Annotated in this window: 53 protein-coding genes and 1 riboswitch (2 of these 54 only partly in view); of the genes, 16 read left to right on the forward strand and 37 right to left on the reverse strand. The window is 46.5% G+C overall.

What is annotated here, in order from left to right; translation table 11 throughout:
- From ACUC6J_RS23440 to kduI, 6 genes are all read right to left on the reverse strand, one after another.
- Nucleotides 1-83: the start of an MFS transporter gene (locus ACUC6J_RS23440; RefSeq protein WP_330720741.1), read on the reverse strand. Its footprint begins 1,285 nt before the window's first position; the window shows 83 of its 1,368 coding nt (coding positions 1-83); it begins with the start codon at nucleotides 81-83; its stop codon lies off the left edge, out of view.
- A 97-nt stretch (nucleotides 84-180) separates the two neighbouring features.
- Nucleotides 181-1,326, reverse strand: coding sequence for a winged helix-turn-helix domain-containing protein (locus tag ACUC6J_RS23445; RefSeq protein WP_447249500.1), 1,146 nt, complete (start codon nucleotides 1,324-1,326; stop codon nucleotides 181-183).
- Nucleotides 1,307-2,545, reverse strand: a complete 1,239-nt coding sequence (locus ACUC6J_RS23450; RefSeq protein ID WP_447249501.1) for a CynX/NimT family MFS transporter — start codon at nucleotides 2,543-2,545, stop codon at nucleotides 1,307-1,309. Before ACUC6J_RS23450 ends, ACUC6J_RS23445 begins: the two co-directional genes overlap by 20 nt.
- A 249-nt stretch (nucleotides 2,546-2,794) precedes the next feature.
- Nucleotides 2,795-3,571 (reverse strand): 2-dehydro-3-deoxy-D-gluconate 5-dehydrogenase KduD, encoded by a 777-nt coding sequence (gene kduD / locus ACUC6J_RS23455; RefSeq protein WP_016822720.1) that lies wholly within the window; start codon nucleotides 3,569-3,571, stop codon nucleotides 2,795-2,797.
- Between the two features lie 49 nt (nucleotides 3,572-3,620).
- Nucleotides 3,621-4,265 carry a bifunctional 2-keto-4-hydroxyglutarate aldolase/2-keto-3-deoxy-6-phosphogluconate aldolase gene (locus tag ACUC6J_RS23460; protein ID WP_013373614.1) on the reverse strand — a complete coding sequence of 215 codons (645 nt, stop codon included), beginning with the start codon at nucleotides 4,263-4,265 and terminating at the stop codon, nucleotides 3,621-3,623.
- 74 nt (nucleotides 4,266-4,339) lie between these two features.
- Nucleotides 4,340-5,170 (reverse strand): 5-dehydro-4-deoxy-D-glucuronate isomerase, encoded by an 831-nt coding sequence (kduI, locus tag ACUC6J_RS23465; RefSeq protein ID WP_017428648.1) that lies wholly within the window; start codon nucleotides 5,168-5,170, stop codon nucleotides 4,340-4,342.
- A 340-nt stretch (nucleotides 5,171-5,510) separates the two neighbouring features.
- On the opposite strand from kduI, the gene ACUC6J_RS23470 reads away from it, so the two are divergent.
- On the forward strand, nucleotides 5,511-6,467 hold the full coding sequence (locus tag ACUC6J_RS23470) for a sugar kinase (RefSeq protein ID WP_447249502.1): 957 nt from the start codon (nucleotides 5,511-5,513) through the stop codon (nucleotides 6,465-6,467).
- A 181-nt stretch (nucleotides 6,468-6,648) separates the two neighbouring features.
- Here the strand turns inward: ACUC6J_RS23470 and ACUC6J_RS23475 are convergent, their stop codons facing one another.
- Entirely contained in the window at nucleotides 6,649-7,662 is a 1,014-nt protein-coding gene (locus ACUC6J_RS23475) for a LacI family DNA-binding transcriptional regulator (protein WP_013373617.1), read from the reverse strand.
- A gap of 285 nt (nucleotides 7,663-7,947) precedes the next feature.
- Nucleotides 7,948-9,357, reverse strand: coding sequence for an MATE family efflux transporter (locus ACUC6J_RS23480; protein ID WP_016822716.1), 1,410 nt, complete (start codon nucleotides 9,355-9,357; stop codon nucleotides 7,948-7,950).
- A 356-nt stretch (nucleotides 9,358-9,713) separates the two neighbouring features.
- On the opposite strand from ACUC6J_RS23480, the gene ACUC6J_RS23485 reads away from it, so the two are divergent.
- From ACUC6J_RS23485 to ACUC6J_RS23495, 3 genes are all read left to right on the forward strand, one after another.
- Nucleotides 9,714-10,721 carry an acrylyl-CoA reductase family protein gene (locus ACUC6J_RS23485; protein WP_447249503.1) on the forward strand — a complete coding sequence of 336 codons (1,008 nt, stop codon included), beginning with the start codon at nucleotides 9,714-9,716 and terminating at the stop codon, nucleotides 10,719-10,721.
- 257 nt (nucleotides 10,722-10,978) lie between these two features.
- Nucleotides 10,979-11,539, forward strand: a complete 561-nt coding sequence (locus tag ACUC6J_RS23490; protein ID WP_447249504.1) for an RNA polymerase sigma factor — start codon at nucleotides 10,979-10,981, stop codon at nucleotides 11,537-11,539.
- On the forward strand, nucleotides 11,499-13,184 hold the full coding sequence (locus tag ACUC6J_RS23495; RefSeq protein WP_447249505.1) for a DUF4179 domain-containing protein: 1,686 nt from the start codon (nucleotides 11,499-11,501) through the stop codon (nucleotides 13,182-13,184). The genes ACUC6J_RS23490 and ACUC6J_RS23495 overlap by 41 nt, the downstream gene beginning before the upstream one ends.
- Before the next feature lie 112 nt (nucleotides 13,185-13,296).
- Here ACUC6J_RS23495 and ACUC6J_RS23500 read toward each other — a convergent pair whose 3' ends face one another.
- From ACUC6J_RS23500 to ACUC6J_RS23565, 14 genes are all read right to left on the reverse strand, one after another.
- Entirely contained in the window at nucleotides 13,297-14,121 is an 825-nt protein-coding gene (locus ACUC6J_RS23500) for a carbohydrate ABC transporter permease (protein WP_016822712.1), read from the reverse strand.
- Complete coding sequence (locus ACUC6J_RS23505; protein WP_016822711.1) at nucleotides 14,121-14,987, reverse strand: carbohydrate ABC transporter permease; 867 nt, start codon at nucleotides 14,985-14,987, stop codon at nucleotides 14,121-14,123. Before ACUC6J_RS23505 ends, ACUC6J_RS23500 begins: the two co-directional genes overlap by 1 nt.
- A 16-nt stretch (nucleotides 14,988-15,003) precedes the next feature.
- Nucleotides 15,004-16,236: an ABC transporter substrate-binding protein gene (locus tag ACUC6J_RS23510; protein ID WP_019688922.1), complete on the reverse strand. Its 1,233-nt coding sequence runs from the start codon at nucleotides 16,234-16,236 to the stop codon at nucleotides 15,004-15,006.
- 202 nt (nucleotides 16,237-16,438) lie between these two features.
- Complete coding sequence (locus ACUC6J_RS23515) at nucleotides 16,439-17,206, reverse strand: ABC transporter permease (RefSeq protein WP_019688923.1); 768 nt, start codon at nucleotides 17,204-17,206, stop codon at nucleotides 16,439-16,441.
- Nucleotides 17,207-17,218: 12 nt separating this feature from the next.
- Nucleotides 17,219-18,019 carry an ABC transporter permease gene (locus ACUC6J_RS23520; RefSeq protein ID WP_026065365.1) on the reverse strand — a complete coding sequence of 267 codons (801 nt, stop codon included), beginning with the start codon at nucleotides 18,017-18,019 and terminating at the stop codon, nucleotides 17,219-17,221.
- Nucleotides 18,016-18,744: an ABC transporter ATP-binding protein gene (locus ACUC6J_RS23525; protein WP_017426158.1), complete on the reverse strand. Its 729-nt coding sequence runs from the start codon at nucleotides 18,742-18,744 to the stop codon at nucleotides 18,016-18,018. Before ACUC6J_RS23525 ends, ACUC6J_RS23520 begins: the two co-directional genes overlap by 4 nt.
- Nucleotides 18,745-19,075: 331 nt before the next feature.
- On the reverse strand, nucleotides 19,076-21,160 hold the full coding sequence (gene abc-f / locus ACUC6J_RS23530) for a ribosomal protection-like ABC-F family protein (RefSeq protein WP_447249506.1): 2,085 nt from the start codon (nucleotides 21,158-21,160) through the stop codon (nucleotides 19,076-19,078).
- Nucleotides 21,161-21,263: 103 nt separating this feature from the next.
- A complete protein-coding gene (locus tag ACUC6J_RS23535) occupies nucleotides 21,264-21,407 on the reverse strand; it encodes an RAxF-45 family protein (RefSeq protein WP_016822706.1) in 144 nt (47 codons plus the stop codon).
- Between the two features lie 79 nt (nucleotides 21,408-21,486).
- Nucleotides 21,487-22,665 (reverse strand): MFS transporter, encoded by a 1,179-nt coding sequence (locus tag ACUC6J_RS23540; RefSeq protein WP_123797775.1) that lies wholly within the window; start codon nucleotides 22,663-22,665, stop codon nucleotides 21,487-21,489.
- A 68-nt stretch (nucleotides 22,666-22,733) separates the two neighbouring features.
- Nucleotides 22,734-22,833, reverse strand: a riboswitch (purine riboswitch).
- Nucleotides 22,834-22,888: 55 nt separating this feature from the next.
- Nucleotides 22,889-23,848: an acetylxylan esterase gene (locus ACUC6J_RS23545; protein WP_447249507.1), complete on the reverse strand. Its 960-nt coding sequence runs from the start codon at nucleotides 23,846-23,848 to the stop codon at nucleotides 22,889-22,891.
- 12 nt (nucleotides 23,849-23,860) lie between these two features.
- Entirely contained in the window at nucleotides 23,861-24,910 is a 1,050-nt protein-coding gene (locus tag ACUC6J_RS23550) for a glycoside hydrolase family 130 protein (RefSeq protein WP_016822703.1), read from the reverse strand.
- A gap of 42 nt (nucleotides 24,911-24,952) precedes the next feature.
- Complete coding sequence (locus ACUC6J_RS23555; protein ID WP_016822702.1) at nucleotides 24,953-25,786, reverse strand: carbohydrate ABC transporter permease; 834 nt, start codon at nucleotides 25,784-25,786, stop codon at nucleotides 24,953-24,955.
- A gap of 2 nt (nucleotides 25,787-25,788) precedes the next feature.
- Nucleotides 25,789-26,673, reverse strand: a complete 885-nt coding sequence (locus tag ACUC6J_RS23560; protein WP_016822701.1) for a carbohydrate ABC transporter permease — start codon at nucleotides 26,671-26,673, stop codon at nucleotides 25,789-25,791.
- Between the two features lie 67 nt (nucleotides 26,674-26,740).
- Nucleotides 26,741-28,060, reverse strand: coding sequence for an ABC transporter substrate-binding protein (locus ACUC6J_RS23565; protein WP_016822700.1), 1,320 nt, complete (start codon nucleotides 28,058-28,060; stop codon nucleotides 26,741-26,743).
- A 232-nt stretch (nucleotides 28,061-28,292) separates the two neighbouring features.
- Here ACUC6J_RS23565 and ACUC6J_RS23570 point away from each other — a divergent pair, with 232 nt between their 5' ends.
- The 3 genes from ACUC6J_RS23570 to ACUC6J_RS23580 all read left to right on the forward strand — a co-directional run bounded on the left by ACUC6J_RS23570 (nucleotide 28,293) and on the right by ACUC6J_RS23580 (nucleotide 31,926).
- A complete protein-coding gene (locus ACUC6J_RS23570) occupies nucleotides 28,293-29,468 on the forward strand; it encodes an AGE family epimerase/isomerase (protein WP_447249508.1) in 1,176 nt (391 codons plus the stop codon).
- Nucleotides 29,465-30,664: a glycoside hydrolase family 130 protein gene (locus ACUC6J_RS23575; RefSeq protein WP_017426153.1), complete on the forward strand. Its 1,200-nt coding sequence runs from the start codon at nucleotides 29,465-29,467 to the stop codon at nucleotides 30,662-30,664. The genes ACUC6J_RS23570 and ACUC6J_RS23575 overlap by 4 nt, the downstream gene beginning before the upstream one ends.
- 248 nt (nucleotides 30,665-30,912) lie before the next feature.
- The gene (locus tag ACUC6J_RS23580) at nucleotides 30,913-31,926 is read left to right on the forward strand and encodes a substrate-binding domain-containing protein (RefSeq protein ID WP_026065364.1); all 1,014 of its coding nucleotides are present in this window, start codon (nucleotides 30,913-30,915) and stop codon (nucleotides 31,924-31,926) included.
- 98 nt (nucleotides 31,927-32,024) lie between these two features.
- Here the strand turns inward: ACUC6J_RS23580 and ACUC6J_RS23585 are convergent, their stop codons facing one another.
- Complete coding sequence (locus ACUC6J_RS23585; protein WP_016822696.1) at nucleotides 32,025-32,237, reverse strand: cold-shock protein; 213 nt, start codon at nucleotides 32,235-32,237, stop codon at nucleotides 32,025-32,027.
- Nucleotides 32,238-32,356: 119 nt separating this feature from the next.
- Nucleotides 32,357-32,872: a DUF2179 domain-containing protein gene (locus ACUC6J_RS23590; protein WP_013373641.1), complete on the reverse strand. Its 516-nt coding sequence runs from the start codon at nucleotides 32,870-32,872 to the stop codon at nucleotides 32,357-32,359.
- A gap of 156 nt (nucleotides 32,873-33,028) precedes the next feature.
- Here ACUC6J_RS23590 and ACUC6J_RS23595 point away from each other — a divergent pair, with 156 nt between their 5' ends.
- Entirely contained in the window at nucleotides 33,029-33,205 is a 177-nt protein-coding gene (locus tag ACUC6J_RS23595; RefSeq protein ID WP_013373642.1) for a CsbD family protein, read from the forward strand.
- 256 nt (nucleotides 33,206-33,461) lie between these two features.
- Nucleotides 33,462-34,511: a stalk domain-containing protein gene (locus ACUC6J_RS23600; RefSeq protein ID WP_025676705.1), complete on the forward strand. Its 1,050-nt coding sequence runs from the start codon at nucleotides 33,462-33,464 to the stop codon at nucleotides 34,509-34,511.
- 102 nt (nucleotides 34,512-34,613) lie between these two features.
- Here ACUC6J_RS23600 and ACUC6J_RS23605 read toward each other — a convergent pair whose 3' ends face one another.
- Together ACUC6J_RS23605 and ACUC6J_RS23610 are read right to left on the reverse strand one after the other, a co-directional pair.
- Entirely contained in the window at nucleotides 34,614-35,411 is a 798-nt protein-coding gene (locus ACUC6J_RS23605; RefSeq protein WP_257126438.1) for a copper amine oxidase N-terminal domain-containing protein, read from the reverse strand.
- 182 nt (nucleotides 35,412-35,593) lie between these two features.
- Nucleotides 35,594-36,700: a hypothetical protein gene (locus tag ACUC6J_RS23610; protein WP_257126439.1), complete on the reverse strand. Its 1,107-nt coding sequence runs from the start codon at nucleotides 36,698-36,700 to the stop codon at nucleotides 35,594-35,596.
- Nucleotides 36,701-37,003: 303 nt separating this feature from the next.
- On the opposite strand from ACUC6J_RS23610, the gene ACUC6J_RS23615 reads away from it, so the two are divergent.
- Nucleotides 37,004-39,550 carry a LamG-like jellyroll fold domain-containing protein gene (locus ACUC6J_RS23615; RefSeq protein WP_447249509.1) on the forward strand — a complete coding sequence of 849 codons (2,547 nt, stop codon included), beginning with the start codon at nucleotides 37,004-37,006 and terminating at the stop codon, nucleotides 39,548-39,550.
- 98 nt (nucleotides 39,551-39,648) lie between these two features.
- Here ACUC6J_RS23615 and ACUC6J_RS23620 read toward each other — a convergent pair whose 3' ends face one another.
- Together ACUC6J_RS23620 and ACUC6J_RS23625 are read right to left on the reverse strand one after the other, a co-directional pair.
- Nucleotides 39,649-40,830: an NAD(P)/FAD-dependent oxidoreductase gene (locus ACUC6J_RS23620; RefSeq protein ID WP_013373647.1), complete on the reverse strand. Its 1,182-nt coding sequence runs from the start codon at nucleotides 40,828-40,830 to the stop codon at nucleotides 39,649-39,651.
- A 27-nt stretch (nucleotides 40,831-40,857) separates the two neighbouring features.
- Nucleotides 40,858-41,289 (reverse strand): DUF1641 domain-containing protein, encoded by a 432-nt coding sequence (locus ACUC6J_RS23625; RefSeq protein WP_017426146.1) that lies wholly within the window; start codon nucleotides 41,287-41,289, stop codon nucleotides 40,858-40,860.
- A gap of 500 nt (nucleotides 41,290-41,789) precedes the next feature.
- On the opposite strand from ACUC6J_RS23625, the gene ACUC6J_RS23630 reads away from it, so the two are divergent.
- Nucleotides 41,790-42,185, forward strand: coding sequence for a rhodanese-like domain-containing protein (locus ACUC6J_RS23630; protein ID WP_017426145.1), 396 nt, complete (start codon nucleotides 41,790-41,792; stop codon nucleotides 42,183-42,185).
- Between the two features lie 31 nt (nucleotides 42,186-42,216).
- Here ACUC6J_RS23630 and ACUC6J_RS23635 read toward each other — a convergent pair whose 3' ends face one another.
- Nucleotides 42,217-43,050: an HNH endonuclease gene (locus ACUC6J_RS23635; protein ID WP_045244720.1), complete on the reverse strand. Its 834-nt coding sequence runs from the start codon at nucleotides 43,048-43,050 to the stop codon at nucleotides 42,217-42,219.
- 261 nt (nucleotides 43,051-43,311) lie between these two features.
- Here ACUC6J_RS23635 and ACUC6J_RS23640 point away from each other — a divergent pair, with 261 nt between their 5' ends.
- Nucleotides 43,312-44,805: an alpha-amylase gene (locus tag ACUC6J_RS23640; RefSeq protein WP_447249510.1), complete on the forward strand. Its 1,494-nt coding sequence runs from the start codon at nucleotides 43,312-43,314 to the stop codon at nucleotides 44,803-44,805.
- Between the two features lie 63 nt (nucleotides 44,806-44,868).
- On the opposite strand, the gene gpmA is transcribed toward ACUC6J_RS23640, so the two are convergent.
- The 3 genes from gpmA to ACUC6J_RS23655 all read right to left on the reverse strand — a co-directional run bounded on the left by gpmA (nucleotide 44,869) and on the right by ACUC6J_RS23655 (nucleotide 46,957).
- Nucleotides 44,869-45,618: a 2,3-diphosphoglycerate-dependent phosphoglycerate mutase gene (gene gpmA, locus ACUC6J_RS23645; protein WP_016822688.1), complete on the reverse strand. Its 750-nt coding sequence runs from the start codon at nucleotides 45,616-45,618 to the stop codon at nucleotides 44,869-44,871.
- A gap of 161 nt (nucleotides 45,619-45,779) precedes the next feature.
- Nucleotides 45,780-46,520, reverse strand: coding sequence for a Bax inhibitor-1/YccA family protein (locus ACUC6J_RS23650; protein ID WP_447249511.1), 741 nt, complete (start codon nucleotides 46,518-46,520; stop codon nucleotides 45,780-45,782).
- Nucleotides 46,521-46,669: 149 nt separating this feature from the next.
- Complete coding sequence (locus tag ACUC6J_RS23655) at nucleotides 46,670-46,957, reverse strand: hypothetical protein (protein ID WP_019688939.1); 288 nt, start codon at nucleotides 46,955-46,957, stop codon at nucleotides 46,670-46,672.
- 266 nt (nucleotides 46,958-47,223) lie between these two features.
- Here ACUC6J_RS23655 and pepT point away from each other — a divergent pair, with 266 nt between their 5' ends.
- Nucleotides 47,224-48,459 (forward strand): peptidase T, encoded by a 1,236-nt coding sequence (gene pepT, locus ACUC6J_RS23660; RefSeq protein ID WP_016822686.1) that lies wholly within the window; start codon nucleotides 47,224-47,226, stop codon nucleotides 48,457-48,459.
- A 197-nt stretch (nucleotides 48,460-48,656) separates the two neighbouring features.
- The gene (locus tag ACUC6J_RS23665; RefSeq protein ID WP_016822685.1) at nucleotides 48,657-49,493 is read left to right on the forward strand and encodes a methyl-accepting chemotaxis protein; all 837 of its coding nucleotides are present in this window, start codon (nucleotides 48,657-48,659) and stop codon (nucleotides 49,491-49,493) included.
- A gap of 198 nt (nucleotides 49,494-49,691) precedes the next feature.
- Here the strand turns inward: ACUC6J_RS23665 and ACUC6J_RS23670 are convergent, their stop codons facing one another.
- A complete protein-coding gene (locus tag ACUC6J_RS23670; protein ID WP_090888969.1) occupies nucleotides 49,692-50,567 on the reverse strand; it encodes a DNA-binding protein in 876 nt (291 codons plus the stop codon).
- A 442-nt stretch (nucleotides 50,568-51,009) separates the two neighbouring features.
- Between ACUC6J_RS23670 and hxlA the strand changes: the two genes are divergently transcribed.
- Nucleotides 51,010-51,645 (forward strand): 3-hexulose-6-phosphate synthase, encoded by a 636-nt coding sequence (hxlA, locus tag ACUC6J_RS23675; RefSeq protein WP_013312540.1) that lies wholly within the window; start codon nucleotides 51,010-51,012, stop codon nucleotides 51,643-51,645.
- Between the two features lie 5 nt (nucleotides 51,646-51,650).
- A complete protein-coding gene (hxlB, locus tag ACUC6J_RS23680; protein ID WP_016822682.1) occupies nucleotides 51,651-52,208 on the forward strand; it encodes a 6-phospho-3-hexuloisomerase in 558 nt (185 codons plus the stop codon).
- A 125-nt stretch (nucleotides 52,209-52,333) separates the two neighbouring features.
- Here the strand turns inward: hxlB and ACUC6J_RS23685 are convergent, their stop codons facing one another.
- The 4 genes from ACUC6J_RS23685 to ACUC6J_RS23700 all read right to left on the reverse strand — a co-directional run.
- Nucleotides 52,334-54,457, reverse strand: a complete 2,124-nt coding sequence (locus tag ACUC6J_RS23685) for an endo-1,4-beta-xylanase (RefSeq protein ID WP_447249512.1) — start codon at nucleotides 54,455-54,457, stop codon at nucleotides 52,334-52,336.
- Nucleotides 54,458-54,561: 104 nt separating this feature from the next.
- Complete coding sequence (locus ACUC6J_RS23690; RefSeq protein WP_447249513.1) at nucleotides 54,562-55,485, reverse strand: carbohydrate ABC transporter permease; 924 nt, start codon at nucleotides 55,483-55,485, stop codon at nucleotides 54,562-54,564.
- Nucleotides 55,486-55,948: 463 nt separating this feature from the next.
- Nucleotides 55,949-56,929: an ABC transporter permease gene (locus tag ACUC6J_RS23695; RefSeq protein WP_016822679.1), complete on the reverse strand. Its 981-nt coding sequence runs from the start codon at nucleotides 56,927-56,929 to the stop codon at nucleotides 55,949-55,951.
- A 14-nt stretch (nucleotides 56,930-56,943) separates the two neighbouring features.
- Nucleotides 56,944-57,671, reverse strand: the 3' portion of a protein-coding gene (locus tag ACUC6J_RS23700) for an ABC transporter substrate-binding protein (RefSeq protein ID WP_318300783.1). It continues 940 nt past the right edge of the window; 728 of the gene's 1,668 nt are visible here — the last part of the coding sequence; its start codon lies off the right edge, out of view; its stop codon occupies nucleotides 56,944-56,946.

Raw genomic sequence — 57,671 nt, forward strand, 5'->3', positions numbered from 1 at the left:
GCGGTATGTGCCGCAAACATCCGCCGAAAACGACCATTACGCCAAATGCTAGGCGTGGATTGCAATTCTTTATTTTCCTTCATTTCTACTCACCCTGCTCTCATTTTCTGCTTCTTTAGCAATAAGAACATTCTAGCGGGCCTATATCAGAGGAAAATCAGACAGCTAAGGAAGTCAGGCCTAAGAAAGGATCTGCTCCAGCCAGTGCCTTAGCACTGAACGATGCAGTGTTAAACTGTTGTCCCGGTCAAGCTGATCATACTGAGTCGCATACTTCTCTTCCAGCCTTGGATACGGGCTGCAAAGCTTTAAAAAACTACGAATTTGACTTATTGCTTTGATTTTTAATAGCTCCTGTTTCGCCATATCAAGGGTGACCAGCCCCTCATCCATGAGCCGCTCGGCCTGGTCTACATCTCCAGTACGCAACAGCATAAGTCCGCGCAGCAAGCGATAACGGCCCAGTTCGCGCAAATACGGAGCCTCTGACAGCATGCCTTCCAGACGATCAGACAGTTCGGCAGCCTTTTCCATATGATTGGCGACCAGATGCATGTACATCTCCATGAGCGCAACCGGCATCTCAAATTTATCAAGATCATCCCGCTCCATAACCTTGAAGGTCAGTGGTAGACCTTCCTGTGCGCGTTCAGGTTGTCCATTCTCCACATAAGCCTCCAGAATATTGAGGATACGTAATTCCCGCTCCTGATCACTGGACAGCAATCCGCTGGCAAGCGCACGTTCACATAGGGCAAGCCCTTGATCCGTTACCCCTGCGGTGCACGTATAAAGCAGCAACATCCAATACAAACGGTCTGCGGGTGCAAAATCCTCTTGCTTCAAAAACCAAGCTACATCCGCCTGTACAAAACGGGTATACATTTGATAATAGGCAGACATTTGAAAACCCATCTGCTCCTGCTGTTCAGCCAGCGCTACGATGGAATCGCCTTGCCCCAGCAGGTGATACTTTCGAAAAAGTCCATGAACGGCGTCCTGTACTTCCTGATCGTGCAAAGAAGGATGATTTCGTGGTTGTATGGCAGTCAGGGTCAAGCTGTAGCCATATCCTCTGACCGTATGAATACGGAGTCCATTCCATGACTTAAGTTTTTTGCGCAATCTATAGATATGATCATCCACTGTACGCTCCACTGGATATTCCAGTGGCCACACACGATCCAGCAGTTGTTCCCGGGTGAACACCTGATTCCGGTTATCGTATAAAAAGCGCAACAATGCAAACTCTTTAGCCAACAACATAACACGATCTGCATTATAGACCACACTGTAGCCATCTGCATCAAATTGCAGCCTGATCATCCACCTCGCCTCCGACATATCGTTTCTTAGCTGCACCCAGCCCTGTAAACATAAGCAGAACACTCAGGCACAAGAGTAAAAGCAGCGGAATTGTCCAGCCTTGTGTCGCATCATGCAAATAGCCGAACAGCGTCGGCCCAGTCGCTGCTAGCAAATAACCAAAGGATTGCGCCATACCTGACAGCTCTGCTGCCTGCTGCGGTGTTCGCGTCCGCAAATTAAAGAACATCATAACTAGCGGAAAAGCAAAACCACCCGCTATACCCATACAAATGACCCAAATCACACTCCACTGTGTAGCCCCGAGCAGAAATCCACCCAGACCTATAAAATAGAGCGCAGCCATAATCAGAACCAATATCCGCTGATTCTTCACTCGCGCCGCCCAAATAGGCACAATAAAAGTAAATGGCATTTGCGAAAATTGCATCACAGACAGCATCCATCCCGCAGTCTCTGAATCCATTCCCTGTCCGCTCATCATTTCGGGAAACCAGGCAGCAGGAACATAGAACAGGGCAGATTGCAGCCCCATAAACAGCGTTACCTTCCAAGCCAAAGACGATTTATACACATTCACCGTTCGGGCAGATACTACCGCTTGACTAGCCGTTCGGCGCGCCTTAAGGAGCTGCGGCACCCAGAGTAAAATACCTAGGACACCGACAATCGCCCAAATCCCCAAAGCACCGCGCCAGCCCATTCCTCCATTCAGAGCCAGCGGTATACTCAGACCGGATGCTGTTGCAGCGACCACATTCATGGATACGGAATATACGCCGGTCATTAGTCCGCTGTTGCGGGGAAATTCCTCTTTGATCAAACTGGGCAGCAAAACATTGCACACAGCAATAGCCAGTCCCAGCATCGCAGTCCCGACAAATAATGCAGTCACCCCCAGCGTCGAGCGCACTACAATACCTGCGGTCAACAGCAGCAAGGCCGCAAAAATAATAAGGGAAGACCCGAAGCGCCGCGACAGTTTGGCTACAAAAGGCGACAACAGTGCAAAAGCAAGCAGCGGGAACGTCGTTAACAGACCACTTAGTGTATTCGAAATATGCAAAGAATCCTTAATCAAACCGATAAGGGGTCCTACCGAAGTAATCGAGGCGCGCAGATTGGCACCTACCAGGATGATCCCTGCGGCAAGCACCCAAGGACCTGCATGCCACAACGATTTGTATACCAAAGCTCGTTGGTGTTGCTGTGAACTCATCTCTCCATTCTCCAATCCATTCTGTATTATGCTCAAAGGCTCCAACCAAGTGTAACGGCTGGAGCCTAGGCAATTTTTATCTCATTAAATTATAAAGGCATTCGTGCCATATGCATAGGACGGATCGACACAACGCCCCAAATCTTCATATTCAGCTTACAGGTTCATCAAACAAATAAAAGCTGCCTGAAAGGACAAGTTCCTTTTGAGGCAGCTTTCAGTTCATAGCTTCGATGTGATTGGCGCTGATTAACGTACCAGCCAGCCGCCATCCACCGCCAAGATATGACCATTCATGTAGTCCGAACCCTGACTGGCGAGGAAAACAACAACCCCCATCAGGTCAGACGGATCACCCCAACGACCCGCAGGAATACGTGACAAAATCTCTTGATTGCGATTCTCATCCGCACGAATTGGAGCCGTGTTCGCCGTAGCAATATAACCAGGGGCAATCGCATTAATCTGAACGTTATGAACCGCCAGTTCGTTCGCAAATGCCTTGGTTATACCAGCTACTGCGTGCTTGCTTGCTGTATATGGCGGAACGAACTTGCCGCCCTGGAAAGCAAGCATAGAAGCGACATTAATAATCTTCCCGCTTTTTTGCTCTACCATTATCTTCGCCACTTCCTGGCTCAAATGGTATACAGCATTCAGGTTGATTTCCATAACAGCGTCCCAATCTTCATCTTTATACTCCAGCAAAGGAGCGCGGCGGATCGTACCCGCGTTATTGACAAGGATATCAATTTTGCCAAATTCCTTGACACACTCTTCTACAAGTTTTTTAATGGATGCTTTTTCAGTCAGGTCAGCCTGGTGAAAAGCAAACTTCACACCCGTTGGCTCCAGCAGACGTCTTGTTTCTTCATAATCATCATTGTTAGCTACAATGAACAGGTTTGCGCCTGCTTTGGCCAAAGCTACGGAATATCCTTGACCTAATCCACTGTTGCCCCCTGTTACAATCGCCGTTTTACCTTTTAGACTAAAAAAATCCAATGAAAAATCGTCCAGACCCATGCCTACGCCTCCATCACAAATTAGTATAAAAACCTATATTTTCTGAAGCCTACAACGCTGCACGTACTTCTTTGTATTTAGCCACATAACGCGCTGCATTTTCTGTGATCAAGTCGTAGCGACCTTCCTTGGCTGGAGCCGTCAAATTGCCTCCAATTCCCACGGCCACACAGCCGTTACGCAGCCAGGTTTCCATATTATCCAGATCAACGCCACCGGTTGGCATAATCTGCACGTGAGGCATTGGCCCTCTCACGGCCTTAACAAAGTCCGCCCCCATCGTATTGCCCGGGAACAACTTCACAACATCACTACCCAATTTCATGGCTTCCTTGATCTCATTCAGCGTCATGCAGCCAGGCATATAAGGAATCGCATACAAATTGCATAGCTTCGCTGTTTCTTCTTCAAAAGAAGGACTTACGACAAATTCTGCTCCGGCCAGAATAGCAATTCTTGCCGTCAGTGACTCCAGTACAGTTCCTGCACCAATAACGGCCCGATCCTTAAATTCGTCTCTCAATCTTCGAATGACCTGATCCGCATCTGGCGTGGTAAACGTAAGCTCAATATTATCCAAGCCGCCTTCAATACAGGCTTTGGACATTTGATACGCTTCCTCCGCTGTGTTTCCCCGAATGACTGCGACAACACCAACCGAAGTAATATGTTCCAAAACTTTCTTTTTCGTCATGTTCCTGATCCTTTCCACGAATGGGATGACCATGGTTCCTCAGCCGCTTGCAGGTCTACGTTCCAATACAATGATTAACGCAACTCGCTCATGGCTACCTGATCCATGTCCTTGTATGTTTTATTTTCACCGGCCATGCCCCAAATGAAGGTATAGCTGCCTGTAGCTGCACCGCAATGGATAGACCAAGGCGGAGAAATAACGGCTTCATCATTTTTCATGACCAGATGGCGTGTTTCGTTCGGCTCACCCATCAGGTGGAACATTCTGGCGTTTTCGTCCAGTTCAAAATAGAAATACACTTCCATGCGACGGTCATGAACATGTGTCGGCATGGAGTTCCACACACTGCCGTTCTCCAACGTGGTCATCCCCATAACCAGCTGGCAGCTTTGAATGCCTTCGTCATGGATAAAGCGACGTAACGTACGGTTATTGGCTGTTTCTTGCGAACCCAGACTTTCAGACGGCACATCGGCAAAAGACTGCTTCGTCGTTGGATACGTGGTATGAGCCAAGGCTGAAACGATATAAAATTTCGCAGGCTTTTCGCTGGAATCGCTTTCAAAGATCAACTTCTTAGCACCTTTACCTACGTAGAGACAGTCTTTTGTGGCCAGCTCGTAAGTTTCACCATCCACCTTGACCGTACCGCTGCCGCCGACATTAAAAACACCCAGTTCACGGCGTTCCAGGAAAGTTTCCGCTTTGATTTGATCGCTACCTTCCAGTGCAACAGATTTATTCACGGGATGAATGCCCCCGATAATGACACGATCTTCATGCGTATAGACCAGCTTTACTTCCTCAGGTACAAAAAGCTCCTGGATCAGATAGTGCTGACGCAACTCTTCAGTCGTAAAATGCTTGGCATGTTCGGGATGAGTTGAATAACGCATTTCCATAAAAACATTCCTCCTGTTTAGATAAACTTTTTTATCAACGGAATTGTTATAAAAGCGGTTTCTAACTCTACTTCTTAGCTAGAATTGTAATAATTATCTAAGAGTGTGTCAACCCAAAACTTCATCATTTCTAGAAAAAGCCTTAATATTCGCGGATTTTTATACGATTTTTACCTTTTGATAAACAAAATCATATTTTTTTATCTACATTGCCCAAAAAGTTTTTAGCAAATATATCAACTTACTCATTGTGAAAAACCGATTTATGTGATAATTTCATTTTATTCAAGCGGTGCATACGCTTACAGATTTAGTTTACTAAACATAAGGAGGAATTCAAATGACCGCAACATTGGATGCTGTTACCTTTGGAGAACCCATGGCTATGTTTTACGCCAATGAAGCAGGCTCTCTGGATGAGGTGCGTTCATTTACCAAAGCGCTGGCCGGGGCGGAGACGAATGTTTCGGCCGGTTTGTCGCGTTTGGGGCTACGAGCTGGACTCGTGACCAAGCTCGGCGAGGATGCGTTCGGCAAGTTCATTGCCGATGCACTGCGTCAGGAGAAGATTGACACCCAAAATGTTATGTTTACCAAAGACCACTCTACTGGGATGCTGATTAAATCCAAAGTTACTAGCGGCGACCCTGAGGTCGAATATTTTCGCAGGCATTCCGCCGCTTCCACACTGAGCATTGCTGATTTTAACGAAGCTTACTTTGCTGGGGCTCGCCACCTGCACTTTACAGGTATTTCTGTCGCACTTTCCCCTGAATGCCGCGACTTCGCTCGACATGCGAAGCAGTTTATGAAAAAGGCAGGCAAAACCGTATCCTTCGATCCTAACCTCAGACCCAAGTTATGGCCTGACACACAAACGATGGTGGAGGCGATTAACGAAGCATCCGAGGGTTGCGATTGGCTGCTGCCAGGCATCCATGAGGGTAAAATACTAACAGGCTATACTTCGCCTGAAGACATCGCTTCGTTCTACCTCGATCGCGGCACCTCGCTGGTGATCATCAAGCTGGGAACCGAAGGCGCCTATTACAAATCCGCAGATGCAGAGGGATATGTCAAGCGTTTCCGCGTAGATCATGTCGTGGATACTGTCGGCGCAGGTGACGGCTTTGCCGCAGGTGTGATCAGCGCGCTGCTGGAAGGATTACCCCTGGCTGAAGCGGTCAAGCGTGGTAATGCACTTGGTGCGCTGGCTGTCATGTCCGCTGGAGACATGGACGGCTATCCGACACGAACCGAATTGGAAGCTTTTTTGCTCAGCGCCAGCACGAATTAGTCTGGGCTCATTCCCCGCATAACCTTCACCGCTACGAGCGCAAGCTCAACAAGGCCGCATCCAAGTCAGCCTTAACTTCCAATAGCCCGTATTCACATTTGTGTGACCTGAGCAGCATGCGCATACTCAGGTCACACAAAGGAATACGGGCTATTTTTATAATATGTGGCATGGTGCTCATCTACAGCGTTTTGACAGATTCTCCTCGATTGATATCCGGCACAAATCGGTAAATAATCGGAACCGACTCGCCGCCTTCCTCAATGCTGGACAGCAGCGTTTTTGCCGCCTGTTTCCCCATATCCGCAATCGGTTGTGTAATGGTCGTAATTGGCGGATTGTAAATATGAGCAAACTCCGCATCGTCAATCCCGATAATGGACAGCTCTGCCGGAATGCGTATACGGCGGGCATTCACATACTTTAACGCCTCAGCCAACACGATATCATTCCCGGCCAACAATGCAGTCGGCGGCTCCGGCAGTTGGAACAGCTCCTTCAACGTCTGCTGGATTTCTTCTCTCGGCACACTGTGCATATATTCTTCACGAAATGGCAAGCCATGCTCCTCCAGCGCCTTCTTATATCCGCTGAGCCGCTCCACTCGTGGAGTAATCCGATTCAAGCCAAGGGGCAAGGTAATCAGCGCAATTCGTTCATGCTTGTGAGCCACAAGTTCCTGAATCGCCAGCTTAATCGCCATTTCGTTATCCAACAGCAGGCTGCGTGTATTGACACCGTCTACCAAGCGGTCCAAAAACACCAATGGATATTTTTCACGAATGAGCTGGTTGTAAATGTCTGCATGCTTTCCTGTCGGGAAAATGATTAAGCCATCCACTTGACGGGCCTTGAGCATCTCAATATACTGACTTTCCTTGTCGGGGTTTTCATCGGCGTTGCAAATAATCACCTGTATGCCAAAGCGCTGCAATTCCTCCTCAATCGCACGGATAGACTGAATCGACAGCGTATAATCAATGTTGGCTACAATGACTCCCACCATAAACGTCCGGTTTTGCTTCAAGCTGCGGGCTAGCCCGTTAGGCTGATAGTTCAGCTCTTGAATAACCTCGGCGATCCGGTCTTTGGTTTGGTCGCTCATATATTTATATCGTTTGTTCAGAAATTGCGAGACAGTGCTTTTAGACACTCCCGCCTTCTGGGCAACATCTTCAATCGTCGGCTTCTTCATCGGTACACTCCTTGTCTTTCATGTACTGCGTTAGTGCAACAAAAGTATATCTTTCTTTTAGTAAATTTACCATACTTCTATTTATGAATGCCATTATGATATATTCTGAGCTTAAAACTTACCTGTGGCGCCACTGCGCGTTTTTTTCATATACAGTTCCTGGTTCTCTGCTATTTCCTCTCTATGCAGCAAAAAGAGGCAGCTCAAGATGTTCTCTTGAACTACCTCCACGTATACAACTCTATCGAAAAGCTAGATTCTAGCTAACCCGAATTATTACTTGGATTAGTGCGCCGGAACAGGCGTTGCAGGCTGATCTGGTGTATCGTGCTCGACCAGCGAATGCTTCTCCCATAACCGGCTTCTCCAGCGGGCATACATGATGACAGCACGAGTCCATTCATCAGCAGCAATCGCCAGCCACACACCAGCCAGTCCCATATCCAGCTTGAATACCAGCAGATAACCCAGCGGCAAGCTCATGCAGACCATGGAGATCAGGCCCATAAAGACCGGGAACTTGGCATCTCCAGCAGCACGCAACGAGTTAATAATGACGATATTCGTCGTCCGGCCAGTTTCCAGCAGAATGCTAAGTAAAATAACCTGTGCACCCAAACGAATAATCTCAGGGTTTTCCGTAAACAAACCGAGCAAGGGTACACGGAAAAAGATAACTATCGCATCAATGATCACAGTCACGAGCAGCGCCCATTTCACACTGCTCAATACACGTTTATAAGCCGTATCCTTCTCTCTGGCTCCCACGAGTCTTCCCACTACGATAGCTGTTCCCATACCAACTGCCATACTGAACAAATAAATATAGCTCGAAATATTATTGGCATATTGACGTGTCGCCATTGCTTCTGCGCCCAGATAGGTCACGTACAGTGTGAATATGAGCTGACACGACTGATACATGATGGACTCCAGCGCGGATGGTACACCAATACGCAATATTTTTGAGATGAATTTTTTGGATAAATGGACGTAATATTTCCACTCGACACGGACCTCAGTTACCCGGTACATCAGCCAGAAGAAGATCAAGAGACAAATAAAGCGGCTACCTACTGTAGAAATAGCAGCACCCTCTACACCGAGTGCAGGCATTCCCCAATGTCCCAAAATCAAAACATAGTTGCCGACCACGTGGATCACGTTCATAAAAACCGATACATACATCGTTTCTTTGGTAAAACCGTGCGTACGAATGGTCGCCGCCAGCGAGTTAATCAATGCCTGAAGGAAAATGGCCCCCCCGACGATACTCATATAGGATTCCGCGTAAGTCAGAATATCACCCTGGACATTCAGCCATTGCAACATATGAGTACCAAACACAAGAAAAATGACGCTTAGCAAAAGACCTACCATTAAATTCAGAGTAATGGCCGTACCCGTCACCTGGGCCGCTTCGACTAGTTTCTTAGAACCGATATATTGAGCTACGACGATAGCAGCGCCGTTGCCGATAACCTCCAGTACAAGGATAGCGATTGAAATAATTTGATTGGATGCGCCCACACCCGACACTGCATTATCAGATACAGAGCTGAGCATGAATGTATCGACGCTTCCCATTAGCATAAACAGGAACAATTCAAGGAAAATAGGCCATGTCAAACGGAACAAATTCAGTTCCTTGGCTTCGGACAATACCGAACCATTTTTTAGTGCTCTGGTTGTCATTCATTCACCTTTCTTCATAGAATATTTAACGATCAAAGGGTATGTTAGCACAGTCATTCTGAAAATACATCCCGTTTACGTAAAATGATTTGAAAAATGCGTAAGAATTCATTTATCACTCTCTTTATAATTGATTATCGAACTTTATTGAAATAGATTGTTGCAAGAATATATCCATAATCCGGTATTTTCGACGTAATTATAAGCTAAAGGGTATAATAGATTAAGAGCTTGTGAGCATTGCCGCTGACAGGCTGTGCAGATTGTTGTATGCTGCATAAGCATAATTTGTATATTAGAGATGGAATATATAGACCATTCATAAGCTTAAACGGTAATAAAGGAGGCTTTTACAGATGGCTCAGTCATTTCAGGCCCTTGTCGTCGATCAGACGCAGGACGGTGAAGTTCAAGCAGAAGTGCGTTCTTTGGAAACTGACAGTTTACCTGCTGGAGAGGTATTGATTCGTGTCGCTTATTCCAGTATCAACTATAAAGACGGGCTTGCCGCCCGCAAGGATGGCAATATTGTCAAAGCCTATCCATTCGTACCCGGCATAGATTGCTCGGGAACTGTCGTCTCCTCGGAGGATAGCCGCTTTAGCGAGGGACAAGCGGTACTCGTTACAGGCTACGGGCTGGGTGTGTCTCAATTCGGAGGATTCAGCCAATACGCGCGTGTGCCTGCGGACTGGGTAGTTCCGCTTCCAGACGGACTCACGCTGAGAGAGGCGATGATTTTCGGGACAGCCGGATTTACCGCAGCCCTGTCGTTATATCGGCTAGAGCAAAACGGCGTTGCACCGGAGAAGGGCAAGGTACTCGTCACCGGAGCAACGGGTGGCGTAGGCGGTGCAACCATTGCCTTGCTGCACAAGAGGGGCTACCATGTCGTAGCCAGCAGCGGCAAAGCCGAATCACATGATTACCTCAAGGCGCTCGGAGCAGCCGAGGTTATTTCGCGTGAGGAGGTCTACGACGGTGCCGAGAGCATCCGACCGCTAGGCAAGCAGCTTTGGCAAGCGGCTGTAGACCCTGTAGGCGGAAAGCCGCTCGCTTCGCTGCTTAGCCAGATCGCCTACAACGGCTCTGTTGCCGTGAGCGGCCTGACAGCAGGCACCAAGCTGCCTACGACGGTGCTACCGTTTATTTTGCGCGGTGTAAATCTGCTGGGCATAGACTCTGTCTTTTGCCCCTATGACACCCGCGTAGCGATCTGGAAGCAGCTCGGCAGTGACTGGAAGCCGGAGCAGCTGGAGCAGCTCGTTGAGCGCGAAATTGGCTTGGCTGACCTGCCAAGCGCGCTCGAAGACATCCTGGCAGCCCGCTCACAGGGTAGAACGATTGTACGGCTAGCTGATTAAGCGGGATTATGCCCGCAAGCTATCCGTTAGCGTGTTTTTGCCCCGAAGGAGTGCTCATCCCGTAGGGGCTAGCAATGAAACATATAAGAAGCCTGTAAATCTGCAGTTTTGAGATTTACAGGCTTCTTTTTTTGTGTGGTACATTGGAGAAAAAGTGGACACATTCGAAGCGGACGATCTATTTTTCACAACCAAATGAACCTTTTGAGGACTCCAGTTGTTATATAGGTAAACTGTACGAGAAAGGAGAGCCATCATTGCAAAGTAATCGAGAGTTGTTTGATCTATATCAACGGGATGTATACCGAACCTGCTATTACATGGTCCATAACGCCTCGGATGCAGAGGATTTAACGCAGGAAGTGTTTATTACTCTGTTTCACAGCAATCGCGAGCATATCGAGCAACTAAAAGCCTGGATCATGAAAGTTACGGTCAATCATTGTCTGAACCATCTTAAACGCCGAAAAAGCCTGCATTTAAAGGTAGCGGCTAATCCCCATCTCTTTACTGGAACAGAAGGCAAGCCTGTGGACAGGCAGGTGGAGGAACGCGAGTCGGCTGAGGAATGGGCCATTTACATGAACCGCCTTCCGGCCAAAATCCGTGCTGTGCTGACACTTCGCTATATGCATGATTTCACGCTAGCGGAAATATCGAAACTGCTGGAAATCCCGCTGGGAACCGTCAAATCCAGGACACACAAAGGACTAAAGTTAATGGAGCAAATACTGCGGGAGGCTGGTGTACAGATTCCCAAGCTGGAAGGAGAGAACTATGAACAACGTAGAAAAGGCATTGAAGCGCAAGTTAAATGAAGATTCGGAATTGGCGTATCCTAACTTCGATGAGATGTGGAATCGGATGGAACAGGCAGGCCATACTGCCCTTACGCCAACCGGCGTTTCGGATTCATTTACTCCGCAACGACATAGAAATTGGCGGAAAGTAGCTATCGCCGCCTCACTGAGTGCACTTCTCGTTGCCGTTCCCGTCTATGCTGCCATTCATTATAACTGGGGCAATTTGCTGCACGGGAGAAGTGGAATTGAGACGGCGTTAGCTCAAGACCTGGGACAGCCATTAGAACAGTCTGTCACCAAAGACGGAATAAAGCTGACGTTGCATACCGCTATTGTCGATGAGAACCGGACTGTAATTCTGTACAGCCTGGAGGTTGGAAAACGCTCAGACAACGAGTTTTGGAATGTCAAAGGGGTATCGCTTAAAAATGCTGCGGGAAAAAGTAGTGAAGGGGAATATAGCTTCCAACAATGGGATGAGAAAAATCAACGCTATAACGGCTATTTTGAAAGCGATTGGACACCGCAGCAAGAAACAGAAAACGTGCGGCTGACCGTGGATCATATTGAGCTTACCAGCGTTCAGGAATTGGATTTGCCGCTCGATATCACATCGCCTCAGAAACAGACTTTCAGGCTAGATCGTAACGGTCTACAAGATATGAAGGTACAGGTATTCGAACAAGGTAAGGACAAGCTGATGCTGTCATCAGCAATTACCTTCGATTCCTCCATACCAAAAGAATGGGACAATCCGCAAATTATTGCCTACAAAGGTGAGAAGCCTGTGAACCCCCAATCTGGAGGGACATTTGGTACACCCGGTGAGAACGGAGAATACACAGCCCAGCAGTATTTTACTAAAGGGGATATACCTGAAGGGCAGACTACTTTTAAACTGCAATATGCACAAACGGAGAAAAGTATACATGAACCCCTAAACTTTGACCTGCAGCTAAGCAAGAAGAAAATGGAGAGCGGGACGATTAAAAGTGTGCTGAATACCCCCTTGGAGAACGGTAATCCGAATTTCATGCTGGAACAAATGATTGTCACACCGACACAAATCCGTGTCACGATCAGAAGCGAAAAGAAATTCGCCATGTTGCCTTATCAAAAATATTTTCTTTCTGTGAACGGCGCAACGTTAGAGGGTAATCGTTGGTCTTCACCAGATCAGGACCACGATCTGAATACGATCCGTTTTGAACGGCCGGCCCATCTTGCGATTACCCGAGATACTCCCATTACTTTTACAGGCAAATACAAGGTTACGACTCATTCGGATGACAAAACGCCGCAGCATTTGACTGATATTTCTGAGCAAAAGCAGACGATAACGACGCAAATCGGCGGCTATCCTGTGAAGTGGACCTACTACAAACAAGGAGCAGATTTATTCGTAGAAACCGAAAGTGAGGATACTCACTTTGGAGGGATCAACCAGACGCATATTGGTCTGGGGAAAGAACGGATGATTGGCAAGCCGATCACAGCCAACTTCGCCGGAGACGGCAATAATAAGGCAGTCGATGTCTACAAGAACTTCAAGGGAAAGGAAGCTTCTATTTATATGTTCTACTATACAACGGACGAACCTGAAGCAGAGACGAGCGTACCCTTGCAGCCACTGACTAGCAACAGCCAAGCATCTAAATAACCATGCTATAAAAGGAGGGTTCTCTATACCTGTGTGATTCACAGTATAGGAACCCCCTTTTTATTCGCCTAGTAAGGCACAGCCTGCTGCTTGAAGCTGTTGTATTCTCATCTTATTTTACAGAACCTTGCGTAACACCATTAATAATCCATTTTTGTGCAATCAGATAGACAATAATCATCGGCAGCAAGGCCATCAAGTACGAGGCAAAGGCCAGATTAAAGTCAGTATTGAACTGTCCCTGGAACACATACTGGACGAGCGGCAATGTATATTGCTCCGCATCGCTGATAATAATGAGCGGCAGCAAAAAGTCATTATATGTGGACAAACAAGTGAGAATCCCCACTGTAGCACTAATCGGCGCCATCAGCGGAAATATAATACGCCAAAATGTCCCCCATGTCGTCGCACCATCTACCGTGGCTGCCTCTTCCAATGCCACTGGAATCGACCGAATATAACCGACATACACGAAGACATTAAACGCCAAGCCATACACCGTATGCAGCACAATGAGGCCCAACAGATTGGTCATATGTAGCCCCGAGGCCAGCTTTACAATCGGCAGCATGATGATCGGGAACGGAATAAACATGGCGCTGACAAAGTAAAAATATAATCCTTTGAAAAAACGCCGCTGCATATTGCGAGCAATGGCATAAGCAACCATCGAGTTGGTGAGCAAAGTGAGTATGACCGTCGATGTTGTCACCATCACACTATTCTGAAAAGCACTGAAAAAATGGGTCATTTCCACTGCACGACTAAAATTTTCCCAATGCAGCTCCGTCGGAAAGGCAAAGGCGGAATGCGCCATCTGCTCGGGATTTTTGAGTGCAATCGTCACCGTCATATAGAGGGGAAACAGGATAAATATTGTCCCCAACGCTACCAGAATCAGCACAGGCCAGTTGGTACGTCTGCTTGTTTTCATCAGTTATCCATCTCCCTTCTTTGGAGGAATCGCAGCTGTAAGATGGAAATGATCGCGATCACAATAAAGTAAATCACAGAGTTAGCTGACTGATAGGCAAATTCTCCTCCTCTAAAGCCTCCGGTGTATATCAGATGAGAAATCGACTGCGTGGCCCGTCCCGGTCCGCCGTTCGTCAAGGCCACGATCTGATCGAATACCATTAGGGAATTTTTCATCGCCAATACCATATTGATCGTAAAAAATGGAGCAATCAACGGAAAGGTAATGCTCCAGAATTCACGCCATTTACCTGCACCGTCCAGGTTGGATGCCTCATACAGACTGGTCGGAATTGTTTGCAGCCCTGCCAGATAGAGGATCGTATTAAAGGCAATGCCCTGCCATACGGCTACAATGACCACCCCCACCCAAGCCAACTGCTCGCTACCCAAGATGTTGGTCGATAGTGAACTGATGCCCAGATTTTGTCCCCAAATCGTAAACACGTTCGAGAACAGGTAATTAAATATGTAACCTACAATTAATACGCTCAAAATATTAGGCAAAAAATAAATTCCTCGAAAGAAATTACGGAAACGTATTTTAGCGTTCAGCCCCATGGCAATCAACAAGCTGAGAATATTAATCGCAATGGTAACCACAATCGCAAATTTGAAAGTAAACCAGTAAGCATTGCCCACATTGTCGTCCTGAAACAAATTAATATAGTTCTTAAATCCGACAAAGTGATACTGATGCCCGAATCCGTTCCAATTGGTAAGCGAATAATAAAAACCCTGCAAGGCAGGTAAGGTCAAAAATACAAAAAACAATAGCACCGCCGGCACCGTCATCCAGTAAAAAGTCGTCAGTCGCTTATTCATGTCTCATCCTCCTCCCCTATCGGCGGTTAGCTACCTTATTCCACTCACGGTCGAGCTTGGCTAGATAGGCGTCGATATCTCCATTTTGCAGGAAAGCCTGCACAATAGAATTCAATTGGACTGCTTTGGGAATATAATGATCGGCAAAATCAATGACACGGCCTGATTTAAAATACGGCAACAACTCTGCCACACTCGGGTCATCCTGTGTGACTCCCTTCACCGCTGAAAACAACGTTTGTTCCGTAATGTATTGCTTGCTGTTCTCTGGCTTCAATAGGAAGGCAATGAACTCTTCAGCTTCCTTTTTATGCGGGGTGCTTTCCGAAACAGCTAATAGCGTATCTATTCCAGACACTAGCTTGACCGCCTTTGCGTCATTCCCTGTAGGGAACGGGAAAAATCCGAGTTCCACTTTCGGGTTGGCTTTGCGAATTTCAGATATAGCCCACGAGCCCTGAATGTACATCAGTCCCTGCCCGTTAGCGAAAGCACGGTTCCCGTCAGCATAGTTTTTGCCGAAGTTATCACTATGTCCGTATTTCAGCAGCTCCAGCTGCTTTTCCGCAACCTCGCGGTACTTGTCCTGAAAGGTGACCTGATTCTCACGCCGTTGCAGGAAAAAATCAATACCCACCAGGTTCGGACCCAGTGCGTTAAAAGGAAGGTTCGTTTGCCAATCATCTTTATATGTAAAATAGAATGGGATCTTGCCAGCAGCCTTGATTTTTTGCGCTGTTGCAATCAGTTCATCCCACGTTTTGGGCACCTGTAATCCCATTTCCCTAAAAAGCTTTTTGTTGTACATCACACCATTCGCATTCGCAGCATAAGGAATTCCATACACAGGATCGACCCCGGTCACATCCTTAAGCATTTTGAGGTAAATCGGGTCCACCGTACGTGGTAATTCTGTATTTGCCAGATCCGTAAAAATACCGCTTTGCGCCAAAATGGAGTAGGTATCTGTGGCCCCAAGCCCCACAATGTCAGGTACATCGTTTTTGACAACCCGTGTCAATAGCACCGTTTCTGCCTCTGGCGGGTTAACCTGTGTCACTTCAATACCAGGATGCTCCTGATTGAATTGAGCGATCAGCTTATCGAATGAACCCTTAGCCTCCGGCTTATTTTGGAAAAACTCAATTTGCACCTTGCCTGAAGCGTCGCCCTTATTGCATGCGCTTACAACGATCGTTAGCAGCAGGATCGCCGCTAGTGCAGACAGCCTTTTGACCCCATTCCACATGCTCATACCTCCTTTTCCCCTATGTCAATCTATGCGGTACTAGACAATTAATACCCGTCTCTGGCGAAAAAGAAACGATACCATAGAGGCAAACGCCTTCCCGAAGTCCAACACCGTTCGTATTAAAAAAAGATCCAGCTAACCTTCAAACGGTCGCGTGGATCCCTTTCGCTTTTATAATGTTCGGGTTACAAACTTATTTCTAAACAATCTTCTTTTGCCATCGTGTAAAACTAATAATCATGCAGGCTATAATCATTCCTCCTGCACACATCCAAAATTCAAATGAGTTGTCAATCCTTAGAGCAAGCAATATTTCCCGAAATGGGTCCATTAACATAATGAGTGGCCTAAACAACTCGAAGAGAAATACGGATAAGATAAGAATCACTATATAAGCAAATAACGGCCGTGACACAAACAAACACACAACGCTACTCAACATGAGCTTTACCAGACAAACCAGCGTTAATACCAAATAAAACCCAAGTATGTAGGGTATAGCGTCCGACCGGAAAGAGGCAACGGATGACCCATATTTAAAAAAAGTAGAGCTGTGCGGAAAAAACAACCATCCAGCGATTACACCTATAAGCAAGCTTGTCCCCATAAAAATGACCGTTATGGCTGATAGTGCTAGCAACTTGGCAAGCCAAAACTGAAAACGTCGATACGGTCGTAACACATATAGCCTATAGGCTCCAGAATAGAGATCCCCGCTTAATTGGTCCACATACAGAATGGGCAGGATTGCTGTAATGAGAAATAAAGCAACCTCACTCATCATCAGCCACGGCAGATTGAGATTATTTACGACCACAGTTCCTTCACCAAAACGTAAGACCTTCGTACCCGTTACTTTATGGCTCCATATAATTGCGATCACGATTAATATATAGGCTATATATAATAAAAGACTGGATTTGCGATTCCAAATTCGTTCCATTTCACTTCGCCATATTCCTAGCACGAGGAAATCCCCCTAATACAGATAATCATCGGTCACAAACCGGCGGTAAGCCCCCCAAGTAAAAAAGATAAGATATAGACTAACAACGGTGATAATCGCTCCATTCACAGACAAATTCCCCATTAAGGACCTATCTAGTCCTGTATGCTGCATATATGGAACAATCATAAATGCAATCACATTGTATAAGTAGGGGATATGAGAAACCAAAGCGGCCAATTTTAAATACAATGAATCAAACAACAGTGAGCCCAGATTGTATACCATACAAAAACCGATTGCATACGTTACACTCTTACTGTACATCGCGACAAAGCAGTAAAAGGAGCTTATTGCCAATAATGAGGCAAGTGCCCAACCATAGTATTCAAGCATCTGTAGTCCCTGAGATCCAGACAGTCCCGCATCACTTATATCATATGAAAGAGTCCATACTTCAACGATCACCTGCGAGGATACTGCAAATGCCATGAGAAGAAGCAAGATAGAAGTATTCAAAACCAACAGCTTACCCCAGAAAATCTGACCGCGGGTAAATCGGCGCATAAACAACAAACGCAGTTGCCCGCTTCGAAATTCCTCTGTGTATACAGCAGCCGCTAAAACAGCCACAGCTATATTACATGCTAAAAACAAATTCTCACGCAGACCCGTAACGACAAAGTTTAGGGATAATACCTCTACAGGAATCTTCATCGTGCGCAAGAAGTATACTCCTGTCGAACAGGCTAGCATTGGTGTACATAATACCATGAGCCAGAACCACTTTCGTCTCCATAATCTCTCGAACTCGCTGTATACTAATAACTTCATAGTCCCATTAATCCCATAAAGGCATCCTCCAGACGTTGGCCTTCCTTTATCAGCTGATCAGCGGGCCCCTGCCAAACTAGCCTACCCTCTTTAATTACAATGAGTTCATCGCACATCTGTTGCAATTCATCCAGTAGATGACTGGAGATAAAAAAGGCATAATTCGCAGAATCACGCAGCTGAAGCACAATATCTCTCAGCTCTCTCATCCCCATGGGATCAAGACCGTTGGACGGTTCATCCAGCAGCAGAAGCTCAGGAGCGCCCAGCATGGACTGCGCAATACCTAGTCTTTGCTTCATTCCCAGCGAGTAGGTTTTCACCTTGTCATCCCCCCGCTTTTCCAGCCTCACCTTTGTAAGCAACTCTTCGATATGTATCTCCCGATCTGAGGGCGCAATTTCAGAATGTAGCCGTGACAAGTTGCGCAAAACCTGCCTACCTGTCATGTAATCAAAAAAGACTGGAGATTCAACAATGGCCCCTACCTTGCATAACGCCTTTTCCCGATCAGTGTGCACATCATATGAAGCTATCTTTACAGAACCGCTGGTTGGCTGCATTAATCCGGTCATGATTCGCATCATTGTAGTTTTACCGGCCCCATTAGGCCCAATAAATCCATATATCTTTCCTTTTTGAAGCTTAAAGGAAACACGATCTAACAAATACCTTTTTCCCATTTTTTTCGTCACCTGGCTGACCTCCAGCAAGGAGTCCGACATACTATTTCCCCCATTCATAACGAATCGTAAAATAGTTTCAACGCGGGCATTGGATATATAAGATTTCTATTGACGACACAAACTTCAGTTAACAATGATCCACATTAACCATACAGTTTAAAAAATACCACATGTTGCGAAATGTAAAAGGTTCGCTTTATATGTAAAATAAAATATAAATAATTTATAAATGTCATTTAATATAATAGATGGTTATTAATTTTGGTGATAATGTCTTTACCATACAAAAATAGCCCCTCGGCAGACGCGCTACCTCAGGGCTATTCTTTATGCAAATATACGTTGCCTACTTCAACAACCAGCCAGTCGCCTACTCCAGTTCAACCCACTCGCCGAGCAACGTGTCCAGCTCCGCTTGCAGTCGCTCACGCACGTCCCACAGCTCCGCCATGCGCGCTGTGTCGCTGCTTGTGCCGAGCAGTTCCAGCTCGGCATCTGTCGCCGCCAATGCTGCTTCCTTGGCGGCAATCGCCCGCTCCAACCGCTCGCGGGACACAGCGGGTGGGCGGGACGGCTTCGCGGACTTCGCTCCGCGTGCCCCACTCCGGACATCGGACGCCCCCAAGTGACCTGCCGCCCCAGAGCAAGCACAGCTCGCATCGGCTCCGGTGGTCGCTCGTGTCCGCGCAGCCGTTCCCGCATCATTGCTCGCTGCACCGGCAGGCGTAGCTAGACCCGAGCCTGAGCCGCCACCAGATGCGGCTCTACCTGCAGATGCCGAGCGTACTCCTGCATCCGCTCCGTGTTGCGAGTGGGCGTTTTCCAGCTCCCGCTTCTTCGCGCGGTATTCATCGAAGCCGCCCAGATAAAAGGACAACTTCCCGTTCTCCAGCTCCCACACGCGCCCAGCCAGCTTGTTCACAAAGTAGCGGTCATGGGAAATGGCTAGCACCGTTCCCGTGTAGGTGCCCAGCGCTTCTTCCAAGGCCTCACGGGAATCGATGTCCAGATGGTTGGTCGGCTCATCCAGCACCAGTAAATTCGGCTTTTTCATAACCAGCAACGCCAGCCGCAGGCGAGACCACTCCCCACCGGACAGCATACTCACAGGTTTAAACACATCCGCACCATAAAATAAATACTTCGCCAGCTGCCCGCGTGCTTCGCCTTCTTCCAGCCCTGCTTCCTCCTTGAAGTAAGCAAGCACCGTCGCCCGGCTATTCCGTTCTCTCTCTTGCTGCGCCAAATATCCGTACTCGACGCGCGCGCCCCATTGGACCGTGCCTGCATCTACGCTTTCCTGACCAAGCAACAGCTTGAGCAGCGTCGTTTTGCCTGCACCGTTATCGCCTAGCAAGGCTACCTTTTCACCAAATTCCAGGCTGCCTGTTGCCCCGTTTAATATTTGACGTTCTCCATAGGCTTTGGTGATGTCCTCGAATTGAAGCACCCTGCGACCGGAACGATCCTCCAACTTTAGGTGAAACTCCGCACCTTGAGGGTCCAGTACAGGTCGCTTCACCAGCTCCATTCGTTCCAGCGCCTTGCGGATTGAGGCTGCTTTTTTGAAAAACTTTTCATTATCGCCATTGCGTCCCCACTCTTCCAAACGGCGAATGGTCTCTCTCATCTTTTTGATCCGCTTTTGCTGCTCCTTATAATCCTCAAATTGCAGCAGCAGACGTTCTTCCTTCTCCTTAACGTAGCCGCTGTAATTCGTATAGTACGTAAAGGCCTCGCCATCCTCCAGTTCGATCATCTTGCCGGCAACTCGATCCAGGAAATAGCGATCATGGGATACAACCACACACGCACCTGCGTAGCCCTGCAAAAATTGCTCCAGCCATTCCAATCCTTTCAAATCCAAATGGTTGGTCGGCTCATCCAGCAACAGCAGATCTGGTCGTCCAATGAGCTGTGATGCCAGCGCTATTTTGGTTTTTTCTCCGCCTGAAAGTGACCCGAAGTTACGCGTATACATAGCTTTGGGAATACCTAGCCCTTCCGCTATCTGATCCATACTGGCATCCATTTCATAGCCGCCGTTACGCTCAAACCGCTCCTGTAGAGAAGCATACGTTTGCAACAGCTTCTCTAACAGCTCGGGATTCGCTGCCACAACCGGATCTGACATTTCCCGTTCCAGTGTGGCCATCTGATTGCGGCAATCCTTCAGTTCACGATAGGCGTAAGCCAGCGTTTCGTATACGGTGAAGCTTTCAAACTCTGCCGGGATTTGCGGCAAGTAGCCGATTCTCGTATCTTTGGCGATGACGAGCTGCCCTTCATCTGGGCGGGACAAACGTGCAATTAGGCGTAATAGGGTGGTTTTGCCGCTTCCGTTGCGACCGATAAGCCCCACCTTTTCTCCCTTATGGATATCAAACGTTGCTCCATCTAAAATCAGATTGGCAGCGTGGTATTTTTTCAATTGTTGACCGTTTACAATATACATGTTCAGGCTCTCCTTTATTTAGGAAGACCCTTACCCAGGTAACACAAAAAGAGCCGCAGGAGCAACCCCGCGACTCTTCGGAAGATATAGCAATCCGTTGGAGTTAAGGTAGGCGTCTTCTCGCGATGTTTACAACCGTATGATTAAAATTGGACAGACTTCTCCCGTTGTATGGAAAAGCATGAACAATGCCAGCCATAGCAATCGGCAGCTGGCTAATACGGTTGTTCAGCATCTCGTGATTCACCTACCTCACCTCCTTCTTCATAATTGGAAGTAGTATAACATGTTTTCTCGTTTTATAAAAGAGGACAATGACCTCCCACCTAAGAAACAGAGTGGTGTCCTCTGACTGTCTGCGATGTCCCCGCTCTTGTAATGGAAAATACGCCGCAGATAAAGGCAACAATCACAAATGCCCCGCCTACCCAAGCGTTTGTGGCAACAGACTCGCTATTCTCAATCACTACCCCTCCCAAAGCAGAACCAAGGGCGATTCCGACCTGGAGTGCGGAGAAATTAAAGCTTTGCTGAATACTACCCGATTCGGGTGCATTTTCAATAAGATAACTTTGCATCGGGGGCGACAAGGCCCAGCTCAGGATCCCCCAGATGATCAGGAGCGGCGCAAACATATACACCGAGTGAATCGAGAAAGGCAGCAGGAACATCACGGCGATAAACACACCCACGACGATGAGGATGCTTTTCGCTGTACCGAATCGGTCTGCCAAAGAGCCGCCAATAAAACCTCCGCTCACTGCCGCCAGCCCAAAGACGAAATAGGCCACACTCACCCACGAGGCGTTCAAGCCCATCAGGTTTTCCAAAAACGGAGTGAAATAAGCATATAACGTGTAGTGTCCCGCCAGTGTCAGCGTTGTTACCAGATGGGCGCTGATTACTTTAACATTTTTCAAGGACTTCAACTGCTCACGCATAGGCACAACATGCTCTGTTGGAATCCGCTCCATAAACAAGTGCATAATGATCATAGAAACTACGGTCAACAAGGCAATGATCAGGAATAGCACCCGCCAGCCAAACGCATTTCCAATCAGCACCCCGGCTGGAATGCCTAGCACAATGGAGGAACTGACCCCCATGGAGATTACACCGAGAACGCGGGCTTGATAAGCTTTGGACACCACTTTAACCGCAATGGTTAGTGACAATGTCACGATCAATGATCCACTGGCTGCAGTAATGATACGAGATATAAACAACACAGCATAGTTCGGACTCCAGAAAGCCAGCAGACTTCCCAGAATAAAGATAAACATCGACCACAAATACAGTCGCTTTCGTTCGATTTTGGCGGTCAACGCCAACAAAGTCGGCCCGGCAATAGCGTACACAAGCGCATAGATCATGATAAGCTGTCCTGCCGTGCTTACAGAGACGTTCAAATCCTGTGCAATCTGGGGCAGCACGCCACCGATAATCAACTCCACCAGACCTACCGTAAAGGTCGCAATGGTTAAAATAACTACTTTGAAGTTCATTACATTAGCTCCTTTGCTATCATGTAAATCCCTCGCATCACGCAAAAAAATCCTGACCACAAGAAATGTACAAGACGTACACTTTTTGTAATCAGGATTTATCGGTTCCTGGTAGAGACCCTCAAACCATATTATTGAGGTTATACAAATGGGGCATTCATTTATTACGCTTCACGAAGGTTATAGCTATTACTATAAAGGAGCCTCTGGTTAAGTTCAACCCCTACAGCCGCAAAAATTCGCTCATGGCACGATCTGACAGATAGGGTAAATACTCATGACCGTATTCGTGATACACAAGCAATTCCTTGTCCGATACGATTTTATTGTACATCGCAAACTGTGTGGAAGGTGGGCAAATCACATCCGATAGCCCTGTCACGAATAGCACCCGTCCTCGAATACGGTCTGCTAAATGTTGAATGTCGATGTAGCCTAGACGGTGAAATACTTCGCTCTCCCGTACATGATTGGGATCAAACCAGCGAAAATAATAAACCAGTTCCTCATAGGCCGATGTCGTTGCATCCAGCGCCCAAGCTCTTTTATAATCCGACAGGAACGGATATACCGGTACCGCCACACGGACACGCGGCTCCAATGCAGCGCAGGCAACCGTTAGTGCCCCGCCTTGGGAGCAGCCAAATGCACCGATCCGTTCAGGGTCAACTTGCTCCATAGACATTAGAATGCGCACCGTTTGTACCGTATCCAAAAATACGTTGCGGTAATACAACCGATCCGGGTCCGGGTCGTCAATTCCGCGAATAATATGGCCGCGAACCGTCGTTCCCTGAACCTGCAAATTGTCCTCAGACAGCCCGCCTTGCCCTCGGCAGTCCATGGCCAGCACAGTGAATCCGTGTGCCGCATAGCTCACCTTGTCGAACCAGTCGCCACTGTCGCAGGAATACCCATGAAACATAGCCAAGGCTGGACCTTGTTCCGTAAGATGCTTGGGACGAGCCAGCTTCCCATGAACCCTCGCTCCGCCCACTCCAGTAAAATACAGATGGTAACACTCCACCAGCGGAGAGACAAATTCGGCAGGCTCCAGTGTATATTCCAATGGCTGTCGTTCCAGCTCCTGTAGCGCCCGTTCCCAGTACATATCAAAATCCTGCGGCTTTGGATTACTCCCCATATAGGACTGTAGCTGCTGTAAAGACATATCCTCCGGCATGTAAAATTCCTCCTACATCCGGCCTGACTCACGATCATCTGCGACTACTTCATCCGTCGCGATGACATACTTCATAATGTCAGATACTGTCGTGTATGCGATACCTACATACGTATCAGCGGCTCCATAATAAATCGCAATTCTTCCGGTGTCTGCATCATGCAGTGTAGCACACGGGAACACCACATTTGGCACAAAGCCACGCTCTTCATACCATTCCTCTGGGGTCAACACGAAGTTGGAGGAACGGTATTTGACTTTGGACGGATCATCCAGATCAAGAACAGCTACTCCCATGCTATATACCAGTCCATTGCACGTGCCTGTCACCCCATGATAGAACATCAGCCAGCCCTCTGTCGTCTCAATCGGTGCTGGTCCGCCACCAATCTTCACCGATTGCCACCAGCCCTGACCACCCTTGCTCATTACATGACGATGCTTGCCCCAATACACCAAGTCAGGACTTTCGCTCAGGAAAATATCACCAAACGGAGTATGACCACTGTCGCTCGGACGGGATAGCAACATAAAGTTTCCATTTAGCTTGCGAGGCAAAAGCACTCCATTGCGATTAAACGGCAAGAACGGATTTTCCAAGCGCACAAAGCTTTTGAAATCCTTCGTTTGTGCGATTCCCAGCGCTGCACCATAGAAATCTGTACACCAGATGATATAATACGTGTCTTCCACTCGAACCAGACGCGGATCGTAAGCATAATTAGGCTGATATTCATTTCCTTCCTCATCGACCATATGCAGACGCTCTGTCTCAATGTCCCAAGCCAGCCCGTCGTCACTCCAGCCGAGATGCAAATGCGGGCGTCCATTAATCGTTTCAGCACGGAATATCCCTACAAACCGTCCTTCATACGGAGCTACGGCACTGTTGAAAATACGGGCAATGCCAGGCACCGGATTTCGTCCAATGACCGGATTCTCAGTATGCCTCCATACTGGAGCCTCACTGCCTTCCGGCTTATCCTGCCAAGGCATTTTCGACAAGCTGTCTCCTACAATTCGTACGTTACCTACATCCAAATCCACATTCAATTTACTCATACTTAACTCTCCTCTCACCTAGACACTTCATTTTATTTTTTTCTATTTCACTGAACCCTGTGCAAATCCGTTATAGATATATTTTTGTAATGATAAAAATGCAACCAGCGTCGGAATAATCGCAATGATGATGCCTGCGCTAATGACTTCCCATTGCGAACCGTATGGCCCTTTAAACTTAAACAGTGCCGTCGATATCACCTGAAGGCTTGTTTTGGGCATATACAGGAACGGGGTGTAAAAATCGTTGTAAATATTAACACCCTTGATGATAATTACCGTCACAATGGCAGGCTTCAGCAGCGGCAAAATAATGCGCCAGTAGATGGTCAGATAGGAGGCCCCATCCAGCATGGCAGACTCATCCAGCGCCACCGCGATGGAATCCAGAAACTGAAGGAAAATATACACCGCGATAATATCGGTTCCTAAATACAGTAAAATGGCTGCCCAAGGTGTGTTAAACAGTTCCAGCTTGTTAATGATCTGGAATGTCGATACCTGTGTCGTCACCCCCGGAATGAGCGTGGCGAGTAAGAACGCACCCAGCATGAGACTTTTACCTTTAAATTTAAAGCGATTCAAAATATACGCGATCATGGAACCGGTCAACGTAGCCCCGATGATGGAAATCAGCAAAATAAAGGCTGTGTTCAAAAATCCGGTTAGCATATTTCCATCCACAAAGGCCTTGGCGTAGTTCGCCCAGTTCAGCCAGTTCACCGGGGGAGTCAGAGGACTGGTTGCCGCATATTCAGCCTTCGTCTTCAAAGATGCAAACAAAATCACAACAATTGGCAGTAGAGCAATGAACGCACCTAGCAATAGCGCACCATACTTGATGGTGTTTGCCAGTAATCTTTTTAGCTTATACATGATTAGTCCTCCTCCCCCCGAATCAGCAACCGCTGAAGCAGTGTAACAGCAACTACGATCAGTAGCAGAACAACCGCCATCGCTGAGGCTAAACCAACCTTGCTGTATTTAAATGCCACATCAATCGTCTGAATGACGAACGTCTTACTGCCGTTGGAGCCACCAGTCATAATGTAAGGAATATCGAATGCACTGATCGCGCCACTAATCGCCAAGATCAGATTCAGCTGCAAAATTCGCTTAATAGTCGGCAAAATGATAGAGCGGAACTGATGCCAGCGGTTGGCTCCGTCGATATCGGCTGCTTCGTACAGATCACTGGATATGGAAGAAATCGCACCTAGAAACACAATAAAGTTAAAGCCCATGTATCTCCAGATCGACGTACCAGCCAGCGAAATATTAATAATCTCCGGGTTGCCCAGCCACAGCTTGACATACGAACCCAATCCCATTGCCTGAAGCAGTGTATCAAGGGTACCGTCTGGCTTAAAAAAGAATAGAAAAATAAAACCAATCGCCACCCCGTTCATCAGGGAGGGAAAGAACAAAATGCCTTTAAAGAAATTTTTAAACCAGGTCTGAAAGCTGAGAATGGTTGCAAAATAAAGGGCCAAACCCATCTGTACAAACGTAGCTACAAAGTAATACAAACTGACCTTAAACACCGAGAAATACTCGGGGTCGGTAAAGATTTTGATATAGTTTTCAAAGCCCACATATTCCAGACGCTTACTATAACCATTCCAGTCCGAAAAGCTGTATTTAAACATATTGATCACCGGCAAGTACGCAAAAGTGACCAGCAGCGCCAGCGGAATAAATGAAAAGGCAACAATAATCGCTAATCTTTGTTTGGAGTAGCTGAGATTCGAAAATTTAAACATGCTGCACCTCCTGGCTATCCGTCCATCAACTGCCACTTCAATCTCTTCTTATGGTCAGTTCAGATGGCTATTTTGCTTCCTTGGCTGCCACTTCAGCACGCGCCTTCACCCATGCATCGTTCAGATCCTTCATAATGGTGTCATACGATTCCGGGCGGTTACCCACCGCTGCCTCAATAATTCGTTTCTTGAAATCAGGTTGCCACAAGCCGATTTCTCCCATTTTGTCGATTTTATCGACAATTCCTTCCTGCCCCTTCGGTGACGGAGTGAGCGCTTCAAAAACAACTCCCTCATTCTCATACTGCTTCAAAATGGCAGGCATTGCGGCACCCTTCAGCGGACTAATGCTGCCTGCCTGCTCTACAGCATAGTTGGACTTTTCGGTAAACCAATCCACCCAGGCACGGGCCGCCTCTTTATTTTCACTGTTTACATTAATACCGAGGTTAAAATCACCAGCCAGCGGTACAAGTACCTTGGAGGCATTCGTTGGGAAAGGCATGAAACCGATATCATCCTTGTTAGAAGCTACGCTTTTGATCTGATCAATCGCCCATGAGCCAAGCACCATCGTACCGATTTTGCCTTGAGCAAGATCCGCCTTGGAGGTCTCCCAATCCGTAGTCGTTGGATCTTTTTCAATCAGACCATTTTTAGCCGCATCGTACAGGACCTTGTACAGCTCATAGTGAGGCTGACCCTTCGTGAAATTATCATCTGTAGTCGGTTGTGTGACATTCACGTATTCCTTCGTACCTGCTACTGTTGCCAGGCTAGACTCCCACTGAGTCAGTGCCCAACCAGAGGCATAGTTGGTAAACAGCGGCACTGCCTTGGTTTTGTCCTTAATTTGCTGTAACGCTTTCAGGAATTGATCCGGTGTTTTAGGAATTTGTGTGATTCCTGCTTCCTTGAACACCTTTTTGTTATAAATCACACCCGAGTAAACCATCGCAATCGGAATACCGTAGCTGTTACCATCCACTGTACGTTCTTCAATGCCGGTATACTTGTTTTTCATCTCCTCATAAGTACCTAGAGGCTCGAAAAAATTGGGTAACTCTTCAATTGGAATGCTGCCAGGAATCAGCAAGACATCTCCGTAATCCCGAGTCCCCATCCGAATTTTAATTTGACCATCATAATCGGCCAATGCCTGAAAATTGACCTTCACGTTCGGATAAATTTTGTTAAATTCCTTGGCGTAATCCTGAAATACGGTATCCACAATATCTGTCCGCTGTGTGATCACCGTAATTTCCCCTTCCGGTCCCTTCGGATCAGAGCTGGTAGCTGGCGCATCCTTCTTTGAGGTACAGCCAGTAAACAGTCCCGCTAACAAAAGCACGGATAGTAATGACATTAAAACCTTGGACAACTTCATGAGACGACCCCTCCTGTTGTTTTGAATAAGGTTATCGTTAAACTAACAAAATCATTTTATTATGTTAGCGCTTACTGTGTCAATTACAATATTTTTTTGTAATAACAACACCCGAATGTTATGCAGAAACACAAATTAAGTATAGTTGACAGTTTATAAATACATAGATAAGATACCTTTTGTAAGGTTAACGATAAGCTAATAATTCATTTTCCGAAGGAGGCTTTGTCTCTTGGAAACACTAGTACACGAAATTAGACAGGAATGGCAGGAACACATACTCCCATTCTGGCTCGGCTTGAAAGATGAAGCGCATGGCGGATTTTATGGCGAGGTAGACGCAGATCTGCACATCCATAAACAAGCGGACAAAGGTGGCATCGCCACTTCGCGGTTACTCTGGTCTTTCTCAGCAGCAGCCCGTGTAACAGGGGAACGTGCCTATGCACATGCGGCACGACATGCCTTTACATTTCTGCAAAATCATCTGCTCGACCCGTTACATGGCGGAATGTACTGGATGGTGGACTACACCGGGCAACCTGTGGATACGTGTAAACATGTATACGCGCAGGCATTTGCCATCTATGCGTTGGCAGAATATGCACGAGCTACGGATGACCCGAATGCATTGCCACTGGCAATGAAACTGTTTCACCTCGTGGAGCAAAAAGGGTATGATCCTGCTCTCCAAGCATACGGAGAACAATATGATCGATCGTGGAACGAGCAGCCTAATGAGCTACTCAGCGAAAATGGAGTTACCGCGCATATTACCATGAATACGCATATTCATGTTTTGGAAGCGTATACCCAATTGCTGCGCGCCTACCCAAACGAAGAGGTTCGAGACGCACTGAAGAACGTGCTGGACATTTTATACCAGCGTGTTTACGATGCTTCCGCCCGGCGGTTGGGAGTATTCTTCGACCGCGAATGGCACTCTCTGCTTGATTTGACCTCATATGGTCACGATATCGAAGCCAGCTGGTTGATGGATGACGCCATGAATGTGCTGGGTTATCATCCATCCGAGTATGTGAATATGGTGGTGGATATTGCCAGCGCGGTAGCTGAGCGGGCTGTTCAGCCAGACGGATCGCTCATCAATGAACGGGAGGGAGAGCGGGTAGACACCACACGTATCTGGTGGGTACAGGCCGAGGCAATGGTTGGTTTTTACAATGCGTTTCAGCGGACACAGGATGAACGATTTTTGAAAATTGTGCGAAATCTATGGACCTATACCCGGCAGTATATCATTGATCCGCGCACCGGAGGCGAATGGTTCTGGTCGGTTCAAGCGGACGGTAAGCCTGACGCGAGAGAGATTGCAGGCCCTTGGAAGTGCCCATATCATAACAGCCGATTTTGCATTGAAATGCTGGAAAGGATGGATAAACAATGATTCATAACAAATACGATGAGCTGCTAGCGCAGCAAGAAGAACTGATTACGCGCCCCAATGAGGTTAAAACCTCCTTTTACAATGGTATCTATGAACGCTACCTCTATCCGGTGCTCACACGCCATCATGTTCCCATTCACTGGCGGTTTGATCTGGATGCACAAACCAATCCCTTTTTCATGGAACGACTGGGTGTCAATGCAGCACTGAATCCTGGAGCGATCTATCATGAAGGAAAATACATTCTTGTTTCGCGCACCGAGGGACTGGACCGAAAGTCATTTTTTGCCTTAGCAGAGAGCGATAACGGCATTGATCAGTTTCGATTCGTTGACGCTCCCTTAGTATGGGATGATATCGACCCGGAAGAAACCAATATGTACGATATGCGGCTGGTGAAGCATGAGGACGGCTGGATTTACGGTATTTATTGCTCGGAGAAAAAGGACCCTGACGCGCCATCCCACGATACCTCCAGCGCTGTCGCTCAGGCTGGACTGGTCCGCACTCGTGATCTCCGCACATGGACCCGGCTCCCCAACATCACTACCCAGTCCCCGCAGCAACGTAACGTTGTCCTGCATCCCGAATTTGTGGACGGCCAATATGCCTTCTATACTCGTCCCCAAGATGGGTTTATTTCGACCGGATCAGGCGGAGGCATCGCGTTCGGTCTCTGCAAAGATATTACACAGCCCGTGATTGAACATGAGACAGTCATTGACGAGCGCTACTATCATACGGTATACGAAGTTAAGAACGGCCAAGGTCCTGCTCCGATCAAAACGAGTCGAGGCTGGATTCATATCGCTCACGGGGTACGCAATACAGCCGCCGGGCTGCGATATGTGCTGTATACCTTTGCCACCAGTCTGGAAGACCCTACGCGCGTCATCGCCAAGCCCGGTGGGCATTTTCTGGCTCCTTATGATGAGGAACGCGTGGGTGATGTTTCGAATGTTATTTTCTGCAATGGAGCAGTCGTTAATGAACGGGATGAAGTCTTCATATACTATGCGTCCAGTGATACCCGTATCCACGTGGCGACGACCACGATTGCCCGTCTGGAGGACTATACTTTCAATACACCATCCGACCCATTGCGTTCTCTTGGCAGCGCCGCTGTCCGCCGTGAGCTGATCCATCGCAATGAAGCGCTATTGCAAGCAAGCAACCGTCCTTCCCAGCGGATCTAAGCCGTAAGCTTTATCATGCTTGCGGAACCATGTATACTATCCATAGAACAATTGTTACCCGCAGGCTAATCGTTGTTCTATGGGCAGCTATGCTGCCAATCCTTGTATCTTTACAGAGCAGCTGCACCGCTAAGCTAATTGAATTTCTACAAGCGGATAAGCTATTCATATTCACCCCAGCATTTTGCAACCGTTATCTGGATGTAGGCAAAATGCTTATCTTTTTACAATTGGAAGGCGGAACAGGAATGAAGAGCAACGTAACGATGCGGGATATTGCAGATAAGCTGGGAATAAGCAGCGTGACCGTGTCGAAGGCGCTCAATGACAAGGATGGGGTTAGCGAGGAACTCAAAGAACGTATTAAAACACTCGCGGGCGAAATGGGTTATCGTTTTAATACCGTTGCCAAGTCCATGAAAGAGGGGCTCACCTATAACATTGGTGTTGTCATCCCTGAACGTTTTACTGGTCCTGGCCAATCGTTTTATTTGCATATTTACCAGCAAATTTCACGGGCACTGGAGCCATACGGCTACTACGGTATCCTTCACATCCTCCATCGCGAGGACGAAGAGCAGCTTAATCTGCCACGTATCTATTACGACCGTAAGGTGGACGGCTTCATTCTTCTGGGCCAAGTGAGCAAGCCATATATTGAGCTGGTACAAACCATGGACCAACCTAAAATGTTTCTCGACTTTTATGATGAGCATGCCGATATCGACTCTGTGGTGACGGATAATTTTTACGGAGCCTACGAGCTAACCAATTATTTGATCGCCCAGGGACACCGGGATATTGCTTATGTGGGAAATATCTATTCCACCAGCAGTATTCAGGATCGTTTCCTCGGCTACTATAAATCCTTGCTGGAGCACAGGTTGCCCCTCCGTAACGAGTGGGTACTCAGCGACCGGGACGACGAAGGGTCCTATGTTGAAATGGCTCTGCCTCAGCTACTACCGACCGCCTTTGTATGCAACTGCGATCAGGTCGCTCACAATCTGGTGCACCAGCTGATTGGTCTGGGATACCGCGTACCCGAGGACTGCTCTGTGGTCGGCTTTGATAACGATGTATACGCCACGCTTATTGTTCCGCAACTGACCACGGTCGGAGTAGACATAGAGCAAATGGCACGTACGGCGGTGGATTCAATAATGAAAAAAATAAGCCATCCCGGCAGTCGTTTTGGTCGAGTCCTTGTACAGGGTCATATTGTATATCGTGATTCCGTGCAGCCCCTTGAGAGGTCATGATCCGTGAATATTCCACAACCAAAAGCCGCTCAGCATGTCGCTGGAGCGGCCTTTGACGTTTATAAACTTTGCAGCGTAATCATGGGCTTACCCCTCAATTAAGAGCGCTGGGCGACAAAGGAATTGCCCGTCCGATTGAGAATCGGCAGCATTCGCATTTCCTGTCCCATCGTGGCTTGGCAAAGTGGACAAGCCGGCTCGCTCAAAAAGGTAAAATCCGTTCTCATCCATCCGTTGCAACCCTCGTTGGTACACGACCAAATAGCCGTATTTTCCTCTGGAATGATTTCCGGGGCCTGGCGTCTGTACATCTATATCCCCCCTTGGTTGTTATAGGGGAACATCCCCTGTCGGCATACTGTTAATTCCGTCCTGTGCGGGTATTAATATGCTCCAACCTACGGAAAATATGCGTATTTTACCAAAATTCTTATTTGCGGATAGCCTTGGTCCAGAAACCACCATGAAATTGCTTTGGCTCCACCGTAATGACAAAAGCCTTGGGATCCAGCTCCAGGATAGACTGATACAGCTTATTCTGGTTTTTACGCTTGGCCAAAATCTCCATTACGAGGCGTTCTCCATCACGTCCACTGCCCAGCCAGGCTGTAACGCCGTACCCTTTGTCTCGCAGCGCATTGGCAATTCCTCCATTGATCTCATTGCTGATCACCTTCACGGTGACATAACCGAGCGCTATTTTTTCCTCAATCCACGCTCCAATAAGAATCCCCACTGCGTAGCCTATAGCGTATACCGCAAGACTTGCCACTTGATCCAGATACTTAAGCACGACATTCAAACCCAACACATAAACTGTAACTTCCACGGTGCTGATGAGTGCAGCAATGTACTTCTGTCCTTTCAGCGTCAAAATCATGCGCAGTGTGTACGCCGATACATAAATAAGTTGAATAACGAGAATAAACAATAAAATTTTGAGCATACGCTCACCCCTTATTTCACGATCTAGTTGACCCCGTCCCCAACATTATGCCCCTGTCTGTGAACTACAGCCTCACGTTTCGTATTACCCTCGCTCGGGTAATGACTAACTACAGCATGCTGAATGAAAGTTTGATTATATGAGGAGGGCTATACCATGAAGGATAACGGAATTAGCGATAAAATCAAAGGTAATGTAAATAAAGCTAAAGGTGAAATCAAGGACCAAATCGGGAACGCCACGGATAATAAGTCCCTTCAAGCTGAAGGTAAATTGGATAAAGCCAAAGGTCACCTTCAGGAAACAGCAGGAAAACTGAAGGATCACAAATAGTCCAACTTTTGATACCCTAACGCACTGTACTCCAAACAAGTCTTGCTGTCTTGTACAGCGGACTTGTTTTATTTTGTTCGGTTACTTTTGGAAAAATATTTACGCAAACAGGGCAACTTTTACAGTCGCTTTTGCGTCTAACTAATATAAGCACAACCAATAACAACCCTTCCAACCTGTTGGATTTTGTATGTATTAATGTTACTCTAGTCTATGTATCAAGCTATAATTCTTAAATAAAGGGGTAGACCAACGAATGAAATCATTGAAGTCCATGAAGAAACCTGTCATCATCACTGCCGTGTCGGCCTTGGCCATCTCCGGGGCTCTGTTCAGCCAATCTACATATGCTGCACAAGTAACTAAGCCGATCCAAGCAGTATATAACAATATTAAAATTATCTATAACGGAACCGAGGTTGCCTCGGATGCTAAAACAGAACCATTTCTGCTGGATGGCGTGACGTATATCCCGCTGAAGCTGGCAGGTACAGCTTTGGATAAAAAAGTAACATGGGATGGCACAAACAAACGCGTAGTCATTGCTGATAACGGCGTTCCTATTGATCAGTCTACGGTTACAGCACTGAACAACCAGATTACGACGCTGACTCAGGAACTGAACACAGCCAAAGCAGCGAACACGACGAAAGACGCTACCATTGCTCAGTTGCAAAAAGACAATCAGACGCTGAAAGATACAGCTAGCAAAAGTAGCACCGATACTTTGAAAGATCTTGAACGTCAATTGAACAGAGACTATCGCGACACAAATAACGCCAATGCAGATATTACTCTGAAAGGTGATAAAAACGATATTACTGTGACTATTGAGTTGACAGAAAGTAGATGGAACGATATTTCGAGTAGCAGACAAAAATCCTACCTAGAAGATATTTCGGAGGATATTTTAAAGACCTTTAAAGATGCTGATATTGAAGGAACCGTTAAAAACTCAAGTAACGGAAACAAACTTGCAACCTTTGACTCCGATAGTAAAGGGAATGTGGATATAGAAAAACTATCCTCCAAAATTGATCTGAGCGAGATCAAAAGGGTCTTGCTCAACGACTTTGATCGTAAATATAACAATGTTTCCATAGACTTTAGCGTAAAGGGCGACTCTAGTGAAGTCACAGTGGATGCGTATGTTAAAACAGATGATTGGAACAGTCTAACCTACTACCAAAAGAATAGAATCCAAGAAGATATTATTTCAGACATTAGAAATAAAAATGTATCACGTGTAAAAGGTGTTGTTCATTCAAACGAAAACAATAGCACACTGGCGACATTCAATTACTAAGTTGAATAAATACTAGAAAATAAGAGATCTTCTAAAAAATAAGACAGGGAAAATAACTCCCCTGTCTTATTTTCATTGTTTCATCTTTAAAAATCTGAACAATTATTGAATCAACCTGCCCACAGAAGTAATGTATTTTATATAATCACTATCCGCATTAGTTGTACCGATATTTTTTGTATAAATCAAATGACCTGCACTGGTTATTTTGACTTTGTGAAATGAACCGGGTTTAGAATAAGGATCTACACTATAAGTCCCTTTGCTATACACAATCATAGGATTAAAGTCAATTTGTTTGAAGACAGGCGATAAGTCACTCTTATAAGTAGCATAAATATTCAATACACCCTGCTTTTGATCCCAGTCAAAGGAAGTAAGGTCAAACGCATTCGCGTCAATGACTCGGGCTAAGTCTTGTCCCATAAATCGCATAAGAACTGGACTTTCCGTAAAGCTATCATGTCTTAGCTTCAATAAACCACGCTTCGAGTCCCACTCCATCTGCGCATCTGTATCTTTCAACAAAATGGAAACCGGCAAAAACATCGCGTTGCTTTTCATGATGGGGACTGTGTCCATTGTCACCGGCTCACCGTTAACCGATATTTCGGGTGAGCCGATCGTAGCCGTTACATTACGCCCCAACAAATCAACAGCAGCGGTTTTGCTCGCTGCGTTGTAAGTTACTTTACCACCCAGTATATCCCCAGCTACTTGGAGCGGTATAAGCAGTCTCCCCTTTGTATCCACAAAAGGCGAGGCAGGATAGGTGTATAAAACGTAATGATCATTGACCTTCAGGTGTATGGGGGTCTTGGCCTGAGCCGATGTTGAATTGGAGAATGCGGTAGCAAAACTTAGTGCAATCATAATACTGATTAATAACCTGATTTTCATTATGCCCTCCTAGTGATTTTGTTTAGGTTCAAAATCAAAATTACGGCTAAGGATTCCAGTTGAGTAAGCTTAATGTGGAAAAACACCTGTCAAACCACATGTTGTAAGTCCCAGCCAACAACAAAGGAAATGACAGATGCTTTCAGTATATTTTAGCTTGAGCCATCGTTTAGCTATTGTTCTTATCGGTTTGGATTTCTGATCCACACACTTGTATCAAAATGAGTAATATAATCGGTGGGCCAATCAATCGTACCGAACCACTGACTTCCATCCCAAAAAGAGTAATCCCTATAGTTATCCCATGGATAATAATAATCCGAATTGAATTTCGAGACTACCAAATCTGAAAACTCTCCACCGATAGCACTTCCATAAATATTACTACCATCAAAGTTATCTTTCGCTATTGCCGTCACTCTCTTAACAGACATAGACGAGAGGTCCGAGGAGTTAAAAGAGGTTTGCATAACGACAATTTGATTGTAGTAGGCTAACAGATAAGCGTTATAGGTACTATTATCAATATAAAATTTAACTGAATTATACCCCTCCCCATTTACCCACGTCTCTATAGAATATTCATAGCCTCCATTTTTAATGAAGCCTTTGTATCTTTTTTGGCCCGTTTGAAAGGAAAATCCCCCCTCAACCTTTTTCCCATTCTTCGCATCAAAACCATAATATACCCATGGCTGTTCGTTTACTCCTAGATCCCTAACCGTTGGCAAGATCACACGTGCATTAACCCCATCAAAACCGTCATAATCCAATTGAACCCTTGAAAAAGCTCCAGTCGTTCCTCCACTCACTTCCCATGGATTGGGGTTTCTTTTACTTGATATGGATATATCATGTTTGTTCCCTGATTCGCTTATAGAACTTGCTTCTGTATAAGTAGCATCCGTTACACTATCCTCTTTTGATTCAACTTTATCCGCCATACCTACATAACCTTTTTCTGAGCTGTATACTTCTCCATCGAGCGTAAGATATATGTATTCCGATTTGTTAAGCTTCTCCAGATTTTGTTGTAGATCACTATTACTTTTACTCTTTAGTGATGTACTATCCGCTGTATTCAGTAGTTCAGCAATAGATGCTTTTGGATTAACGGCAATCTGGTGTTCTTGAAGTTCATGGACAATGGCCCGCTGTTTGAGATTTTCAAAAAATGCAGCATCGTACTTAGTTGCCTTAGGCTCCGCATAGGCGAAGCTTCCCGAGAATGCGGAACACATGAGGATAGTTGCTAACCCCACGCCAAAAAACTTATTTTTCCTAAACATACACAAACCTCCTAGTTATTTTTCGAAACTAGCATACTCCCACAAATATATAACGTCAACCATAATTTATAATTTTTTCCTAAAAAGATAACATGTCATTTTACATATCATAGTGTATAGAAGATCAACTACGTATCAAAAAAGAAAGTGTGAAATAGCGCAACTGCTTTTGGATGCCGAGACCTTTCCTACAGCTATGTAATTCATAAATACATTAATAATATTTATAAATATAAAGGAATTTTAGCGATGAAAGCAGAATATATCACTGTATTCCACTTTAGAAAGGGGTAAATGTATACGATGAAAAGATTGCTTAAACGTAGAGCCAGGTCGAGCATTGCATTAACAATGACTTTATTATTGGCAATTGCAGCCGTACCATTAGGTACACTGGACGCCGCAGCAGCGGAGCCGAACCAAAACAAGAAGCAGGATGTGCCGACCTTCTCTAATGTATCGGTTCACGATCCTTCGATTGTCAAAGACGGTGACACTTATTATGTGTTTGGGTCGCATATCGCCGCAGCGAAATCAAAAGATCTCACAAACTGGACTTCTTTTGCAAACGGTTACACTACGCCTGGGAATGCCCTTTACGGGGATTTATCGAAGAATCTGGCCGGATCTTTCGCTTGGGCGGGTGAGAATGATGCGGACAGCAAAGGAGGATTCTCGGTATGGGCGCCCGATGTGTTTTGGAATGAGCATTATGTCAATAAGGATGGCACAAAAGGGGCCTACATGATTTATTATAGTGCCTCCTCCACCTATATACGCTCCGCGATCGGCATTGCCGTTGCCCCCAACATTGAGGGACCCTATCAATATGTGGATACCATTGTGAACACTGGTTTTACAAAGGAGACTGCATTCGATAAAAATAGCAAAGTAGATAAAAAGTGGACCAATACGCCGATTCCACAACTCATTAATGAAGGCAAGCTGAAGGGTCCCAGAGCAGGATGGTTTAACGCCGATGGTTCTTATGCGAATCGGGTGTTCCCGAATGCAATCGATGCAGCAGTCTTTTATGATACAGACGGGCGCTTATGGATGACGTATGGGTCATGGTCCGGAGGCATTTTTTTGCTGGAGCTGGATAAAGCAACTGGCAAACCGATCTATCCAGGCCAAGATGGAACGACGGAGGATGGCCGGTTGATTGATCGTTATTTTGGCACCAAGATTGCAGGTGGATACGGTGAGTCCGGGGAAGGTCCGTATATTGAATACAACTCAAAAACGGGTTACTACTATCTGTATGTAACCTATGGCGGACTTGCAGCTGACGGTGGATATAACATGAGATTATTCCGTTCCAAGAGTCCGACAGGACCTTATAAGGATGCCAAAGGGCAGAATGCTGTTCTGCCAGCAAACACCAAAAATTCAGCCTATGGCAACAAATTAATGGGTAACTTCTTGTTCGATAGCCAAATAGGCGATCCAGGTACAGGTGTGGGCTACGGCTATGTATCTCCTGGGCATAACTCGGTGTACACCGATCCTGCTACCGGACAAATGTTTGTTGTCTTTCATACCCGATTCCCTCAGCAGGGGGAGACTCACGAGCTGCGTGTACATCAAATGTTCATGAATAAGGATAACTGGCCTGTGGTAGCTCCTTACCGTTACGGTGGCGAGACGCTTACAAAGCTGGATGAGAAACAATTCATTGGCGATTATCAATATATTAACCATGGTAGTGATTCTTCGGCGACAATCAAAAATACGCAGTTCATTCAGCTGAAAGCAGATCACACTATTAAAGGCGATGTGCAAGGAACATGGCACAAGTCGGGGGATGCGAATATCCGACTAACACTGGATGGCACTGTGTTTGATGGAGTATTCCTGAGACAATGGGACCAGGTAACGAATCAATATATTTTGGCGTTTACAGTTCTATCGAATAAAGGCGAAATGGCCTGGGGTAGTAAGTTCCCTGATATGCCGGATATGACAGTCGTGAACAGTGTGTATCGTGAATTAGATCTTGGCGATACGAGCCGGGTGACGGCTAATCTGACGCTTCCGAAGGAAGGCAGTCGCCAATCCGCGATTATCTGGAAAACTTCAAACCCAAGCGTCATTTCTGATACTGGTGAAGTCAAGCGCCCCGGGATCGGTGAAAAGGCTGTATCCGCTACTTTGACGGCTTCCATCACCAAAGGAGACAGCAGTCGGGATAAAACTTTTAACATTACGGTAGCTCCTTATGAGAAGGCAACATTGACCGCTTCATACCCATTTGAAAATAACCTAAAGGATCAGAATGATGCTTTTGCCAATGGTAAGGTTACTGGTGACCGGATCGATCGTCAGGGAGGAAGTGTATCCTACGCTGAAGGCGTAAGGGGCCAAGCTGTAGTCCTTGATGGACAGTCAGGTATTGCTCTGCCTGAAGGACTCATATCCAGCTCAGCCTATTCTGTGTCACTGTGGGTGAAGCCCAGCGAGTTGACTGTCCATACACCAACTTTTTTTGGAGCTATGGATAGCAACCACTGGGTTAGCCTTCTGCCCAGAGGACCCGAGGAGGATAATACGATGGTCTGGTCCGGCAGCTCAACTTGGTATACTGGCAGTACGGGCCTGAAGATCAAAGCCAATGAATGGACACATCTGGCCTTCACTGTAGATCGTGGGGTATTAGAGGTGTATGTGAATGGCAAAATTCAATTTACCGGCTCAAAGTTCCCGGATGTCTTTACCTCTAAATCTGGAACATTCAGCCTAGGGGTCAATTGGTGGGACCCTGCGTTCAAAGGATCTATAGATGAGCTGAGTATATTTGAAGGCGCGCTCCCTCCTGCACAGGTGGAAGAGTTAGCCATGATGAAGTGAATTAAGACTATTTGTGAAATGTGTAAGCATTGCTAGTTTCGAAGAATGAAAAAAAGAGAGCGCTGAACAGCGCTCTCTTTTAATAAACCATATAAATATTAATAGGCCAGTGCAAAAAGTCCTTTGATATGGGACAGGTAACGGATGTTACTGCCTTCTTTCATCAAAGTAGCTACAGCGCCTTTCAGTTGGGTGCCATTCGCGCCTACAGTACCGATCGCGTCTGTTCTTCCCAAGCTGCCCAGTGTACCGGAGAACACTGGCGTAAAGCGTTCCATTTTCGCTCCGTTGAAATAAGCGAAGATGTTGTAACCAACTAATTCACCCATTTGCCAAGCCAACTGTGCAGTTGGAGGGTATGGACGCTCGCCTTCACCTGGGAACACTACTGCGCTGTCGCCAGCGAGGAAGATGTCTTCGTGGGAAGTCGATTGCAGTGCGCCATTCACAGTTGCGCGACCGCGGTTTACTTCAATACCAGATGCGCCAACCAGTGCATTACCTTGTACGCCGCCTGTCCAGATCAGTGTGTTCGTTTTGATCGAACGTCCGTCTTTCAAGAGAACTTCGTCAGCTTTCATTTCTGTAATCGGAACACCCGCTACGATTTGAACGCCACGTTTTTCAAGGCTTGTTACTGCACGATCAACCAATGGTTGAGGGAAGCCTGCCAAAATAGATGGTCCAGCTTCTACGCAATACAAGTTGATATCTTCGTAGTTGATGCCTTTTTCACGGCAAACTGCAGGCAGTTTGTCAGCATATTCGCCCACCAGCTCAACGCCAGTCAGACCGCCGCCACCGATAACAATGGTAGCGTCCGCTTTGTTACCGGATTGCTTGTAAGCATCCAGACGAGCTTCCACATGTGCACGGATGCGATTAGCTTCTGCCACTGATTTCAGTGTGAAGCTATGCTCTTGCAGCCCCGGAATACCGAAGTATGCCGTTTCACTGCCCAGGGAAATAACGAGAGCGTCATAGCTCAACGTAGCACCACTGGCCAGAGTTACTTTCTTATCGTCCGGTTTGATTTCGGAAACAGTATCCACTTTCAGGATAATATCTTTGTTACGCAGCAGTTTTTCCAAAGGAAGCGCCACAGCTTTTTCGGCAATCGTACCTGCCGCCAAACGGTGCAGTTCCGTAATAATTTGGTGCGACGCAAAGCGGTTTACCACTGTAATGGTTGCTTGGCTAGCGTCCATATGCTGGCGTGCTGTAAGAGCGGCCAGCAATCCGCCGTATCCGCCGCCCAAGATCAAAATTTGCTTCGACATGTCCATCCTCCGTTCTCGATCAGGTAATTATTTGCTTTCGCGTTGGCGCTCATTCAGAATATCCAGGAAAGCCTGGCTGAAACGCAGCGTTTTTTGTACATTAGGATCTTTAAGCATTTTGAGCAGGCCAAACAGACCTACACTGCCGTCCGTAGTTTGTACACGGTCATTTGCTTCAATTGCAGCAGAAGCCAATCCTTTAGCCGAATCTGTAACAGGCTTCACAAACTCTCCCATGGAGTTTTTCATATCTCCGATAAAGACAGGGTCAGTTGCCAGACTGCGGGCTACATCATAAGCATCGGTCATCAAAGTAACCATCTCAGTCAACTTTGGCAGATTCTCTACCAGTACGGTCAGCGATTGCTGAACCTCCGGTTTCATCAATTGGTCCAATACATCCCGAGACTCTTTGGTAGCTTCTTGTGTTACGGCCACCTCTTGTTGGTTTTCAGACATGCGTGAACGTCCTCCTTTACTGTGAAAATAGAAGTCCATTCCTTTCTCGTAACCTGCATCATAAACTCTAGCAATAAAACGTTCAATGAATTCGCCCTTAAACATGCAAGAAGCACAGCTTAAACCGGCCTATACCCTAAAGGGCAAGACTGATGATCGCAGATGCCAATTGTATATTGCTTGGACGTTATTCTGTTGTTGTTACTGCTGCGGAATATCTCACGAAGCGCTCCCTCGTGACTACAACAGGCCGAAACGGAACCCTATACCTCTATATTACACCTTTCACAACCCAATCGTCGAAGAAATTTTAAATTTGCACAAATTTCTGCAAATTTTTTATTGTTATTTTAGATAAAAATTAGAATAAGCACGATTTTTGTCTAATTTTACCTTAAAAAAAGGGGCATTTTATACTAGAGATGGGTAATAGAGAGAGTGAGTTTCTGTTCATTAATATGAAAACCAATACAAAACATATTCCTACGGAGGGTTGAACGATGGCTAAAACATTTGCAGATATGGTTCAAGAAGCGAGGCAGCACGTTCAGGGCATTACTTCACAGGAGGCACGTCAGCGAATTGAATCCAATCCAGATACATTCGTTATCGACGTACAGGATTCTCATGATGCAGGTGCTTGCGGCCTAATTCGCGGTAGCGCCAATATTTCACTGGGTATGCTACCCATCCGCGCTGACCTGGACGTTCCACAAGATTTGCGTGATGAACGCTTACGTGACCGCAACCGCCCGATTATCACCACCTGTGGGGCAGGCGGACAAGCTGCATTGGCAGCTTATATACTGCAACAGATGGGCTTTACCAATGTGGCCTTTATTGAAGGCGGAACAACAGCCTGGAAGGAATCTGGCTTTGAAGTAGAGCTGTATTAAGGGAATGTAGCCAATTCCCCAGCAAATCGTCCTAGGTGCGTAAGGTGTCCTCAGAAGCATCGGAAGCACCAGAAGGTTCAAAATCATCCGGAATCGGCAGTGGCACGCCAGACTCGATAAATTCCTCTACATCACGGGCTGCTTTAACTTGATTGCACTCGTTGCAGGCGCATACGCAATTTACTGGCGTGGTGTGTCCACCTTTAGCCCGTGGAAGTAAATGATCAATCGTGTCGCCATAGCCACCGCAAAAAAAGCACGTATAACGGTCACGTTTAAGCACATATTGGCGAAATTCCTTGTTGCTATAAAGTCTGCGGACCGTGTACGGATTTACAATCACCGCCATGCGTTCTCTGACCAGAGTCATCGCCAAATCAAGCTCAATCTCCTGATGCCAGCGTCTCCCTTGGTCGGTTTTGCCTCTTAGTCGAATCATACCATTGCGATTAAGCCGCAACGCACGGGTATCCGCAGGCTTCAGCCTGCTAAGCAAATGACGAACCCGTTGCCGATGGCGCTCACGCGCTTTGTCCGTGACGGGCTTCCTACGGGGGCGTTGGGAATCATTAGAAGGCTGCGCGGACGCTTCCAGACCGTACGCAGTCGTACCTGCTTCGGAGCTATGCCGCTCCACAGGAGCAGCCAAGGGCTTCATTTCCTCATGGGAAGGAGCGGACGTAACCGCCCGTTCTTGCGGGACTAACCCCCGACAGGAACGACAAGGACCACGCCGGGAATAAGGCCCCGCCCGGCGACCGGTTCTGCGCTGAAAGTCTGTTAATGGTTTTATCTCCTGACAATACGTACATTTTTTCATCAGCGGTTCTCTCGCTTCATCCTTATTCTGCTGCGGATCTGTCACGTTCATCCCTCCTTCCCTTTCTTGTTCGAGCTTATGGTTTGCCCGAAATCCGAACTATAGCTAAGTTAGATTCATTTTACCGTTTTCACGTTTCCTTTTCTAGCCATTGAGTCGTTGTCATCACTCAAGGTATAACAAATTTTAATGATTTAGCATACGTTATATAGCGATCCATGTTCTTCATCAACATCATATTGACCATCAGACGTTTAGCCCCCCTCACTTGGTGGGTAACTTGTTATATATGAAGGAGGGACGCACATGAAAAGGAACCATACGATGATGCAATTTTTCGAGTGGAATGTCGCAGCTGACGGTTCTCACTGGAAAAAGCTTGCCCGCCTGGCACCGGAACTAAAGGCCAAAGGAATTGACGCGATATGGATTCCACCTGTCACCAAAGGTCAATCTCCTGAGGATACGGGTTACGGCGTCTATGACCTTTACGATCTGGGCGAATTTGACCAAAAAGGTGCAGTACGCACCAAATACGGAACCAGGGAAGATCTGCTGGAAGCTGTCGCATCCTGCGTTCGCCACGGCGTAGCCGTCTATGTCGATTTGGTCATGAACCATAAGGCTGGTGCAGATGAAACCGAAGTATTCAAGGTCGTCGAGGTCAACCCGGATAATCGTAATGAGGTCATTTCCGAGCCCTTTGATATCGAAGGCTGGACTAAATTTACATTCCCCGGCCGGCAAGGGAAGTATTCCACATTTCAATGGAACTTCGAACATTTTAACGGAACGGATTACGATGCAAGTCAGGACCGGACAGGAATCTATCGTATTTTAGGTAAAAATAAAAACTGGAGCGATAATGTAGATGATGAATTCGGCAATTATGATTATTTAATGTTCGCCAATATTGACTATAATCATCAGGATGTGCGTAAGGAAATGATCCGCTGGGGCAAGTGGCTGGTGGATACTCTACAATGCAACGGATTCCGTCTGGATGCAATCAAGCATATTAATCATGAATTTGTACGAGAGTTTGCTACAGAAATGATTAAAAAGCGTGGGCAGGATTTTTATATGGTAGGCGAGTTTTGGAAACCGGATCTGGAATCGTGTCAAAAGTTTCTGGATACCATCGATTATAAAATCGACCTGTTTGACGTATCCCTCCACTACAAACTACATAGCGCTTCCTTGGGTGGTAAGGATTTCGATTTAAGCACCATTTTCGAGGATACGCTGGTTCATACCCATCCCCTGAACTCGGTTACTTTTGTCGATAATCATGATTCCCAGCCGCATGAAGCGCTCGAATCCTGGGTGGAGGACTGGTTTAAGCCCAGTGCCTATGCACTCATCCTACTGCGCAAAGATGGTTATCCCTGCGTATTCTACGGGGATTACTACGGTATCCAGGGACAAACGCCTGTGAAAGGCAAGCAAGTTGAGCTAGACCCGCTCCTATATGCTCGGTACCACAAAGCTTATGGTGAGCAAAAAGATTATTTTGATGATCCCCATACGATTGGATGGGTTCGTCAGGGCATTCCTGAGCTGCACGGCTCTGGATGTGCTGTGGTGATCACCAACGCAAATGACGGGGAAAAGCGCATGTTCGTGGGTAAACAACATGCAGGAGAAAAATGGACCGATTTGACTGGGCATCACGATCATGCCGTGAAGATCGAACAGGATGGCTACGGTGTATTTCCCGTTCGTGCTGGCAGTGTATCGGTATGGGCACTTCCTACCGAGGAAGACAGCCTGGAAACAGAGGATACCGCGAACGCTTGATGTATATCAACTCAAAGAGGACAGGATGCAAGGAAGCGCCCTGTCCTCTTTGTATATGGAAAATCACTCCGTCACCTTGCTTTGGTTGGCCACAGCCTGTTTTTTTGCCTCAACATGACTCGGATCCCCAAGATAGAAGCGCCGTATAGGATCGATATGCTCATCCAGCTCATACACCAGTGGGATACCTGTCGGGATGTTCAAATCCAGCAGTGCAGTTTCGTCCAAATTCTCCATGTACTTGATCAAGGCTCGTAAAGTATTACCGTGTGCGGAAATGATAACCCGGTCCTTTTTGAGAATCAACGGCACGATCCGTTGCTTCCAAAACTCACCAACCCGATGCACAGTGTCTTCTAGGCTTTCCCCGAGCGGCAGCTCTTCCGGCTTAATATGGCGATAACGCTCTTCCCGATGTGGACTCCGTTCATCCTGCTCATCCAACATGGGTGGTCGCACCGTCAAACTACGCCGCCAAATATGAACCTGCTCCTCGCCGTATTGCACGGCGGAATCCAGCTTGCTGAGCCCCTGAAGAGCACCATAGTGGCGTTCATTCAGCTTCCATGACTTCTGCACGGGTATCCACAGATGATCCAGCTCATCCAAGATATGATACAACGTGCGGATAGAACGTTTTAGCACAGAAGCAAATGCCAAATCAAACGTATACCCAGCCTCCTTGAGGATACGTCCTGCCTCGATGGCCTCATGAGTTCCCTGTTCAGTCAGATCGACATCCGTCCAGCCTGTGAACAAGTTTTGTCGGTTATACACGCTTTCTCCATGCCTCACCAGCACCACTTGATACATATACCTCACTCCTCACCTATCTATCCTCTATGTTTTACCCAACTTCTATGTATTTAACGTAAAATGCATTTTTTAAACCGCCTTTTTCATACAAAAAAGGACGACATTCAGCCGCCCTTCTCTTCTCATCCTACTTAAACCATATGCAATAGTCGCAGATCTTAGTCCCTATTACTAAGCTTGGCTAACAGATCCAATATTCGTACATATAGCCACACTAACGTTACCAGCAATGCAAAAGCGCCATACCATTCCATATATTTGGGTGCACCTTGATCAGCTTGTTCCTCAATGAAATTAAAATCTACGAGCAGATTCAAAGCGGCAATGATGACGATAAATAAACTAATGCCAATACCCACCCAGCCCGTTTCATGGATATACGGAACATTCATACCGAAAAAATTCAAAATAAAATCAACCAACGTCACCAGAAAAATCGCCATCGTACATAGGACAACAAATGAGATAAAGCCACGTGTCACCTTGATGATTCGTTGTGTATACATAAAGAGCACCAAGAACAAGATACCCACAGTCAGCAAAATGGCATTAACTACAATTCCAGGGTACTCATACTCCATAAAAGCGGAAACGCCACCCAAAGCAAAGCCACTCAGAATCGCATATACAGGAGAAAGCAATGGAGCCGTTTTTGGAAAAAAGGATATCGCAAGTGCTACGCCTGCCATCCCAATAAAGCCTGCCGTCAGCAACGATAGCACCTCTACGGTTCCTTGGTAGGTCATATACCAGGTAATACTGCTAGAAACGATAAGTAGGACCAGCAGAAGTAACGTTTTGTTCACCGTTCCTCCGATGGTCATACGTTGTTCGCTAGCTTCTCTTTCATCTTCACGTAAAAAGATGTCATCACGTAAAACCGGATTGCTAAAGCTCATACAGGGTACTCCTTTTCGATGTGTTATTTACGATGTCATATGTATATATCGGCACAACCTGAAAAAAGTTTCAGAAAATTTCAAACAATAAAAAAACTCTAACCTTGCCTTTCGGCAAAGCTAGAGTTAGAGGGTCAAGTCGTTACAGATTAAAAATCAGCGGTAGCAATTTGGATAGTACCTGTTACTGCTCCAACTGGAGTCGCCTGAAGAGCAGCTACCAGCAGCAAAGCAACTTCTAACGTAAGGCTGTTGCCCGCTGGGATTACATAAGTGATCACAGGAGCATTGACGCGGGTAACCACAAGATCAACCGGATTGGCACCTGTATTATTCACAGTAATCGTAGCATTACTACCGCCTCTCAGGTTTTCAAAGAAGGACTTACCCACACCAGCAGCAAGATTGTAGAATTGCGAAGGTAAAAGAATCGCCATAGTCTTCACCTCCCTTGCGTTTGATAATGTATTCTATGCTCCCAATCTATCAACGTAACGTTAAGTGTCTCAGTAATAAGACACAATTTAAAAGACTTATAGATTAATGTACTCTCTATATATTAAAAGGAGTTGCCCTCTCAGATCCTTTGCCTAATCTGCGGACAACCTGTCATTTTGAAAGGTTAAACCATTTTTTTCATATTATAAGCCTAATCATGATAAAATACGTACCATAATGAAAAAGACCCAAGGAGGATAACCACATGAAACAGGAACTGATTGACCGCCTGACTACATATGTTCAGGTGGATACCCAATCCGACGAAAGCAGCCACACTTGCCCCACCACACCCGGACAGCTCACATTGGGCAACCTCCTGGTAGACGAACTGAAATCCATCGGTATGACAGACGTAACCATTGATGGTCATGGTTATGTAATGGCAACCCTTCCCTCCAATACGGATAAAGAAGTGCCCGTCATTGGTTTTCTGGCACACCTTGATACGGCTACTGAGCTAACCGGCGCAGGAGTGAAGCCACAGTTGACGGAGAATTACGATGGAGGCGATATCACGCTGAATGCCTCGCTGGGTGTAGTACTTTCTCCACGTGAGTTTCCCGAATTGACTCAATATAAAGGCCATACCCTAATCACAACAGATGGTACCACCCTGCTCGGTGCAGACAACAAAGCTGGCATCGCAGAAATCATGACAGCAATCCACTATCTGATTGATCATCCAGAAATTCAACATGGCAAAATTCGCGTTGCTTTTACACCGGACGAAGAGATTGGAAGAGGACCTGAACGCTTTGATGTAGCCGCTTTTGGTGCTGAATATGCTTATACAGTAGACGGCGGACCGCTCGGAGAACTGGAGTATGAGAGCTTCAATGCCGCAGCTGCTCATATTACCATTCATGGTGTGAATGTACATCCTGGTACGGCTAAAAACAAAATGATCCACGCTGCCAAAATCGCTATGGAACTGCACAGTAGATTACCTGCGAATGAAGCCCCGGAATATACAGACGGGTATGATGGCTTCTATCATCTGTTGGAGTCTACAGGCACAGCAGAACAAGCCAAACTGTACTATATTATCCGCGATTTTGATCGCGAGAGCTTCGAAAACCGGAAAGCTTATTTGACAAATATCGTAAAAGAGCTCCAGGCTGCCTATGGAGATAACCGCATCACGCTGGAGCTGAGAGATCAGTATTACAACATGAAAGAGAAAATCGAGCCTGTCAAACATATCGTCGATATCGCACATGAAGCAATGACAAAGCTGAATATTGAGCCCATTATCAAGCCGATTCGTGGAGGCACAGACGGTTCACAGCTGTCTTACATGGGACTGCCTACACCGAATATTTTCACAGGTGGGGAGAACTATCACGGTAAGTATGAGTATGTGTCAGTGGACAACATGGTGCTTGCCACCAAGGTTATTGTGGAAATCGCACAATTGTTCGAGCAACGCGGCAAGTGAACCACTTATACACACACTGACACGTTTAGATTAAACATGAAGGCATATCGTTTCGTAATGGAAACGATATGCCTTTTTTATTGAAGCTCTCATATCCTTTAAATTTTCGATACCTTTATAACTTTTATCCGTCTTCAGACCGACAATTATATAAGACTATAAAAAATATATTTAGTAAAGAAAGGTAGGCAGTCCACTTGAATACAATAGATGCATTAATTGTAGCCATTCCCTACATACAACAGGTTATGCGTGAGAAAGTAACCCTTGCTCTCTTCGACCGCACTCACGTTCTTGCTTACACCCAATCAGAGGGTATGGACCTCGGCTTTGAAACAGGCTCGGAGCTGCTGGAGGACTACAAAAATTTTGCCATGCTTAAAAATGGACATGAGGCCAGCTTGACCCACATTCCGGCTGAAGTCCTGGGATATCCTCTTGATATGATCAGTATTCCTGTCTTTGACGATAAAGGGGACGTCATCGCAGCGTTTGCCGCCTCCTATAATTTGACCAACAAAAATCAACTGGATCAAATCGTATCCGAAAACCTCTCCATTACCGAGCAGCTCATTGAGATGGTGCAACATGTAACAGCGCATTCGGAGGAGTTACAGGCTACCAGTGAACACATTTTGAAGAACACCCAAATTGCCGTACAAAACTCGGGTAAAATTAATCAGGTTGCTGTATTTATCAAAGAAATTTCCGATCAAACCAACCTGCTTGGATTGAATGCTGCGATCGAAGCCGCACGTGTCGGAGAAGCAGGAGCAGGCTTCGGTATCGTTGCTCAAGAAGTACGCAAGCTGTCCGTAGAGTCCAAAAAAGCGACGGTCGATATCGAGGGAGCCCTTAAGGATGTACAGAACTCCATTCGTCAGATGGAGCAGGAAATAGAGCAAATTGTTTCTTCTTCTCAAGAGCAGGCGACTCTGGTAGGCTCTTTCACCGAAGTCATGGAGCGTATGCAAAAGGCGAGCGAAACGATGCAACATCTGGCCGATAACCTGACTTCCTATATTGTAAAATAAATAACATCGTTTCTTTGCATGAGAAAGGGGAGCGCACTGATCCGCAAATGGCGAAAAAGTGCGCTCCCCTTATTTACACAATCCCTACTGGGTCTGACGATCGAAGTCTGAAATCAAGCAGTAAAAGAAAAAACACCATGATTCGAAGGATGCACGGAGTCTAAATCTCCCAATGTATTTCCTATCGGAAGAGCAACACTAAGAAACGCTAAGACCATAGTTATCGAGCTTAATGCCTTTTTCATTATGAAGCCCCCTTAATAAAATGGTTTGGTATTGCTCTTGCTGGGACGGTGTTGCCAAATCTCGGTAAGTCTCGAATAGTGCAATCAGTGTTCTAAAATCGGCATCGGCTTCTACACCAATAGAGAATTGCAGAGAAACAAGGATATAATTCAAGGCAACGATATACTGCTTCTTTTTCAAATAGTAAATAGCTAATTGGTTGACCAGTTTTAAATAATATACGCGGTTGGCTCTATCTTCATAACCTTCAAATATCTCAATATCATCGGCAAACTCGTTCAGCAGTTCATCAATATCCCAATTGTTCAAGTTAGCTGCTTCAGTAATACTAACCAATCCTGGTAGTAGCTCCTCGTCATTGTTGTGAAGAAACTGAACATATTCCGGTAAAAGTTCCTTCTTCCCCGAAAGTAAATCAATCATATATAAATTGGCCTTGGCGAGAAAACGGAATCTCTCTACTTCTTCGTGACCGCTTTGATCCAGCCCCATAAACCAGCCCATTTCGCTATACTTCATAATATAATCTCTGGCTTCCTCATACTGGCCTATATTCTGATAATAAATCGATTTCGCTAGATAACTGTAAGCATAATAAAACACCAGCGGGTGTTTGGTGTCCAATGTCTCATACTTGCCGTCCGCAGCATTTCTCAGTTGGGTGTGATACAGGCTTTCAGCCAACGAATGCAAATAATCCGCAACCTTGTTCGCTTCATCCCAATCATTATGCGTGTAGCTGATTCTAAATAACTCGCAAGCTTTATCAAGCGCGTGGCTGTCCGACAACAAATAAATAGCTCCCCTTTGATTCAGGACCTCTTCCACTAAACCCCGCCTCCCTATCCTGAAAATTACGGTCACCCCTAGCCTTGTGGCTATTCTTCAGGGTAGTTATGCTATTAGCCCCATTTTTACATGCCAGTATATTACAAATATAGTCAAAGCCTAACTTGAAGTCAATTTAATCATCGGTACATTCATATTTTTGCAATCTGACATGGATATGTATATTTACGAGTCACGAATAGAGGATTTTCATTATTGAAATAATGCTAAAGAAGACAAAAGATTGGCTCTCTTATGAGTGGTTTTTATGATCTATAGTATCGTCAGGGTAACTACGTTACGAATTAGTGCGTACTTTTCAACCGAATACCGGGGCCTTACAATCAAACCTGTGCACGAAAGCAAAGTATAGAGTACGACTCAACAAAGCATGTACCTATTCACCAAAATACAAATTCACTTAAGGAGTGAAGTTAATAACATGGAACTTCAATTGGCTTTAGACTTGGTAGATATCCCACAAGGTATTGCATTGGTAAAAGAAGTCGAATCGTATATTGATATCGTAGAAATCGGTACGCCGATTGTCATCAATGAAGGACTTCACGCTGTAAAAGCAATGAAAGAAGCATTTCCCAATCTAAAAGTGCTGGCTGACCTGAAAGTTATGGACGCAGGGGGATATGAAGTGCTGAAAGCTTCCGAGGCTGGTGCCGATATTGTGACGATTTTGGCTGTAGCTGAAGATGCAACGATCAAAGGTGCTGTAGAAGAAGCTAAGAAACAAGGCGGCAAAAAAATCCTGGTGGACATGATCGGTGTTAAAAACCTGGAGCAACGTGCGAAAGAAATTGATGCTTTAGGCGTTGACTACATCTGTGTGCATACAGGCTACGATCTGCAAGCGGAAGGACAAAGTCCGTTCGAAGCATTGCAAACCGTCAAAAAAGTCGTAAAAAACTCCAAAACAGCCGTAGCTGGCGGCATCAAGCTGAGTACATTGGCTGAAGTGGTAAAAGCTCAACCGGATCTGGTTATCGTAGGCGGCGGTATCACTGGCGAAGACGACAAAAAGGCTGTAGCCTCGCAAATGCAGCAGCTCATTAAACAAGGTTAATCCCAATGGAGACCTCTCAATATTTATCCGAGGTAATCAAGGAGCTGCAATTCGTTCCACAGCTAATCAGCGATACCGAATCGGAACAGCTGATCCACTCCATCGCTGCTGCGAATAAGGTATTCGTAGCAGGAGCGGGGCGCTCAGGGTTCATGATTCGCTCGCTGGCCATGCGGCTGATGCATATGGGAATTCAAGCTTACGTCGTTGGGGAAACCGTAACCCCTGGTTTAAGCGAGGGAGATCTACTGATTATCGGTTCAGGCTCTGGTGAAACTAAAAGCCTAGCCTCCATGGCAGACAAAGCGAAAAAACTCGGGGCCTCACTGGCGCTTCTTACCACCTCCCCCGAGTCCACCATCGGCAAACTGGCCGATATCATCGTTAAGCTGCCCGGCGCACCCAAGGACCCATCCAACAAGAATTACCAAACCATTCAGCCCATGGGCTCACTGTTTGAACAAACCCTGCTGCTGTATGGCGATGCGTTGGTACTCAGAACGATGAAGCTGCGCAAGCTGACTTCCGAATCCATGTATGGTCAACACGCCAATTTGGAATAAAACTGCTTTTTCCTTTACGATAACAAAGCAGGCTGTCCCTACATGTCCGAGCATGTAAGAACAGCCTGCCTATTGTGTTTAAATGAAGTAAAATCTTAGTCTTCTACTCCTCTGTCTCAAATCATTTATTCATTACTCCCTACTGGCAGCGGCGGCACTTTGGATGGATCAACCAGCGCCCAATATGCATATTTGGCCTTTAACCGTTCATCGAACAGCAGCGGCTTATCCACCCGGGCAATCGGGAATGTACTGAGCCACGTATTGCCATCATCTGTTCCCCAAATGGTCACATTGCTGAGATGTTTCTGCTGTCTTGTAAACATATCGAACAGCGCCTGATAACGATGAGCCTGCCGGATCAGTAGAGCTTCAGGAATCGTTTCGTAGCGATCCGTATCATTCGAGTAGAGGCCCATATCCAGCTCTGTGATCTGATTATCCAGCCCGAGTGAAGCAAACTTTTCGATGGATTGCTCGATTTCGGCAATAGTAGGGAACTCCAGGCGGATATGCGATTGGTGACCTACGCCATCAATCGGTACACCTTTGGCAAGCAAATCACGCACCAGATTGTACAGAAAATCCCGTTTCTTCGGTTCATGGGTATTGTAATCGTTAATGAACAACCGCGCGTTTGGCCCCGCCACTTCCCTCGTGACACGGAACGCTTTTTCAATATAATCGGTTCCTGTAATCTGATACCACTTGCTACGGCGCATACCGTCTGGCTGATCAGGATCAATGACCTCATTCACCACATCCCAATCGGTAATAACATTTTTATAACGAGCGGCAACAGCACGAATATGCGTCTCCAGGCGATCCAGCAAAAGCTTTTTATTCTCAGCAGTCGGTGTCATCGGCTGTCCATTTTTGTCCTTAAACATCCAATCCCCGGTTTGGTTATGCCACACTAAGGTATGGAAACGAATTTCCAATCCGTGCTGTTTTGCAAATTGCACAATTTGGTCTGCTTCCTCCCAATGGAACTGCCCCTCGGATGGTTGCAAGGAGACAGGCTTCATCGCATTCCCTGCAACGACGCTGTTAAAATGCTTCTGTACCAGTTCCCCGTAAGCCCCTTCGGTCTGGAAAGCCTCAATCGCTGTGCCGATGCTGAACTGTCCCTGATATAATCCATGCAAAGAAGGTATGTCCTTCTCAATCGCCAGCGGCGGCACCAGGGACAATTCGAAATCATCCATATAAAAGGAAGACGTCCCTTCTGGCGATTCCAGGTACATAGAAACGGCATCTGTGTCATGTGCGAGCGTATACGTGCCAGCCAAATGCATCCATCCTCCTGTCGTAATCGCCGTATCGCCTACAATCGTTTCATATGCACTTTGTCCTTGGTAATCACGCTGTACGCTGAGCCTCACCTTGGCAGGCTGCTCACCCGGCGCCAGCTTCACCCAGGTGCTGACCGTATAACGGTTGCCCTTTTGCATCGTGGCAGTCACGTCCAGCTTGGGACCGGCATATGCCTTTTGTCTGCCTGTTGTCAGCAGACTGTATGAGCCGGTCCGTGCATCGGCATTCGAGACCTGCACAGTCTCGGCTCCTAAGCGGGATACCCAACCTTGGGCTGTGCCATCTTCAAACCCAGATACAATCCCACTTGTAGGATTCGTTGGTGTTACTGATACCTGCCTAATTTCCACCTCATCCACATAGTAGGCCTGAGCGGGGTTCGAGTTCTCCACATACAGCTTCAATGCATTCATCTCCCCGGTAAACGTATATCTCCCCTGAAGCTTGATCCACGAAGTATCTGCTGTTTCCGTCTGTGCTACAGTCTTCCATGCTGTAGTCCCCCCTGTCGGCTGCTGCTCCATCGTAAGCTTAATCACGCTTGGAATTGCCGCATTGCCGTCCAGTTTCACATACCCGCTAATTTCATACTCCACATCCGGCAGCAGCAGCGGCTTCACATCCAGCTCTGCTCCGTTCCAAGCCGCCGTACGAGCGGTTGCCTTCAGACTGTGCGTACCGCCATAGGCCGCTTCCGTGACGGATGCAATTTGGGTATAAGCTCCCCGGGGCTTCCAGCCGTCACTGTTTCCTTGCTCAAATCCATACGCTCCAATGATCTTCCCTGCCGATAGCACCTTGTCCGAAACCGACGGAGAATGTTCCATAGACGAAGCTGCCTTCGCTACAGACGTTCCCCACCATCCGATAGGTGATAACAACAGCACTCCAGCCAGCACTAGACAAAAAGGCGTATACCAACATGACCGCACAGCAATCCCTCCTGCACTCAAATTTTTGAATTCATATTTGGCACTCTTGGATTATAGTTATCTGCGGATTGGAAATGGCTCTTAGAATGAATGTAAAATATTCACTATCCTTTGACGCCTCCCAAGGTCATACCCTTCACAAAATATTTTTGTAAAAACGGATAGACTAAAATAATAGGCACTGAAGCAACAATCGTCATCGTGGCACGAATAGAGGTAGGCGTAACCGCCTTCGCCAAATTTTCCGACCCTGCAAATTGGCTGGCATAGTCCTGAGCGTTAACGGACGTATTGGAATTTTGCAGAATTTTCATTAGCTCATATTGGAGAGTGCTCCATTGCTCATACGACGAATTGTACAGAAATACATCGAACCAGGAATTCCATTGCGAGACCGCCGTGAACAGGGATACTGTTGCCAGCACTGGCACACACAGCGGCAAAACAATGCGCATAAAAGTAGCAAACTCGCCAGCCCCATCAATACGCGCCGACTCCAAAATCCCCTCTGGCAATCCCTCAATAAAGGAGCGAATGACTATGACATTAAACACCCCGATCAAGCCCGGCACGATGTACACCCAAAAGGTTCCCAGCATCCCAAGCTCACGAATCAAGAGAAAATTGGGGATCAATCCACCGCTAAAATACATCGTCAAAATAAAAGCAATCGAAACAAATTTGCGCAGCACATATTCCGGTCGGCTGATCGTATACGCCACCATCGCGCAGCAAAACACCGAGGTCACTGTACCTGCGACCGTACGTAATACAGAAATTAACGTAGCATGGAAAATCGTCGCTTCCTTGAATACAAATTCATAATTACTCCACGTGAATTCACGCGGCCACAAATAAATCCCGCCCCGAATCGAGTCATTCGCTTCATTTAATGAAACCGCCAACGTATTTAAAAATGGATACAGCGTGAACACCATTAGGCATAGCATAAACATAACATTGCACGCATCAAAAATCCGATCCGAGGGCGCCCGAAATCGCCCGTGTACGGCCTTCCCTTTGCCCATGACTTCCTCTCCTTTCTAAAAAATAGCCTAGTCCTGCACTTAAATCCGATTGATTATTCTTAGAGTTTGTTGGTACTGTTACTTGGAACTATCATTTTGAGTGGTTATATCTAGTGGCAATTGGAGTGAATTATGTGGATTATTTTTGGGACTATAAGAAGTCGTGTTGTAGTTCGTTGGTAAGGTCTTGATGAGGTCCGCGAAGCGGCCTGTTAAAAATCCACTGACCTTCCCTGTAGAATGGATGAGCAAGTTCCCCTGCTACAACCCTCAGTTCTTAAAAAATGACTTTACGGAGGATAGCAGCGGAGCGGGCGGAATTGTTCTAAAGAAGCGGAGCGTTCACCTTTATTCCCGGATTTTAACCTATGATTTTTATTCCAATAAGAAAATCCGGGGATAACAGTGATCGGAAGAACAATCCGCACGCGAAGCGACCTTCTCCCCCGTAACTCACTCTTTTTTAGAACAACCGCTCCTCCCCTAACCGCTTCGCAATATGATTGGCGCTAAACAACAGAATGAAGCTAACCACCGTTTTGAACATTCCAGCAGCAATGGAAAGCGAAAAGTTCCCCATCTGGATACCATATTTCAGGACGAAAATATCTAAGTTTTCCGAGTAATCCACGTTCATGCCGTTGCCCAGTAAATATTGCGGTTCAAAGCCTGATTCCAGCAGGTTGCCAATGTTCATAATGAGCAGGATGATAAATACAGGCTTTAATCCCGGCAAGGTCACATGCCAAATCCGCTGAAACCGCCCTGCTCCGTCCATCTCGGCCGCTTCATACTGCGAGGGGTCAATCGTGGTCATCGCGGCCAAATAAATGATGGTATTCCAGCCGACATTTTTCCATACCTCCGACGCTCCGAGAATCCCCCAAAAGTAGCTTCCCTCACCCAACCACAGAATAGGTTCCTTAATGAGTCCAAGCCACATCAGCACCTCATTGACAATACCGCCGTCTGCTGATAGCGCCGTACTAATAATACTGGCCGCAACTACCCACGAAATAAAATGTGGCAAGTAGCTGATCGTCTGCACCACTCGCTTAAATACAATCTGACGAAGCTCATTCAGCAAAATTGCTAGTGTTATAGCGGTAACAAATCCCAGCACCAGATTAATAAAGCTCATCGCCAGCGTATTGCGCATCACCCGCAGAAAGTGTTCATCCTGAAATAGAAAACGGAAATGCTTCAATCCAACCCATTGCTGATCAAGCAGCTTGCGGGCAGGCTTAAAATCCTGGAAGGCAATCGTCCAGCCCCAAAGAGGTAAATATTTAAAAATAAGCAGCCAGATTAAAAAGGGGACGGACATCCATACGAGTGCACGCTGCTGATTCAGCTTGTGTATGAATCCCCTAAAGCCGGTTCGCCGTGAGAGCGGCAAATGGCCCGAGGAGGTCGTAACAGGTGGCGGTGACGTGTAGCTCATAGCTGCTTCCTCCTTTATTTTTTCCCGACCGTCTTGATTTTTTTGGCAACCTCCTGCGTGATCAGCTCCTCAAAGGCCTTCACATCCAGCTTGTTAAACTCGGTGGTGTATTCCTTCCAAATGGCATCAAATTGTTCCGGTGCAGACAGTACCAAGCGCGGGAAATATTTGCGCTGCAGGTCTCCTTTCTTTTGCTGGAAAATCTGCGCAGGCGAGCCTTGATCAACCTGAATGCTCCAGGCTGGGAACCATGGACGCTCGTCAGGTGCGGAAAACATCTGCGAGAAGGACTCTACACCGTTCGCTTTAAGCAGCTTTTTATCACCTTCGGTATACGACATCCGCGCAACCTCAGGCTGCCGTCCGGGGCTAGCCGAGTTGCCGTCGGGCAAGGAAGAACCGTTACCGTACCGCGGCCAGCTGTATTCAAAATATTTGAACCCAAATGAGTCACGGAACGCATCCTCACCCGTCTTCTTAATTTGCTCCTTGGTCCGATAAAAGCGCCCATTTTTATCTACATCATAGGTTTCACCTTTGATCCCCCAGTTGGATAATACCTGGTTTTCGTCGGTCAGCAGATTGTTGAAAAATTTGATGATACGTACCGGGTCCTTGGCACTGACTGTAATTCCGATGCCTCGGTTATTAACAAATGACGACGGATCAAGATACTGATCCTTTATATTCCGGTCGTATACAACAGGCAGCCCTACATATTCCAGATCATCATTACCCGAAC

This window comes from Paenibacillus sp. JJ1683 (assembly GCF_053006485.1).

Coding starts and splice junctions, on each gene's coding strand:
- ACUC6J_RS23445 (WP_447249500.1), bottom strand. CDS start 1,326: ATGATCAGGCTGCAATTTGATGCAGATGGCTACAGTGTGGTCTATAAT.
- ACUC6J_RS23450 (WP_447249501.1), bottom strand. CDS start 2,545: ATGAGTTCACAGCAACACCAACGAGCTTTGGTATACAAATCGTTGTGG.
- kduD (WP_016822720.1), bottom strand. CDS start 3,571: ATGGGTCTGGACGATTTTTCATTGGATTTTTTTAGTCTAAAAGGTAAA.
- ACUC6J_RS23460 (WP_013373614.1), bottom strand. CDS start 4,265: ATGACGAAAAAGAAAGTTTTGGAACATATTACTTCGGTTGGTGTTGTC.
- kduI (WP_017428648.1), bottom strand. CDS start 5,170: ATGGAAATGCGTTATTCAACTCATCCCGAACATGCCAAGCATTTTACG.
- ACUC6J_RS23470 (WP_447249502.1), top strand. CDS start 5,511: ATGACCGCAACATTGGATGCTGTTACCTTTGGAGAACCCATGGCTATG.
- ACUC6J_RS23475 (WP_013373617.1), bottom strand. CDS start 7,662: ATGAAGAAGCCGACGATTGAAGATGTTGCCCAGAAGGCGGGAGTGTCT.
- ACUC6J_RS23480 (WP_016822716.1), bottom strand. CDS start 9,357: ATGACAACCAGAGCACTAAAAAATGGTTCGGTATTGTCCGAAGCCAAG.
- ACUC6J_RS23485 (WP_447249503.1), top strand. CDS start 9,714: ATGGCTCAGTCATTTCAGGCCCTTGTCGTCGATCAGACGCAGGACGGT.
- ACUC6J_RS23495 (WP_447249505.1), top strand. CDS start 11,499: ATGAACAACGTAGAAAAGGCATTGAAGCGCAAGTTAAATGAAGATTCG.
- ACUC6J_RS23500 (WP_016822712.1), bottom strand. CDS start 14,121: ATGAAAACAAGCAGACGTACCAACTGGCCTGTGCTGATTCTGGTAGCG.
- ACUC6J_RS23505 (WP_016822711.1), bottom strand. CDS start 14,987: ATGAATAAGCGACTGACGACTTTTTACTGGATGACGGTGCCGGCGGTG.
- ACUC6J_RS23510 (WP_019688922.1), bottom strand. CDS start 16,236: ATGTGGAATGGGGTCAAAAGGCTGTCTGCACTAGCGGCGATCCTGCTG.
- ACUC6J_RS23520 (WP_026065365.1), bottom strand. CDS start 18,019: ATGAAGTTATTAGTATACAGCGAGTTCGAGAGATTATGGAGACGAAAG.
- ACUC6J_RS23525 (WP_017426158.1), bottom strand. CDS start 18,744: ATGTCGGACTCCTTGCTGGAGGTCAGCCAGGTGACGAAAAAAATGGGA.
- abc-f (WP_447249506.1), bottom strand. CDS start 21,160: ATGTATATTGTAAACGGTCAACAATTGAAAAAATACCACGCTGCCAAT.
- ACUC6J_RS23540 (WP_123797775.1), bottom strand. CDS start 22,665: ATGAACTTCAAAGTAGTTATTTTAACCATTGCGACCTTTACGGTAGGT.
- ACUC6J_RS23545 (WP_447249507.1), bottom strand. CDS start 23,848: ATGCCGGAGGATATGTCTTTACAGCAGCTACAGTCCTATATGGGGAGT.
- ACUC6J_RS23550 (WP_016822703.1), bottom strand. CDS start 24,910: ATGAGTAAATTGAATGTGGATTTGGATGTAGGTAACGTACGAATTGTA.
- ACUC6J_RS23555 (WP_016822702.1), bottom strand. CDS start 25,786: ATGTATAAGCTAAAAAGATTACTGGCAAACACCATCAAGTATGGTGCG.
- ACUC6J_RS23560 (WP_016822701.1), bottom strand. CDS start 26,673: ATGTTTAAATTTTCGAATCTCAGCTACTCCAAACAAAGATTAGCGATT.
- ACUC6J_RS23565 (WP_016822700.1), bottom strand. CDS start 28,060: ATGAAGTTGTCCAAGGTTTTAATGTCATTACTATCCGTGCTTTTGTTA.
- ACUC6J_RS23575 (WP_017426153.1), top strand. CDS start 29,465: ATGATTCATAACAAATACGATGAGCTGCTAGCGCAGCAAGAAGAACTG.
- ACUC6J_RS23580 (WP_026065364.1), top strand. CDS start 30,913: ATGAAGAGCAACGTAACGATGCGGGATATTGCAGATAAGCTGGGAATA.
- ACUC6J_RS23585 (WP_016822696.1), bottom strand. CDS start 32,237: ATGTACAGACGCCAGGCCCCGGAAATCATTCCAGAGGAAAATACGGCT.
- ACUC6J_RS23590 (WP_013373641.1), bottom strand. CDS start 32,872: ATGCTCAAAATTTTATTGTTTATTCTCGTTATTCAACTTATTTATGTA.
- ACUC6J_RS23595 (WP_013373642.1), top strand. CDS start 33,029: ATGAAGGATAACGGAATTAGCGATAAAATCAAAGGTAATGTAAATAAA.
- ACUC6J_RS23600 (WP_025676705.1), top strand. CDS start 33,462: ATGAAATCATTGAAGTCCATGAAGAAACCTGTCATCATCACTGCCGTG.
- ACUC6J_RS23605 (WP_257126438.1), bottom strand. CDS start 35,411: ATGAAAATCAGGTTATTAATCAGTATTATGATTGCACTAAGTTTTGCT.
- ACUC6J_RS23610 (WP_257126439.1), bottom strand. CDS start 36,700: ATGTTTAGGAAAAATAAGTTTTTTGGCGTGGGGTTAGCAACTATCCTC.
- ACUC6J_RS23615 (WP_447249509.1), top strand. CDS start 37,004: ATGAAAAGATTGCTTAAACGTAGAGCCAGGTCGAGCATTGCATTAACA.
- ACUC6J_RS23620 (WP_013373647.1), bottom strand. CDS start 40,830: ATGTCGAAGCAAATTTTGATCTTGGGCGGCGGATACGGCGGATTGCTG.
- ACUC6J_RS23625 (WP_017426146.1), bottom strand. CDS start 41,289: ATGTCTGAAAACCAACAAGAGGTGGCCGTAACACAAGAAGCTACCAAA.
- ACUC6J_RS23630 (WP_017426145.1), top strand. CDS start 41,790: ATGGCTAAAACATTTGCAGATATGGTTCAAGAAGCGAGGCAGCACGTT.
- ACUC6J_RS23640 (WP_447249510.1), top strand. CDS start 43,312: ATGAAAAGGAACCATACGATGATGCAATTTTTCGAGTGGAATGTCGCA.
- gpmA (WP_016822688.1), bottom strand. CDS start 45,618: ATGTATCAAGTGGTGCTGGTGAGGCATGGAGAAAGCGTGTATAACCGA.
- ACUC6J_RS23650 (WP_447249511.1), bottom strand. CDS start 46,520: ATGAGCTTTAGCAATCCGGTTTTACGTGATGACATCTTTTTACGTGAA.
- ACUC6J_RS23655 (WP_019688939.1), bottom strand. CDS start 46,957: ATGGCGATTCTTTTACCTTCGCAATTCTACAATCTTGCTGCTGGTGTG.
- pepT (WP_016822686.1), top strand. CDS start 47,224: ATGAAACAGGAACTGATTGACCGCCTGACTACATATGTTCAGGTGGAT.
- hxlA (WP_013312540.1), top strand. CDS start 51,010: ATGGAACTTCAATTGGCTTTAGACTTGGTAGATATCCCACAAGGTATT.
- hxlB (WP_016822682.1), top strand. CDS start 51,651: ATGGAGACCTCTCAATATTTATCCGAGGTAATCAAGGAGCTGCAATTC.
- ACUC6J_RS23690 (WP_447249513.1), bottom strand. CDS start 55,485: ATGGGCAAAGGGAAGGCCGTACACGGGCGATTTCGGGCGCCCTCGGAT.
- ACUC6J_RS23695 (WP_016822679.1), bottom strand. CDS start 56,929: ATGAGCTACACGTCACCGCCACCTGTTACGACCTCCTCGGGCCATTTG.